At 29.6% G+C, this 57,671-nt stretch carries 52 protein-coding genes, 1 pseudogene, 1 riboswitch and 1 other annotated feature (1 of these 55 running past the window's edge); of the genes and pseudogenes, 35 read left to right on the top strand and 18 right to left on the bottom strand.

The window, feature by feature from the left end:
- The 3 genes from HMPREF9629_RS08255 to rlmD all read left to right on the top strand — a co-directional run.
- Nucleotides 1-1,301, top strand: partial view of an S-layer homology domain-containing protein gene (locus tag HMPREF9629_RS08255; RefSeq protein ID WP_009525938.1) — the 3' portion only. The gene continues 562 nt to the left of window position 1, outside the view; only the last 1,301 of its 1,863 coding nucleotides appear in the window; the start codon falls outside the window, past its left edge; it ends in the stop codon at nucleotides 1,299-1,301.
- 92 nt (nucleotides 1,302-1,393) lie between these two features.
- Nucleotides 1,394-2,041: a fructose-6-phosphate aldolase gene (fsa, locus tag HMPREF9629_RS08250; protein ID WP_009525937.1), complete on the top strand. Its 648-nt coding sequence runs from the start codon at nucleotides 1,394-1,396 to the stop codon at nucleotides 2,039-2,041.
- 515 nt (nucleotides 2,042-2,556) lie between these two features.
- Nucleotides 2,557-3,921, top strand: a complete 1,365-nt coding sequence (gene rlmD / locus HMPREF9629_RS08245) for a 23S rRNA (uracil(1939)-C(5))-methyltransferase RlmD (RefSeq protein ID WP_009525936.1) — start codon at nucleotides 2,557-2,559, stop codon at nucleotides 3,919-3,921.
- A 161-nt stretch (nucleotides 3,922-4,082) separates the two neighbouring features.
- On the opposite strand, the gene dprA is transcribed toward rlmD, so the two are convergent.
- The 7 genes and pseudogenes from dprA to HMPREF9629_RS08210 all read right to left on the bottom strand — a co-directional run bounded on the left by dprA (nucleotide 4,083) and on the right by HMPREF9629_RS08210 (nucleotide 10,329).
- Complete coding sequence (gene dprA / locus HMPREF9629_RS08240; protein WP_040012703.1) at nucleotides 4,083-5,159, bottom strand: DNA-processing protein DprA; 1,077 nt, start codon at nucleotides 5,157-5,159, stop codon at nucleotides 4,083-4,085.
- 299 nt (nucleotides 5,160-5,458) lie between these two features.
- Nucleotides 5,459-6,025, bottom strand: a complete 567-nt coding sequence (fic, locus tag HMPREF9629_RS08235) for a protein adenylyltransferase Fic (protein ID WP_009525934.1) — start codon at nucleotides 6,023-6,025, stop codon at nucleotides 5,459-5,461.
- Between the two features lie 415 nt (nucleotides 6,026-6,440).
- Nucleotides 6,441-6,932, bottom strand: a complete 492-nt coding sequence (gene thiW / locus HMPREF9629_RS08230; RefSeq protein ID WP_009525933.1) for an energy coupling factor transporter S component ThiW — start codon at nucleotides 6,930-6,932, stop codon at nucleotides 6,441-6,443.
- Between the two features lie 188 nt (nucleotides 6,933-7,120).
- The gene (locus tag HMPREF9629_RS08225) at nucleotides 7,121-8,170 is read right to left on the bottom strand and encodes an ABC transporter substrate-binding protein (RefSeq protein WP_009525932.1); all 1,050 of its coding nucleotides are present in this window, start codon (nucleotides 8,168-8,170) and stop codon (nucleotides 7,121-7,123) included.
- Nucleotides 8,167-8,913 carry an ABC transporter permease gene (locus tag HMPREF9629_RS08220; RefSeq protein ID WP_009525931.1) on the bottom strand — a complete coding sequence of 249 codons (747 nt, stop codon included), beginning with the start codon at nucleotides 8,911-8,913 and terminating at the stop codon, nucleotides 8,167-8,169. Before HMPREF9629_RS08220 ends, HMPREF9629_RS08225 begins: the two co-directional genes overlap by 4 nt.
- A pseudogene (locus HMPREF9629_RS08215) lies at nucleotides 8,906-9,667 on the bottom strand (ABC transporter ATP-binding protein). The gene HMPREF9629_RS08220 and the pseudogene HMPREF9629_RS08215 overlap by 8 nt, the downstream one beginning before the upstream one ends.
- A 61-nt stretch (nucleotides 9,668-9,728) precedes the next feature.
- Nucleotides 9,729-9,826, bottom strand: a riboswitch (TPP riboswitch).
- Between the two features lie 59 nt (nucleotides 9,827-9,885).
- Complete coding sequence (locus HMPREF9629_RS08210) at nucleotides 9,886-10,329, bottom strand: S1 RNA-binding domain-containing protein (protein ID WP_009525928.1); 444 nt, start codon at nucleotides 10,327-10,329, stop codon at nucleotides 9,886-9,888.
- A gap of 268 nt (nucleotides 10,330-10,597) precedes the next feature.
- Between HMPREF9629_RS08210 and HMPREF9629_RS08205 the strand changes: the two genes are divergently transcribed.
- From HMPREF9629_RS08205 to HMPREF9629_RS08140, 15 genes are all read left to right on the top strand, one after another.
- Entirely contained in the window at nucleotides 10,598-11,101 is a 504-nt protein-coding gene (locus tag HMPREF9629_RS08205) for a GNAT family N-acetyltransferase (RefSeq protein ID WP_009525927.1), read from the top strand.
- A gap of 172 nt (nucleotides 11,102-11,273) precedes the next feature.
- Nucleotides 11,274-11,954: an MBL fold metallo-hydrolase gene (locus tag HMPREF9629_RS08200; RefSeq protein ID WP_009525926.1), complete on the top strand. Its 681-nt coding sequence runs from the start codon at nucleotides 11,274-11,276 to the stop codon at nucleotides 11,952-11,954.
- An 89-nt stretch (nucleotides 11,955-12,043) separates the two neighbouring features.
- Nucleotides 12,044-12,604, top strand: coding sequence for a biotin transporter BioY (locus HMPREF9629_RS08195; protein WP_009525925.1), 561 nt, complete (start codon nucleotides 12,044-12,046; stop codon nucleotides 12,602-12,604).
- A 352-nt stretch (nucleotides 12,605-12,956) separates the two neighbouring features.
- The gene (sdaAB, locus tag HMPREF9629_RS08190; RefSeq protein WP_009525924.1) at nucleotides 12,957-13,622 is read left to right on the top strand and encodes an L-serine ammonia-lyase, iron-sulfur-dependent subunit beta; all 666 of its coding nucleotides are present in this window, start codon (nucleotides 12,957-12,959) and stop codon (nucleotides 13,620-13,622) included.
- 73 nt (nucleotides 13,623-13,695) lie between these two features.
- On the top strand, nucleotides 13,696-14,577 hold the full coding sequence (gene sdaAA / locus HMPREF9629_RS08185) for an L-serine ammonia-lyase, iron-sulfur-dependent, subunit alpha (RefSeq protein ID WP_009525923.1): 882 nt from the start codon (nucleotides 13,696-13,698) through the stop codon (nucleotides 14,575-14,577).
- A 272-nt stretch (nucleotides 14,578-14,849) separates the two neighbouring features.
- The gene (locus HMPREF9629_RS08180) at nucleotides 14,850-16,142 is read left to right on the top strand and encodes a DUF1576 domain-containing protein (RefSeq protein WP_009525922.1); all 1,293 of its coding nucleotides are present in this window, start codon (nucleotides 14,850-14,852) and stop codon (nucleotides 16,140-16,142) included.
- 6 nt (nucleotides 16,143-16,148) lie between these two features.
- Nucleotides 16,149-16,499 carry a hypothetical protein gene (locus HMPREF9629_RS08175; protein ID WP_009525921.1) on the top strand — a complete coding sequence of 117 codons (351 nt, stop codon included), beginning with the start codon at nucleotides 16,149-16,151 and terminating at the stop codon, nucleotides 16,497-16,499.
- 9 nt (nucleotides 16,500-16,508) lie between these two features.
- Nucleotides 16,509-17,264: an IclR family transcriptional regulator gene (locus HMPREF9629_RS08170; RefSeq protein WP_009525920.1), complete on the top strand. Its 756-nt coding sequence runs from the start codon at nucleotides 16,509-16,511 to the stop codon at nucleotides 17,262-17,264.
- A 380-nt stretch (nucleotides 17,265-17,644) separates the two neighbouring features.
- Nucleotides 17,645-18,595: a metal ABC transporter solute-binding protein, Zn/Mn family gene (locus HMPREF9629_RS08165; RefSeq protein ID WP_009525919.1), complete on the top strand. Its 951-nt coding sequence runs from the start codon at nucleotides 17,645-17,647 to the stop codon at nucleotides 18,593-18,595.
- 13 nt (nucleotides 18,596-18,608) lie between these two features.
- Complete coding sequence (locus tag HMPREF9629_RS08160; protein ID WP_009525918.1) at nucleotides 18,609-19,328, top strand: metal ABC transporter ATP-binding protein; 720 nt, start codon at nucleotides 18,609-18,611, stop codon at nucleotides 19,326-19,328.
- Nucleotides 19,318-20,079 (top strand): metal ABC transporter permease, encoded by a 762-nt coding sequence (locus tag HMPREF9629_RS08155; protein ID WP_009525917.1) that lies wholly within the window; start codon nucleotides 19,318-19,320, stop codon nucleotides 20,077-20,079. The genes HMPREF9629_RS08160 and HMPREF9629_RS08155 overlap by 11 nt, the downstream gene beginning before the upstream one ends.
- Nucleotides 20,051-20,194: a hypothetical protein gene (locus tag HMPREF9629_RS12270; protein WP_242822035.1), complete on the top strand. Its 144-nt coding sequence runs from the start codon at nucleotides 20,051-20,053 to the stop codon at nucleotides 20,192-20,194. The genes HMPREF9629_RS08155 and HMPREF9629_RS12270 overlap by 29 nt, the downstream gene beginning before the upstream one ends.
- Complete coding sequence (locus HMPREF9629_RS08150) at nucleotides 20,191-21,261, top strand: metal ABC transporter permease (protein WP_009525916.1); 1,071 nt, start codon at nucleotides 20,191-20,193, stop codon at nucleotides 21,259-21,261. Before HMPREF9629_RS12270 ends, HMPREF9629_RS08150 begins: the two co-directional genes overlap by 4 nt.
- A gap of 268 nt (nucleotides 21,262-21,529) precedes the next feature.
- Nucleotides 21,530-22,159 (top strand): uracil-DNA glycosylase family protein, encoded by a 630-nt coding sequence (locus tag HMPREF9629_RS08145; protein WP_009525915.1) that lies wholly within the window; start codon nucleotides 21,530-21,532, stop codon nucleotides 22,157-22,159.
- A 375-nt stretch (nucleotides 22,160-22,534) separates the two neighbouring features.
- Nucleotides 22,535-23,494: a carbohydrate kinase family protein gene (locus HMPREF9629_RS08140; protein WP_009525914.1), complete on the top strand. Its 960-nt coding sequence runs from the start codon at nucleotides 22,535-22,537 to the stop codon at nucleotides 23,492-23,494.
- Nucleotides 23,495-23,788: 294 nt separating this feature from the next.
- On the opposite strand, the gene feoB is transcribed toward HMPREF9629_RS08140, so the two are convergent.
- The 4 genes from feoB to HMPREF9629_RS08120 form a co-directional block, all read right to left on the bottom strand.
- Complete coding sequence (gene feoB / locus HMPREF9629_RS08135) at nucleotides 23,789-25,966, bottom strand: ferrous iron transport protein B (RefSeq protein ID WP_009525913.1); 2,178 nt, start codon at nucleotides 25,964-25,966, stop codon at nucleotides 23,789-23,791.
- A 66-nt stretch (nucleotides 25,967-26,032) separates the two neighbouring features.
- Nucleotides 26,033-26,251, bottom strand: a complete 219-nt coding sequence (locus tag HMPREF9629_RS08130) for a FeoA family protein (protein WP_009525912.1) — start codon at nucleotides 26,249-26,251, stop codon at nucleotides 26,033-26,035.
- A gap of 302 nt (nucleotides 26,252-26,553) precedes the next feature.
- Nucleotides 26,554-26,772: a FeoA family protein gene (locus tag HMPREF9629_RS08125; RefSeq protein ID WP_009525911.1), complete on the bottom strand. Its 219-nt coding sequence runs from the start codon at nucleotides 26,770-26,772 to the stop codon at nucleotides 26,554-26,556.
- A 544-nt stretch (nucleotides 26,773-27,316) separates the two neighbouring features.
- The gene (locus HMPREF9629_RS08120) at nucleotides 27,317-27,577 is read right to left on the bottom strand and encodes a hypothetical protein (protein WP_009525910.1); all 261 of its coding nucleotides are present in this window, start codon (nucleotides 27,575-27,577) and stop codon (nucleotides 27,317-27,319) included.
- 577 nt (nucleotides 27,578-28,154) lie between these two features.
- On the opposite strand from HMPREF9629_RS08120, the gene HMPREF9629_RS08115 reads away from it, so the two are divergent.
- On the top strand, nucleotides 28,155-28,382 hold the full coding sequence (locus HMPREF9629_RS08115) for an acyl carrier protein (protein ID WP_009525909.1): 228 nt from the start codon (nucleotides 28,155-28,157) through the stop codon (nucleotides 28,380-28,382).
- Nucleotides 28,383-29,153: 771 nt separating this feature from the next.
- Here HMPREF9629_RS08115 and HMPREF9629_RS08105 read toward each other — a convergent pair.
- A complete protein-coding gene (locus HMPREF9629_RS08105) occupies nucleotides 29,154-29,330 on the bottom strand; it encodes a hypothetical protein (protein WP_009525908.1) in 177 nt (58 codons plus the stop codon).
- Between the two features lie 339 nt (nucleotides 29,331-29,669).
- Between HMPREF9629_RS08105 and cbiB the strand changes: the two genes are divergently transcribed.
- The 6 genes from cbiB (at nucleotide 29,670) to HMPREF9629_RS08075 (ending at nucleotide 35,830) form a co-directional block, all read left to right on the top strand.
- On the top strand, nucleotides 29,670-30,599 hold the full coding sequence (gene cbiB / locus HMPREF9629_RS08100; protein WP_009525907.1) for an adenosylcobinamide-phosphate synthase CbiB: 930 nt from the start codon (nucleotides 29,670-29,672) through the stop codon (nucleotides 30,597-30,599).
- 489 nt (nucleotides 30,600-31,088) lie between these two features.
- Nucleotides 31,089-31,343, top strand: a complete 255-nt coding sequence (locus tag HMPREF9629_RS08095; RefSeq protein ID WP_009525906.1) for a (2Fe-2S) ferredoxin domain-containing protein — start codon at nucleotides 31,089-31,091, stop codon at nucleotides 31,341-31,343.
- A complete protein-coding gene (locus HMPREF9629_RS08090; protein WP_009525905.1) occupies nucleotides 31,344-32,867 on the top strand; it encodes a 4Fe-4S dicluster domain-containing protein in 1,524 nt (507 codons plus the stop codon).
- A 76-nt stretch (nucleotides 32,868-32,943) separates the two neighbouring features.
- Nucleotides 32,944-33,177: a binding site (T-box leader), on the top strand.
- Between the two features lie 153 nt (nucleotides 33,178-33,330).
- On the top strand, nucleotides 33,331-34,176 hold the full coding sequence (locus HMPREF9629_RS08085; protein ID WP_009525904.1) for a transporter substrate-binding domain-containing protein: 846 nt from the start codon (nucleotides 33,331-33,333) through the stop codon (nucleotides 34,174-34,176).
- A gap of 264 nt (nucleotides 34,177-34,440) precedes the next feature.
- Nucleotides 34,441-35,115 carry an amino acid ABC transporter permease gene (locus HMPREF9629_RS08080; RefSeq protein ID WP_009525903.1) on the top strand — a complete coding sequence of 225 codons (675 nt, stop codon included), beginning with the start codon at nucleotides 34,441-34,443 and terminating at the stop codon, nucleotides 35,113-35,115.
- Nucleotides 35,108-35,830 (top strand): amino acid ABC transporter ATP-binding protein, encoded by a 723-nt coding sequence (locus tag HMPREF9629_RS08075; protein WP_009525902.1) that lies wholly within the window; start codon nucleotides 35,108-35,110, stop codon nucleotides 35,828-35,830. Before HMPREF9629_RS08080 ends, HMPREF9629_RS08075 begins: the two co-directional genes overlap by 8 nt.
- A 233-nt stretch (nucleotides 35,831-36,063) precedes the next feature.
- On the opposite strand, the gene HMPREF9629_RS12265 is transcribed toward HMPREF9629_RS08075, so the two are convergent.
- The 3 genes from HMPREF9629_RS12265 to murB form a co-directional block, all read right to left on the bottom strand.
- Nucleotides 36,064-36,681 (bottom strand): copper amine oxidase N-terminal domain-containing protein, encoded by a 618-nt coding sequence (locus HMPREF9629_RS12265; protein ID WP_009525901.1) that lies wholly within the window; start codon nucleotides 36,679-36,681, stop codon nucleotides 36,064-36,066.
- Nucleotides 36,682-36,803: 122 nt separating this feature from the next.
- Nucleotides 36,804-40,286 carry a hypothetical protein gene (locus tag HMPREF9629_RS08070; protein ID WP_009525900.1) on the bottom strand — a complete coding sequence of 1,161 codons (3,483 nt, stop codon included), beginning with the start codon at nucleotides 40,284-40,286 and terminating at the stop codon, nucleotides 36,804-36,806.
- Between the two features lie 23 nt (nucleotides 40,287-40,309).
- Nucleotides 40,310-41,239 (bottom strand): UDP-N-acetylmuramate dehydrogenase, encoded by a 930-nt coding sequence (murB, locus tag HMPREF9629_RS08065; RefSeq protein ID WP_009525899.1) that lies wholly within the window; start codon nucleotides 41,237-41,239, stop codon nucleotides 40,310-40,312.
- A gap of 420 nt (nucleotides 41,240-41,659) precedes the next feature.
- On the opposite strand from murB, the gene HMPREF9629_RS08060 reads away from it, so the two are divergent.
- From HMPREF9629_RS08060 to HMPREF9629_RS08040, 6 genes are all read left to right on the top strand, one after another.
- On the top strand, nucleotides 41,660-42,811 hold the full coding sequence (locus tag HMPREF9629_RS08060; RefSeq protein WP_040012571.1) for a cysteine desulfurase family protein: 1,152 nt from the start codon (nucleotides 41,660-41,662) through the stop codon (nucleotides 42,809-42,811).
- Between the two features lie 2 nt (nucleotides 42,812-42,813).
- The gene (gene thiI, locus HMPREF9629_RS08055) at nucleotides 42,814-43,992 is read left to right on the top strand and encodes a tRNA uracil 4-sulfurtransferase ThiI (protein WP_009525897.1); all 1,179 of its coding nucleotides are present in this window, start codon (nucleotides 42,814-42,816) and stop codon (nucleotides 43,990-43,992) included.
- Between the two features lie 284 nt (nucleotides 43,993-44,276).
- Entirely contained in the window at nucleotides 44,277-45,095 is an 819-nt protein-coding gene (locus HMPREF9629_RS08050; RefSeq protein WP_009525896.1) for a GTP pyrophosphokinase, read from the top strand.
- Nucleotides 45,096-45,127: 32 nt separating this feature from the next.
- On the top strand, nucleotides 45,128-45,820 hold the full coding sequence (locus HMPREF9629_RS08045) for a response regulator transcription factor (protein ID WP_009525895.1): 693 nt from the start codon (nucleotides 45,128-45,130) through the stop codon (nucleotides 45,818-45,820).
- Nucleotides 45,813-46,187 (top strand): hypothetical protein, encoded by a 375-nt coding sequence (locus HMPREF9629_RS12260; protein WP_009525894.1) that lies wholly within the window; start codon nucleotides 45,813-45,815, stop codon nucleotides 46,185-46,187. Before HMPREF9629_RS08045 ends, HMPREF9629_RS12260 begins: the two co-directional genes overlap by 8 nt.
- Nucleotides 46,180-47,238, top strand: coding sequence for a sensor histidine kinase (locus HMPREF9629_RS08040; protein WP_009525893.1), 1,059 nt, complete (start codon nucleotides 46,180-46,182; stop codon nucleotides 47,236-47,238). Before HMPREF9629_RS12260 ends, HMPREF9629_RS08040 begins: the two co-directional genes overlap by 8 nt.
- Nucleotides 47,239-47,358: 120 nt before the next feature.
- Here the strand turns inward: HMPREF9629_RS08040 and HMPREF9629_RS08035 are convergent, their stop codons facing one another.
- Nucleotides 47,359-48,342 carry a LacI family DNA-binding transcriptional regulator gene (locus HMPREF9629_RS08035; protein WP_009525892.1) on the bottom strand — a complete coding sequence of 328 codons (984 nt, stop codon included), beginning with the start codon at nucleotides 48,340-48,342 and terminating at the stop codon, nucleotides 47,359-47,361.
- A gap of 528 nt (nucleotides 48,343-48,870) precedes the next feature.
- Between HMPREF9629_RS08035 and HMPREF9629_RS08030 the strand changes: the two genes are divergently transcribed.
- Both HMPREF9629_RS08030 and HMPREF9629_RS08025 read left to right on the top strand, forming a co-directional pair.
- Nucleotides 48,871-50,286, top strand: coding sequence for a sucrose-specific PTS transporter subunit IIBC (locus tag HMPREF9629_RS08030; protein ID WP_009525891.1), 1,416 nt, complete (start codon nucleotides 48,871-48,873; stop codon nucleotides 50,284-50,286).
- 152 nt (nucleotides 50,287-50,438) lie between these two features.
- Nucleotides 50,439-51,929: a sucrose-6-phosphate hydrolase gene (locus HMPREF9629_RS08025; protein WP_009525890.1), complete on the top strand. Its 1,491-nt coding sequence runs from the start codon at nucleotides 50,439-50,441 to the stop codon at nucleotides 51,927-51,929.
- A 52-nt stretch (nucleotides 51,930-51,981) separates the two neighbouring features.
- Here HMPREF9629_RS08025 and polA read toward each other — a convergent pair whose 3' ends face one another.
- On the bottom strand, nucleotides 51,982-54,633 hold the full coding sequence (polA, locus tag HMPREF9629_RS08020; RefSeq protein ID WP_009525889.1) for a DNA polymerase I: 2,652 nt from the start codon (nucleotides 54,631-54,633) through the stop codon (nucleotides 51,982-51,984).
- Nucleotides 54,630-56,048: a hypothetical protein gene (locus tag HMPREF9629_RS08015; RefSeq protein WP_009525888.1), complete on the bottom strand. Its 1,419-nt coding sequence runs from the start codon at nucleotides 56,046-56,048 to the stop codon at nucleotides 54,630-54,632. Before HMPREF9629_RS08015 ends, polA begins: the two co-directional genes overlap by 4 nt.
- A gap of 127 nt (nucleotides 56,049-56,175) precedes the next feature.
- On the opposite strand from HMPREF9629_RS08015, the gene HMPREF9629_RS08010 reads away from it, so the two are divergent.
- Together HMPREF9629_RS08010 and HMPREF9629_RS08005 are read left to right on the top strand one after the other, a co-directional pair.
- Nucleotides 56,176-56,898, top strand: coding sequence for a hypothetical protein (locus HMPREF9629_RS08010; RefSeq protein ID WP_009525887.1), 723 nt, complete (start codon nucleotides 56,176-56,178; stop codon nucleotides 56,896-56,898).
- A 531-nt stretch (nucleotides 56,899-57,429) separates the two neighbouring features.
- Nucleotides 57,430-57,636, top strand: a complete 207-nt coding sequence (locus HMPREF9629_RS08005; RefSeq protein WP_009525886.1) for a hypothetical protein — start codon at nucleotides 57,430-57,432, stop codon at nucleotides 57,634-57,636.
- Nucleotides 57,637-57,671: the final 35 nt, after the last annotated feature.

Below are 57,671 nucleotides of genomic sequence, written 5' to 3'. Positions count from 1 at the left end.
AGGGTGTAATATCAAAATTAGGAGATGGAAGCGGAAATTTCTTTCCTAAAAAAACTGTAACAAGAGCCGAGACAGCTGTTATGATATCAAACGCATATAAATATTCAGTAAAAGCACAATCACAATCAACACAACCTCCTGTTCAGCCGACAGTACCTCAAACACCTGTGCAGGAAGTGATAAAAGGTAAGATTGATTTGCTCACATTTGCAGACAATAATATGACGGTTGCGATAACATCATCGGATAATAAAGTAAGAAACTTTACAGCGTCTAAAAAATCGGTATCTGTTGTAGCAGGAGATAAAATTATATCTATAAATGATTTGAAGGTGGGACAGCAAGTAGAACTCACTATAAACAACTCTCAACTCACAAAGATAGCTGTAGCTGAAGAAACAGTGAGATATTCAGGCAAACTGGTAGATTATTCTATTGTTGATAAAACTATAACAGTAAGTACAGAAAAAACAGGTATAAAACTCTTTAAATACACAGATGCAAGCACTGTATATGTCAATGATAAATTGACAAAAATAGAAGAGCTTCCAAAAGATGCCATAATAGATCTTTACGCTCAAGGCGATACACTTATAAAAGCATCTATGACTGTTACAAAAAATGAATTTTCAGGTGAGATAACAGACTACACATCAAATTCAGTGACTATAAGCGAAAAAGGTGTGTCTACAAAAAAAGAATTATCAAAAGATGTAAAGATATATAGAAACGATAAAAGAGTAGACAGCATCAGCCTCATTGCAATAGGTGATACAGCGAAGATAACTACTGACGGCGATAAAGTTATAGAGATACTTGTAAATGCACAAAACGTAAAATATATGTCAGCAGTTATCAAAGGCATAGAGATGAACAGCTATTACAATAAGATAATAATAGGCGATAGAGACGGAAACGAGCACAACCTCACAGTCAACAACGACACTGTTATCAGAATAAATGACGTAAAGACAAATATATATTCTCTAAAATTAGGACACGAAGTAGATATATATGCCAAAGGCGCTATGGTAGAAGAGATAGTATCAAGAGGAGATTACAAACAGACAACAGTATCAGGAAAAGTTACAGATGTAGATTTAGTTGACAAATTTGTAGAAATAAGAACCGGCAATGGAGATGTAGTAAGACTATACTATACAAACACCACAAAAATAGAAAAACTTTCAGGAACTGTAATTGAACCGAGAAAAATTTATAAAGACGATCAGGTAACAGCAATAGGAGTATATAGCGGTGGGAATATAAGCGCCACAAGAATTATAGTAGATATAGAATAATAATGTATATAATAGACTTTTTCGATAACTCAATTTTAAAAACAGCTAAAAGTAATTGAAAAAATTAATATAAAAAAAGGAGATTAATACTTATGAAAATTTTTCTTGATACTGCAAATATCAATGAGATAAAAGAAGGTGCAAGTTGGGGTATAGTAGATGGAGTTACTACAAATCCGTCACTTATAGCAAAAGAAAAGAGAGATTTTAAGCAAGTTGTAAAAGAAATATGCGAAATAGTGGACGGACCTATTTCAGCAGAAGTAATATCAGAAGACGCTGAAGGTATGATAAAAGAAGCAAGAGAGCTTGTAAAGATACATGAGAATATAGTGGTAAAAATACCTATGACAGTTGAGGGATTAAAAGCTGTAAGTGTAATATCAAAAGAAGGCATACACACAAACGTAACGCTTATATTTTCAGCTAATCAAGCACTTCTTGCAGCAAAAGCAGGAGCGACCTATGTAAGTCCTTTTTTAGGCAGAGTAGATGATATAGGCTCTGAAGGTATGGATTTGGTAAGAAAAATAGTAGAAATATTCGACATATACGGATACGATACAGAGGTTATAGCAGCAAGCGTAAGACATCCGCTTCACGTTACAGATGCAGCATTAGCAGGTGCCCATATAGCTACAATACCTATGAAAGTATTAGAGCAAATGGTTAAACATCCGCTTACAGATAAAGGAATAGCAAGTTTTATGAAAGATTGGAAAAGTGCATTCGGAAAATAGAAGCATAATTCGGATTTTAGATATTTTAATCTAATATTGTAGAGTATTAAGTTAAAAACTTATATAAATCAACTGAAAATATTAAAGTTATAAAAATTTTAATATAGCCTTATTCGATTTTTAATAAAACTATAATTCATTATATAAAAAACTCCCTATATTTTAAGGGGGTTTTTTATGTTATACTATAAATAATTATATGGCAATTTTAAATAATTAATAAATGCTATTTTAAGTCTAAAACTCAATAGAATTATACAAGAATAGCACTTTGTAAATTTAATAAAATACAGCATTATTTATAGATTTCTTAATATAAACTATCTATTATTCTATTGAAAATCAGTATAAGTATAAAATCTTATAAAGTAATGGAAAATCATAATAATTAATTTTTCTGGTAGACTATTTATGTTAATGTTATATAATTATACAAGTTATTCATAATTTTATTAGAAAATAGTATAGGCCTAAAGCATATTAGTATAAAACAATATTGAACTGAAAGGAATAAAATGCAGTTAAATCAAATAATACAATTAGATATAACAGATATGACTGATGAAGGCGGGGCAATAGGGAAAATAGATACTCTCACAGTTTTTCTTAACAAAGGAGTAATAGGCGATAAAGTAAAAGCTAAAATTACCAAGATTAAGAAAAACTATATAACAGCTGACGTCCAAGAGATACAAATCTATTCAAAAATCAGAGAAGATGAGAAATTATGCGATATACAAGATTTATGTGGAGGTTGTCAGATATTAGATATAAAATATGAAAATCAGCTAAAAATAAAACAAAATCTATTGAAACAAAAATTGGAAAGAATAGGCGGAATTGTAAATCCTAATATAAACGATATAGTATCAATGCAAAATCCATTCAGATACAGAAATAAGACACAGATGCCGCTATGTATGAAAAACGGTCAAATACAAATAGGCTTTTATAAGCAAAAGACACACGAAATTATACCATTTACAGATTGTAAAATACAAAATGAAATTAATAATAAAATAATAGAAATCATAAAAAGATTTATCATAAATGAAAAAATATCAGTATATGACGAGCATAATCACACAGGTAATTTGAGACATATAATAACTAAAATATCACAAAAAAAAGATGAAATAATGCTCATACTCGTTACAAAAGACAGCAAAAAATTGAATATAGATTTTATGGTGACAGAATTTAAAAAAAATAAAATACCGGTAAAATCTATAGTTCAAAATGTGAACACTAAAAAGACGAACGTCATACTGTCAGATAAAAATATACTTTTGTATGGCAGGGAGTATATACAAGATATGATAGAAAATCTTACATTTAATATATATCCTAACTCCTTTTATCAAGTAAACTCAATTCAAATGGAAAAAATGTATAAAAGAGCATTAGACTATGCAAATTTGCAAGGAACAGAAACAGTATATGATTTATACTGCGGAATAGGCACAATAACTTTACTTTTGTCGCAAAAATGCAAAAAGGTTTATGGTATAGAAGTAGTACCTCAAGCCATTGAAAGTGCAAAACAAAACGCAAAAATAAATAACATAGAAAATGCAAAGTTTATATGCGGCAAAGTAGAAGATGAAATAGAAAACTTGGTTGCAAAATCAAATATACCGAATGTCATAGTGCTCGATCCTGCACGCAAAGGCTGTGAAGAAAAAGTCTTGGATACGATATTAAATGTAAAACCTGAAAAAATAATATATATTTCCTGCAACCCGTCAACCTTGGCAAGAGATTTGAAAAAACTTTTAAGTACGCAAGAATATGAACTTAAAGAAGTAACGCCATATGATTTGTTCAGCCACACAATGCACATAGAAAGCGTAATATTTTTGAAAAGAGTAGAATTATAAAAAACTTTATTTTAATATAGTAGTTTGAATACATTTTACTTAAAACATTACTTAAAACTGTATCATAATTATATATTTAAAAAATTATATTTTTTAAAGTCAATTATATAAAAATTGGAGATTTTATAATAGGTTCTTAGGCGTTAGTACAAAATAATAAATCATCTAATCTTGTAGTTTGCCATGAAGCCGTCATATGATATATAGCCTTTTATATCAAGTATATTTAAGATAGATATTACGTCTTGTATGTTTAATGATAGTGATATTGCGATTTTTTCTGCATGGCAGCTGCCTGCATTTTTGACTTGTGTATATATACTGTTTTCAAGAGGGGATAAATCATCATAGGTTTCATCTGCTATTTGCAAATTCTGTTCATAACCGTATTCAAACAATATATCGGAAATACTTGTAGTCATACATGCGCCATCTTTTATGAGTGAATTTGTTCCTATTGAGTTTGAAGAATTTATATTACCCGGTACGGAGAATATATATTTTCCTTGTTCCATTGCATAATTTGCGGTAATTAATGTACCGCTTTTTGCTCCTGCTTCTGTAACGAGCAGACCTGTTGACAGGCCGCTTATTATTCTGTTTCTGAGTGCAAAAAATGCGGGTAAAGATGATTTTAAACAATGTTGTTCTGAAATTATCAAACTGTTTGATAATAACACTTCTTCAAATAATTTTTTATTGGATGCGGGATATATTTTATTTATAGGTGTACCGAAAACGCATATTGTTTTACCTCCATTTTCTATGGCTGATTTGTGTGAAATGGAGTCAATTCCGCTTGCAAAGCCACTTACTATGCAAAAATCATTTTGAGTAAGGTCTTTCACGAGTGATGTTGTGACAAATTTGCCGTATGGTGTAGGTTTTCTGCTACCAACTACACCTATCTTTCTTTTGTAATTTAATAATTCAGCGTTACCTTTGTAATATAAAACTTTAGGAAAATTTTTTATATTTTTTAAAATTTGAGGATATTTTTCATCTGCAAATGTGATAAAATCTATGTTATTTTTATAATTTTCCTCATCAATTTTATTTAAAACTTCTTTATACTTGTCTATATTCGACTTAGATAAATCAAAGTCAGGGAGAATTGATTTTATCGTATGGTTATTTATTTTATATAGTTCGTCATCTTTTATATTATTAGCCAATTTCAGTATATCTGATATCTGCATATTATAAAATTCTGAGAAAAACTGTACAACCTTGCTCATAAATCCCCCTTTATTAATTGCTATAAATCGCCTTTTCATAATAGAATATAATCTATTTTCTATATATAATACCTTTAAGAAATGATGAGTAACTTTATTTATACTAATATCAATTATTCTATTAGCTTTTAGAATTCTATAATATTTTATCAAATGTTATTATCCCGAATTTAAATAGAATAGTAGATAATTTATATAGTAAATTTATAGTAATTCTATTTTTCTATAATTCTATTGAATTTTGCTATTAATAAGAAAATTAAGATTTATTAAAAGTATTAAAAATCAAATTACTCTAATCATATTTTTGTTATATCATAATAGTTTTGGTTTTCATAAGTGTAAGAAGCTTGAATGCCACGCATATAAACTTCTCTATCATATATTTTATCAGTTAATGAGTTTTTTAGTAAAGTTTTTAATTCTAAAGGATTTACAGGGCTTCGCTCCATTGCACTAAGATATTCATATTTGTTTACTTTACTCCAATCTATACATTTTTTTATACTTGATTTTAATAGTAAATCAAGCCAAATACGAGTGGCTCTGCCGTTTCCTTCTTGAAATGGATGAGCTATGTTCATCTCTACATATTTATCTATTATATCGTCAAATGTGTTTTGCGGCATTTTTTCTATTATCTTTAAATTTTCATTTAAAAATAATACGCTTGCAAATCTGAAATTGCCTTTTGATATATTTATGCTCCTTATGGTTCCGGCAAAATCAAATATATCCTGAAACAGATATTTGTGTATATAAACAAGAGATTTAACAGTTCCGGATTCTATATTTTCTATTAAATTTTTATCCCATAATTCTAAAGCACGTTTTTTGCTTAGAAGTTCTTCATCAATATTTTTCATAAGTACCTCTAAAATAAAGTTTAGTGAGTAATACTGCTATCTAATAAAGCTATGGATAAATAATTATAAAACACTAATATAAATGTTTTATTTTAAAAATTAATTATTACAAATTTACATTATTCTATAAGATTTCAGTATAATGATTAACTTTTATTAATCAGTCAGTATAAATTATTTATTATAAATATATCTTGATTATATCATATTTAGCTTATATTTTGTTAAAAAATGAAAAAATGCTTTAAACCGTTTTAATGTGATTTAAAGCATTTTGAAATACTGTAAAATTATAATACTGATATCTAATAGAATAACAGATAATTTATACTGAGTGCTTCATAAATATTTGTTATGTTTTATTAGATTTATGCAATACTATTTTTTTATAGTTGTATTTGGTTTTAGTATGAATCTATGCCAAATGAAGTTTGTCTAAAATATTTGTTTTTTCGAGTGATTTTAACAATATTAAGGCGAATATGCTTCCACCTATTGTAGATACGCTAAATGGTAATACAAATGTGAAGATTGCGACTTCTTTTCCAAGAAAAAACAATGCTACAGGATATGCAACAAGCGAACCTATTATTCCTGTGCCTATTATTTCTCCAAAGAATGCGAATGAAATTTTTTTGCTTTTTTTATAGAGCATACCGGCAAGGAATGCGCCTATCATACTTCCGGGAAATGCTAATAAACTTCCTGTGCCTAACAGATTTCTTATAAGTGAAGTTGTAAAAGCCGACATAACAGCGTATAGAGGACCTAATAATACAGCTGTAAGTATATTTATAAGGTGTTGAACCGGAAAGCATTTTGCAAATCCGAGCGGAATATTAAATGGTGAGCATATAACTCCGAGTGCTACGAATAAGGCGCTGTAGCTTAATTTTTTGGTATTCATTTCAAATCTCCTTTTATTTTTTATATAATGCTCAAATATATTTAATACTAAACGCTAATAAAAGTATATTGTAATCATTTTGCCAAAAGTTAATGCTTTTTAAAAACTACAAATGTATATAAATTAGAAATATTATAATTTGTAATGGCGTTTAGCATGGATATCGATAGTAAATAATAATTAAAAGACTAATCTACTAAATCTACTACAACTTCGTCTACTTGTACATCTTTTTTGATTATCTCTTGTTCTTTCATCCAATTTATAGTATTTTGCCAATCTTCTTTATTTTGTGACAAGAATTTGTTAGTGTCTGTGTCCATTAATGGTAATAAGGTATTCATACTTTTTTCTTCTACGGTTTGTGATAGTGGAAAGTTTTCTTCGTTTTGATTGTCAAGCAGTATTTTTAATGTTTCATCAGGTTTATTTTTCATATCTTCAAAGCCTTTTTTTGAGGCGTTTAAAAATTTTACGAGCATTTCTTTATCGTTTTTTATATAGTCATCACTTGTAACGAATACAAGCTCCGGAAATGATGGCATACCGTATTCATCTACTGAAAAATAATTTAATTCAAATCCTTCTTCTTCCATTTGAGGTACTTCGTGATTTACAAGACAACCTATGGTTGCATCTACTTTGTTTGTTGTCATAGCTGTCATAAGTTCAAAACCTACATCTAATAAATTTACAGAGTTTGGATCTAATCCTCGAGATTTTACCATTGATTTTATCATATCTTCACTTAATTGAGTGCCTGCATATCCTATAGTTTTACCTACAAAATCTTCGGGTTTGGTAATATTTTTTTCTTTTAATGACAACACTATGTTAAGAGGTTTTTGTACAACTGAACCGATAGCTTTTATCGGTATATCTTGATTTGCATATGTTTGTATTACATCATGCGGATAATATATTCCTATCTGTGCTTTTCCTGCGGCAGTTAGAGATATTGCGTCATTGGCGTTTGACGGAAATATTATGTTTACTTTTAAGCCTTCATTTTCGTAATATCCTTTTTCTATCGCATCATAAATGAAACTGTGTACTGCATTTGGATACCAGTCCAACACTACATTTACTTCTTGTAAGTCTTGTTTTTTGTCTTCACTCGCCGTTTGTGTTTTTTTTGCGTCTTCACTTGCAGATTTGTTTTCGCTTTTGCAAGCACTCAGCATAAAAATCATAAGAATAGATGTAAAAATGATTAATAATTTTTTGATATTTTTCATATCTTGTCCCTCCATTTGATTAGTTTTTTTTCTAAAAAATCTATTATGTATACTATTGTCATAGCAACAACAGACAATATTATTATCGGAGCAAATACTCCGGCTCCGTCAAGTTGTGTGAGCATTCTTTTGCTGAAATATCCAAGTCCACTTTGTGAGCCTAACCATTCTCCGATTGCTGCTCCTATTATACTCATAGGCACAGCCATTTTTATTGCAGAAAAGAAGTTTGGTATAGCTGTATTTACTTTGAGCATAAAAAATATTTGTCTTTTACTTGCTCCATATGTAAATAACAATTCTTGCATTTCTGATTTTGTATATCTGAAACCGTCATATGTAGCTATTACTATAGGGAAAAAAGTTATGAGTACTGTAACTACAACTTTACTCCATATACCATAACCGAACCACAGTATAAAAAGAGGTGCTATTGCAGTTGTAGGTATAGTTTGAGATGCTATTATTATAGGATATATAGCGTCTTTTACTGTTTCTGACAAGTCCATTATTATGGCAAAAAACAATCCAAGTATTATAGATATTAACAATCCTAAAAATGTAATAAGCATTGTATAAGGTAAATGTACAGTAAATAGAGGAATTCTCAGTTCCCAAATTTTTTGTAATATTTGAAGAGGTGACGGCAAAATATAATGTGCATTTATTATATTTGCAAGCACTTGCCATAATATAAGTAAGGATATGTTTATTATAATTGACGGAAGATTTTTTTTATTCATTTGCGCCTCCGTTTTTAAGCATAGATAATATATTATTTTTAAGATTTATCATTTCTGTTTTGTCAAGCATATCTCTTGTTCTGTTCCTCGAAAGCGGTACATCTACCCTTATTAATTCTTTTATAGGTACGTCTTTAACGACAAGTATTGTATCTGACAAAAATATAGCTTCTTCAACATCGTGTGTTATAAATATAGCAGTCTTATCGCTGAATTTATTTAGTCTATCAAGTAACCACGATTGCATTTGTATTCTTGTGATATAATCGAGAGCTGAAAGAGGTTCATCGAACAGCAACAAATCGGAATCGGTCAATATAGTTCTTGCAAAAGATATTCTTTGACGCATACCACCTGATAATTCATAAGGCATTTTATCTGCTACATCTGATAGTCCTATATCTTCCAAGATAGATGATTATTTTTTTTCTTTTTCTTTTTTAGGTATATTTTTAATATCCATTGGTATGGATAGGTTGTTTTTTATGTTTTTCCAAGGAAAAAGCAAATCTTTTTGAGGCATATAACCTGCATAACTCCTAAGTGTATTTATATTTTTACCCTTATAAAATATGCTGCCACTTTGCATATTGAGAAGTGACAATATAAGTTTGAATATAGTGCTTTTACCGCAACCGCTTGCACCTATTATGCTAACAAATTTCGGTTTGTCTATTGTAAATGATAGGTTTTGTATAGTAGGTTCGTATCCTTCATATGAAAAAGATACGTCTTCAAATTCCAATATGTTCATATAAATTTCCTCAAAATAAAAAACTTTGCAATACCATCATAGGTACACAAAGTTATATGCTTAAAATAAAAATTTGCTTCCCTACGTCGGTATTAACCGCATCAAGTTCCAAGGGTCGAGTAATAACTCTCTCAGCACAAAGCTCCCCCAGCAATGATTATTAAGTTTTAAATTACTATAATACTTTTAATTTTTAAAATGAATACTCGATTAAAAATTTATCTCTTCAATCTCTTATTTATATCAACCTGTCTGTCATTTGCTTGTTTATTGTATTCTTTCAGCAATTCCTCCAATGTTTTTGTCTTCTTTTCGTCATTGTCTGCTCTATCGTTTGAAGTGGCAAAGCTTTTGTGGTGAACTTCTATAACTTTGTCCTCTTTTATATCCTCTTGAGAAGTTTGCTCTATTTTAAGCTCGCTGTTAGCATCTTTTAGTGATAGAGCTATTTTTCCTCCATCATCATCCATGCTCAAAATTTTGACCTTGACAACATCTCCTTGATGTAAAAATTCATTTATATCTTTTACAAAATCATTTGATATATGAGATATGTGCACAAGACCTTTTTTATCACTTGCTATTGATACAAAAGCACCGTAAGGCTTAACGTTTATAACTCTGCCGTCAACAATATTACCAACTTTTAAAACATTAGACATTAAATAATCGCTCCTAAATATGTAAAATTTTCATATGTAAATCAAATATGTAAAATATTATATCATATCAGAGCAAAAAAATGCAATATTTTAATATACTTTATTGCAAAAATAGTTTATGATTTGAATTTTTTATGTTAGAATAAGCGTTGTAAACTATTTATTTTTTTATTGATTTTCACAAAGACAAAAAATCTTATACAAGCGGAAAATATCCATCAGTTTGATACAGATATCAGAATAAAAAAATTGTAAGGAGTATGGGCGTTTGATTATATATAGAGATATAAAAGTAGAAGAACATAAAATTTTAACGGATATGATAAAAAAATTATCTGACGAGAGCAACTATTACCCGTTTACATCAAGTGATTATAATGTAAGTGATGAAGAGCAAATCAATTTCATAAACAGGCTTAATATGAATGACAACTGTTATTTGTCAGGTGCGTTTGATGATGAAAAATTGGCGGGTTTGATATATTTATACGGTGGAAGCAGGGTAAGAAACTATCACAGCTGTACACTTGGAATAGGAGTGTTAAGCTCGTATAAAAATCTAAAAATAGGCAGTAATTTAATGCAAAGAGCAATAGATTACGCATATGAATGTGATGTAATAGGCAAAATAAATGTGCAGGTGGTAAAAGAAAATACCAATGCAATTAATTTCTACAAAAAATTCGAATTTGTGATAGAAGGGGTTGAAAAGAGAAGTTTATTTATAGACGGCAAGTTTTATGATGCCGTTAATATGGGTAGAATAATATAAAATGTAATATATTATGTAAAAAAATTAAGACAATTCACAATTTGATGCTAAAAAAGTTAATACAATGATGGATATCCTTGTTTTTAAGAAGTTTATTATAATAAGTATATTTAAAGTAAAAATCTTATATACATTTTATCCATTGATTAAACAAAATGAAAAGGAGATTTATATGAGAGTAAAAATAGAATATATACATCACAGTTGTTATACTTTAGAAATTGAAAATAATTTTTTAATATTTGATTATTTTGAAGGACAGCTCAATATACCTAAAGATAAAAATGTGTATTTTTTTGTATCTCATGCACACGGTGACCATTATAGCAGTAAAATATTTGATTATAAAGAAAAAGTAAAAAAATATATAATATCAAAAGATGTACGTTGCAATGAGGATAATGTGGTTTTTGTAAAGCATGATGAAAAGATAAAAGTTGATGAAATGGAGATAACTACACTTAATTCAACAGATGCCGGAGTTGCATTTATGATAAATATATTAGGTAAAAATATATTTTTTGCCGGAGATTTAAATGATTGGTACTGGGAAATGGAAGACAGTATTATGCAAAAAAATGATATGCATGCAAGATTTGTAAGAGAAATAGATAAGATAAAAAACATAAAAATGGATATAGCGTTTTTCTTGGTGGATCCAAGACAAGCAGGGCAATATGATTTGGGCGGAAAACAAATATTACAGTTAAAACCTAAAAATTTTCTTCCTATGCACTTTTGGGAAGATTACAGCATAACGACTAAATTTAAAGACGTATATACCCCTATATACAAAGATACAACAATATACGATATACAAAATAAAAATCAAATAATGGAGCTTGATATATAATGTAAACTATATAAAAAATAGTAATTGACATTTAAAAGAAAAAGTAATATAATGCTAAATGTCAAATATATATTTAAGGAGAGTTTACAATGCAAGAAACAAAAAATATTAGTAAAAAAAAGTTTGATACAAAAGCTGTGGTTATGTGTTCATTATTTTCAGCACTTGTTTGTGTAGGGGCGTTTATAAAAGTGCCGTTACCACCTGTGCCTTTTACAATGCAATGGTTTTTTGTGGCAATGGCAGGTCTTGTGCTTGGCAGTAATTTAGGATTTACGAGTGTGGCTGTTTATTTAGTGCTTGGACTTATGGGACTTCCTGTTTTTACTCAAGGCGGAGGAATATCATACATCTTCAAACCTACATTCGGATATTTGGTAGGCTTTGCAATAGCTGCTTTTGTTATAGGAAAATTAAGCGAAAATAAAGAAAAAAACTTTAAAAATTATTTTATAGCTAATATGATTGGGCTTGTAATTGTATATACATTAGGTTTTATACATTTATATTTTGTTTCAACGGTAATTGCAGGTAAAACAGTAGCATTGTTTAATTTATTAAAAGGAGCTGTAATTATTTTTATTCCAACAGATACTTTATCTGCTATACTATCTGCAAAAGTTGCATCCAGACTTCCAAAGATTAATTAGTACTGACACCTATTTTAAAATACCATAGAGCACTAAAATATAAAAAATACAAGTGCCATTGATAAAATACATTCAATTTAGCATTTTGTTATATTCCTATTTAATTAGGTATTAGTATGATATGTTAATTAAATGGCTATTTTCAATGTTTTGTCGAAAATGGCCATTTTTTAGTGTTAAAAAATAAAATTCCCCTGAAAATAACAAATCATTATATTGTAGTAAATTGATAACGGTTATGATATAATAAATTTATAATGATATCATTTTTATTCGAATTATATTTTTATATGTGATTAATATAGTGTAATTTGTGTATCAATATAAAAAATTACAAAAAAAAGAGGTATGTATGGCTGATTATGGTATTTTTGACGTGATGGGGCCTATAATGATAGGTCCGTCAAGTTCACATACTGCCGGAGCTGTTAGAATCGGCAGGCTTGCAAAAAAAATGTGTGGTAAAGATTTTATAAAAGTGACTTTTTATCTTCATGGTTCATTTGCAGAAACATATTTAGGTCATGGTACGGATAAAGCTCTTGTGGCAGGTGTTTTAGGTATGATGCCTGATGATGAGAGAATAAGACACTCTTTTGAAATTGCAAAACAGAACAATATACCGTTTAAGTTTATAAAAACTGACCTTGGTGATGTTCATCCAAACAGTGTAAAAGTAGAAATGGAATACAAGGATGGAAGAATTTCGCATATAATAGGTTCTTCAATAGGCGGAGGGAATATCAAAATTATAGATGTTGACGGATTAAAAGCCGATTTTACAAACGAATTTCCTACAATAATACTGAAATATACTGAGCAAAAAGGAGTTATATCATTTGTTTCAACTTTGCTTGCAGAAAACGGATATAATATAGAAAAGATGCTTACAGACAAGAGTGATGGCGTTGTGACGCTACTTGTAGATATTAGTGAAGAAGTGGATGACGATATAAAATCTCAGATATTGCACAATGACAGGTTTTTGCTTACAAAGTATATATCAGGTGGATATTGATTATATTTTTATATAAAATTTTACTTGCAATTTTCGCAAAAATAACTGGGCATAAAAATTTTTAGGAGGATATATGCAGTATACTGCAAAAGATATAATAAAAGAATGTAATGACAGGAATATACATCTTTATCATTTGGCAATCGAAGATGAGATGAATAAAAATAATGTAAGTGAAGAATATATAAGGGCAGAATTTTATAAGATGCTCGATGTCATGGGTAAGTCTTCTTCCAATTTTTTGGAAAAAGAAAGTGTGACAAATATGGGCATGATAGACGGATTTGCTAAAAAGATGAATGATTATTATAAAAAAGGAAAGTCATTTTGTGGAGATGATGTTACAAGAGCGATGGCGATGGCATTTTCAACAATAGAAGTGAATGCTTCTATGGGTAAGATTGTTGCGGCACCTACTGCAGGAGCATCAGGCATATTGCCGGCGGCATTTATGTCCGCAAAAATAAAATTTGACCTTGATAAAGATACTCTTATAAACGGACTTTTGACATCAAGTTTTGTAGGTAAGATAATAGGTAAATATTTTACATTCGCAGGTGCAGAAGGAGGTTGTCAAGCAGAATGCGGTTCAGCTGCATCTATGGCAGCTGCGGGTCTTGTTCAAATGTTGGGAGGCAGTGTGGAGCAATGTTTTCACGCAGGCTCTTTTGCACTTTTAAATGTTATGGGACTTGTATGTGATCCTGTTGCAGGACTTGTTGAATATCCTTGTGCGTTCAGAAATTCATCAGGCGTAATAAATGCCATGCTATGTGCAGATATGGCTTTGGCAGGTGTAAAATCCGTTGTTCCTTTCGAAGAAGTTATGAAGGCTGCAAACATAGTCGGAAGTGCATTACCGCTTTCACTTAGAGAAACCGGAATAGGCGGTATAGCAGGAACAGAAACAGCTTGTAATATAAGAAATGTATATTTTTCTAAGTTTGATAAATAAACCTAAAATAAGAAAATTCAAAAAATAAGAATAAAAATTATAAATGACTTCATACAACTATTATACAAAACCTATAATACTTTTATGAAGTTATATAATTTTTATATAAAAGTGAATTAATTCTAAAAATATTATTCAAAAAAACTTTTTTTTCTTAAAAAAATGATAGATAAGTTATGAGTTTGTATGATATAATAATTTATAAAACACATACATTTGCTGTTTTTCTTTAATATTTATCTTAATACTTTTAAGAAATGAGGTAATTTATCTTGAATAAACTTTTTGAAAAAATTTCTTTTTGGCTGCCTACGAATAAAAATCCTTTGAAAAAAGATTTGCAATATTCAGTTGTTGCTATATTACCTGTAAGTATGATAATAATATCATTTTTCTATAACAATCCTGTACAGATAGTAAAAGGATTATGGACAATAATATTAGCTAATGATGTATTTGCAACGGATTATACGCAAATATCTTCAATAGGGGCAGGATTATTCAACTCAGGAATAGTAACACTTATAAATATATATATACTTAGAAAATTTGATTTGAAGTTAAACGGTATAATAATATCCGCACTTTTTTTGATAACAGGCTTTGCTTTTGTCGGCAAAAATATATACAATATATGGCCGTTTTACATAGGTGGATATATATATGCAAAAACACATAAGGTAGATTTCAAAAATGTTATAGTTACTTCAATGTATACTACCGCACTTGCGCCTATAATATCTGTTATGGCACATACATTTGCGATAAATGTTATAGCTGCGGTGATATTGTCTTATTCAATAGGAATTTTTATAGGCTATGTTATGCCTGAAGTATCATCAAGAATGCTAATGGCACATTCAGGTTATAATGTATATAATACAGGATTTGCGGCAGGATTTATGGCGATAGTGATAAATTCCATATTGAATGTGTTTGGAGAGCGTGTATCACCTAAAAATATAGTGAACTTAAATTTTGACTATGGTCTTTTAGTTATGTTTGTGATGTATTTTTTAGTATTGATATTAATAGGATATTCACATAACAATGAAGATTTTAGCGGTTATTCGAAACTCATATCATATTCCGGAAGACTTATTACGGACTATACAAGGCTTTGCGGTTTTCCTATAACTCTTGTAAATATGGGTTTTTTAGGATTAATATCAATAGCTTATATAATACTTATGGGCGGAAGTATAAATGGACCGACAATAGCGGCTCTTCTCACCGTTGTGGGATTCGGAGCGCTTGGAAAACATCCGAGAAATACAATTTCAATAATGATCGGTGTGGCTATATCGTCAAAGATGCTCAGTACGGACTTGTCAACAACAACCATAATAATATCCGGACTTTTTGGAACCACTCTTGCTCCAATAGTCGGAGAATACGGATTCATATACGGACTTTTAATAGGTCCTCTGCATCTTGCACTTGTTGCCAACATCGGTTCTCTTCATGCCGGGCTCAATCTGTATAACAACGGATTATCAGGAGGAATAATAGCTATGACTGTTGTACCTATTTTGGATTCGTTTAAAGTAGGGGAAAGAAGGTAAAATAATATGTATGAAAATAAAAAAGTATCTAAAATTGTAGACGAGGTACTGACTTATCTGTTAGGGAAAGAGGCGACAGATATAAATATAAAAGTTGAAAAATTGCCTAAATATACAATGATTCAAACTACTTCTCAAAATATAAAACTAAGCGAACAGGAACTGGTTGAACTTCGTAATTTTCTAAATTCTACACATAGAGAAGCTGAAACAGAGCAATATTATTGGGCTTTGGCGGGAGAAGGCAATGCGTCTGAAGAACTCGGACTTGTAGCAATAATGGTAGATATTGCCGAGATATATTATGAAGGTGATGAGCTTAAAATGGATTTTTTAAGGAAAAGATCGGATAATTAGGAGAATTTTATGATACAAAGTATACAAAGGGCGGTGAAGATACTTGATGTAATGAAGATTCCTGATAAGGAGTTTTCTATAAGAGAGATATCTCTTGCGACATCATTATCTGCAAGCACTGTGCATAGAATACTCGCAACACTTGTAGAATGCAATTATGTAACTCATGATGAAGTTACACATAATTATAAATTGGGCTCTGCACTAATATCACTTGGTATAGCGGCTATACATAATACAAAATTACAAGAGGCATCTGTCAGAATTTTGAAAAAATTATCATCTCTTACACAAGAAGATTCTTTTTTGATGATAAGATCAGGAAACAAAGGTATAATTATACAAAAAGAACAAGGGCCTAATAACCTTAAAGTTGTAGAAAATTTCGGATATGAAATATCGCTTCACTGGGGAGCAATAAGAAAGGTTTTGCTTGCTTATCAAAGCGATGAATTTATACAAAAATATATAAAAGAAGAATTTAAGCCTACACCTACACGCATAACTTTAAATACAGATAATCTTATAGATGAGCTTAAATCAATAAGGGAGAACAAACTTGCAATATCAACAGGAGATTATATACATAACGGAGTAGGAATAGGTGCACCTGTATTTGATTATACATCAAAATTAGTTGCATCAATAGGTATAATAGGTACTACGTCAAGAATAAATAAGAACAATATAGAAAAGATGAGCAAAACAGTATCAAATTGTGCAAAAGAACTGTCAAATATAATGGGATATGTAGGGCAAAATTAAAACATAGATTGAAAAATAATCTATGTTTTTTTATATATTTTAGATTGACAATAAATAATAAATGATATAAAATATCATAATAGAAAATTTATATTTTTGAATTAAAAACAATTACGAGTAGATATAGTTATATTTATAAGTATGATTTTTTAAATATTTAAGCCATAATATGTATATGGAAGATATATTATTTGATTTATTATACTAAATGCTAATTAAAATTATATTATCATTGTATATATAAAAATTTATATTTTTCTAAAAATAAACATATAAAAATATAAATTTTTTATATTCTATAATAGTGTTTTATTAGTTGTGTTTATATAATTCACTATATAAATTAATATAGAATAATAATTTATAATTTGGAGGAATTTATGAAAAGTATTTTGTCAAAAAAAGTTTTTATATCATTTGTTATGATGTTGGTATTTACATTTATGTTTACATCTTGTGCTAAGGATGAAAAAACATCTGGTGATAAAGCGGATTCAAAACCAAAAGTTACAGTTACAACATCATTTTTAAATGATATGGTGAATGTGCTTGCAAAAGATATGGTAGATGTACAAATGATAATACCTGCCGGTTCTGACCCTCATCTTTATGTAGCAAAACCGGAAGATCATAAAAAGATACAAGATTGTGATTTGTTGCTTTATCATGGACTTCATTTTGAAGGCAAAATGGTAGAAGCATTAGAGTCAAAAGGAATAGCTGTATCAAAAAATTTCCCTCAGGATAAAATAGGACGTATGCAGGAAAATGGAGAAGAGATTACTGATCCGCATTTTTGGTTTGATATAGATTTGTATAAGGATGCAACTAAAGTGGCTGCTGAATCGCTTATAGAGTTATTACCGGACAAAAAGGGAGAAATTATGTCCAATCTTGAAAGCTATTTAGGAGAGCTTGATAAGGTAAAAGAAGAGGCAATGGGAAAAATAGCACAGATACCAAAAGAAAACAGATATTTGGTTACGCCGCATGATGCGTTTAACTATTTTTCAAGAATGTTTGATATTGAAGTTGTTGCACCTCAAGGAGTAAGTACAGATTCTGAAGTTGCAAACAAAGATTTGAGCAAGACGGCGGATTTTATTGTAGAACATAAAATAAAATCAATATTTGCAGAAAGTACAACAGATCCGGCTCGTATGGAAAAATTAAAAGAATCTTGCAAGGAAAAAGGTTTTGATGTAAAAGTTGTATCAGGAGAAGGGAAAGAGCTTTTCTCTGATTCTCTTGCTCCTTCAGGTCAAGACGGAGATACATTTATAACTATGTTTAGGCATAATGTAGAGTTGATATATGAGAATTTAAGATAAAAAGAGGGATATTATGAATGCTGTAAAAGTAGAGGATTTGACGGTAGCATATGGTAAAACACCTGTGCTTTGGGATATTGATGCAAATTTTGAAGAAAATAAAATAACAGCTATAATCGGACCTAATGGTGCAGGCAAATCTACTTTGCTTAAAAGTATTCTCGGTTTTATAAAACCTGTTGCCGGAAGTATAAAAATTTTCGACAATGATATTGATAAAAGCAGATTACAAGTGGCTTATGTACCACAGTCAAACAGCGTTAATTGGGATTTTCCTATAAATGTGCAAGATGTTGTATTGATGGGAAGATATCGCTCAATCGGTATTATTAAAACCATAAGTAAAGATGAGAAACAAAAAGCGTTAAATGCTCTTGAACAAATGGATTTGCTTGATTTAAAAAATAGACAAATTTCACAGTTGTCAGGCGGTCAAAAGCAAAGAGTTTTTATCGCAAGGGCTTTATGTCAAGATGCCAAACTTCTTATAATGGACGAACCTCTTGCAGGAGTAGATAAAGTCAGCGAAAAAATTATAATGAATAAGGTAAAAAATCTAAAAAAAGACGGAAAAACAATAATATGCGTACACCATGATTTAAATACAATAAAAGAATATTTTGACAATATAGTTATGATTAATAAATTCTTTGTTGCGGGTGGAGATATAAATAATTATTTTACTAAAGAGAATATTGATAAGACATATAAAGAGGTGGCTTATGATATTTGATATTATCTTTTCATATGATTTTTATGTTGTTGCTATAGGCGTATGTATACTTGCAATAGCATCGGCTATGGTAGGATGCTTTAGCGTATATAAAGGTCAAAGTTTGGTGGGAGATGCAATAGGTCATAGTTCATATGCGGGTGTAGTGCTTGCATTTATGATTTTTCAAACTAAAAGTCCTCTTATATTGACCTTGGGAGCAGGTATTATAGGTGCAATATCTTATCATACTATAAATGTTATAATTAATAATTCAAAAATAAGATTGGATTCGGCTCTTGCTATTGTGCTTAGCGGTTTTTTCGGTTTGGGTCTTGTACTTGACAGCTTTATTCAAGGAAATGCAAATTTTTCTAACGCATCTCAGGCAGGACTTAGAAATTATATTTTCGGACAAGCGTCATATATTATGAGAGAAGATATAATTTTTATATCATCATTTTCTGCAATATCCATAATACTTATGCTAATGTTTTACAAAGAGCTTATAATATGTATTTTTGATAAAGACTATGCAAAAAGCCTCGGATATTCAACTAAAATGATTGACAATGTATTACTTGTTATGATGATTTCTTTGATATGCGTAGGATTGAAAACAGTCGGTGCAATTCTCATAAGTTCTTTTTTAATAATTCCGTGCATAGCTGCATCTCAACACTCTAAAAATATAAAAAAATGTGCTTATATTAAGCTCAATTATTGCAAGCGTAAGCAGTTTTTTGGGAGTTTTTATAAGCAGTACAGTTGACAGAATGTCCACAGGTCCGACAATTATTATAGTGATGTGCATTTTGACATTGTTATCTATGGTATTCGGTAAATATGGAATGATAGCAGAAAGAAAAGTGAGGATTCAGATATGATAGAAGTATTTATGACACTTGTTATTACAGCTGTTACTTGCAGTTTACTCGGCTCATTTTTGTTGCTTAGAAATTTATCTATGGTGTGTGATGCTTTATCACATAGCGTGCTGCTTGGCATAGTATTGGCATTTATAATAGTGAAAGACTTGAATTCTATATATCTTATAATAGGTGCAGGTCTTTTTGGAGTTCTTACTGTATGGGTTGTGGAAAAATTATCTCAAAAAGGGCTTGTAAAAAACGATGATGCACTTGGTATAATATTTCCTTTATTTTTTTCAATAGCGGTTATAATAATAAGCAAGTTTTTTAGAAATGTACATTTAGATGTTGATATAGTGCTTATGGGAGAGGTGTTGTTGGCACCGTTTAAAAGAATGTTCAATCTTCCGAGAGATTTTGTAGTGATGCTTGGACTATTTATAATAAATTCTATATTTGTAATAGTTTTTTACAGAGCGCTTAAAATATTATCTTTTGACAAAGACTATGCATTTATGCAATCCATAAAGATAAATGCGTTGTTTTATTGCCTTATGACACTTACATCTGTGACAAGCGTGGCTGCGTTTAATACAGCAGGTGCAATACTTGTCATATCACTTTTTATTGCACCGTCAGCGAGTGCATTTTTGATAGCCAAAAGCTTGAAACAGATGATATTGCTGAGTATGTTATTCAGTGTAATAAATGTAAGTATAGGTTTTATATTGGCAATCAGTTTTAATATGTCGGTGGCAGGTATGTGCAGTTTTGTAGGTATGATTACTTGTTTAATGGTAATTGTATTTGGAAGAAACGGTATAATAGTAAAATCAAGAAACAATATAAATATCAAAAAACAACTCAACTATGACTTAATATTGATACATCTATACAGACATAAAAACAATCTTATAGAAACAGGAATAAACAGCATAGATTCACATTTGAATTGGGATAAACAAAAGACAAATGAAAATATAGATTATCTTATAAATGAGAATCTTGTTGAAAAAAACGATGATATGTATATTCTTACAAAAAATGGAATAAAATATGTAGAAAATATGCTAAGAGCATGATACATCTCTGTAAGTTTGATTAAACTTCTAATTATCCGAAAAAATACCATAGAAAGATTGAAATAGTAATTATTTATTTGATGAACAACTTTTTAAAAGCTGTTCATCTTTTATATTTTATGAGCTATTATTTTGTGTTACAATTTATATATAGTAATTAAATATGCTTATGACAAAAATATTAAATATAAATCAAAACTATATGGTATTTTTTAAATGATGAATGGTATAAATAAATATAAATTTTTTATTAAAGGAGAATATATAATTGAAGAAAGCTGATACAATTATAAATATTAAAGAAAATTGTGATAATAAAAACACTTCACTTGAAGAAATAATAGAAAAATTAAAAAAAGATGAAAGAAATAAAAAATTTAGCCAAAATGCTATACCGCCTATTCTTCAAATTGATTCCGGAGCTAAAATTTTAATTATAGGTCAAGCTCCGGGTAAAAAAGTAGAAGAAACACTCATTCCTTTTAATGATAAATCAGGAGAAAAACTTATATCCTGGCTCGGCATTAATAAAGAGATTTTTTATTCCAAAGACATAGCTATTATGCCTATGGATTTTTATTATCCGGGAAAAGCCAAAACGGGTGATCTTCCACCACGAGCTTTTATAGCACAAGAATATCACCAAGATATCATTAGAATGATGCCTAATATAAAACTTACAATTCTGATAGGGAAGTATTCTATTTTTTATTATTTAAAAAATAAAGCAAAAAACAATCTTACAGAAACTGTAAAACATTATAAAGACTACTTGCCGGAATATTTCCCTATCGTTCATCCAAGTCCGTTAAATTTTCGCTGGCAAGCAAAAAATCCATGGTTTGAAAATGAAGTTGTTCCAAAGCTTCAAGAAATAGTTAAGAGAATACTTAACTAATCATATTTTAAGAGTATATTTTTATATCAAAATATACTTAAATAATTATAATAATCTTTTATATTTAATTATAGTGTGATATAATTTTATTAAGATATAAAATTGTTATAATGAGCATATTAAAAAAAGGAAAATAAAAATTTATTTTAAAACGAGTATAAAAAAATTCTTCATAAATAGAATATATTAGAAAATTTTTTTATAAACCAATCAATATATTTTAAGTTTTAAGCATTCGTTTAAAAAAATAAGAAGAAATTTTCTTTAAATTCGGCATTGAAATTTATATAAATGAATAATTATATAAGATAACAGTATATAAATAATTCAAAAGTTTATAGAAACTATAAATTAAAACCGATAAGGGGAAACGGTATGGGAAGAGTTTTTACAATAGGTGAAGCGCTTATTGATTTTATTCCGCTTGAAATAAAAGATTCGCTAAAAGAAGTAGGGAGTTTTGCTAAAATGCCAGGTGGAGCACCGGCAAATGTAGCAGTTACAGCGTCTAAATTAGGGAGTAAATCATATTTTATAGGTATGCTCGGAGAAGATTCTTTTGGAAACTTTTTGCTTGATACTTTAAATAAATATGGCGTTGATACAGCTTATACTTATAAGACTTCTAAAGCTAAGACAGCATTGGCGTTTGTATCGCTTGGAAAAGATGGCAGTAGAGATTTCAGTTTTTATAGAGATCCGAGTGCAGATTTATTTTTATCAGTAGAAAATGTTAAAAATATAGAGTTTAGAAGCGATGATTATATAAGTTTTTGCTCAGTTGATTTAGTTCCATATCCTGTGAAAGATGCTACAGAGTATTTGCTTAAAAAAGCGAAATCATCCAATGCTACAATACTTTTTGACCCGAATATAAGAAAAAATTTATGGAACGATATGAACTTATATAGAGAAACTGTGCTTTATTTTATGAAATATGCGGATATATTAAAAATATCTGATGATGAAATAGAATTTATAACAGGAAAATCTGACATAGATGCAGGTATAGACTTTTTGAAAAGTCTGGGGGTTAAAAATATAATATTGACGCTTGGAAAAAATGGAGCAAGCGCATACTTTGGCAGTAAATATTTGCACATTGATGGGATTTCTATTGTTCCTATTGACACGACAGGTGCAGGAGACTCATTTGTTGGAGCTGTACTTCATATGCTTGATATTATAGGCAAAAAACCGGATGATTTGAGTAAAAGTGAGTTAGATGAAATATTGAATTTTGCAAATAAAGTAGGTGCTTTGGTATCTACTAAAAAAGGTGCAATAGATTCGTTACCTACAAAAGAGGAAGCTTTAAATTTCATAATAGATTAGATAATGATAACAGGTTATACTGAAATATATTTAAAATAACTTTTAATATCAATAATCATTTATAATGCCAAGTATTTTATATTTGAGAAAATCATAGATATTTTATGTATTGTAAATTAATTTTGTTATAATGATGTTACATTGCGATTTAATGGATTTTTAATATAATATTAAAATATAAAAAAGTATATTAAATTTATCATTTTTATTAATACTTATTCATTTAGATATTAGATAATATTTAGAGATAGAAAAAAGAACCCTTTTTTAGGGTTCTTTTTATATACATATTAATTACATTTTAATAGTGTTAAGATTTGTTATTCTTTCGCCTTCATCTATCTTATATGTTCTAAACAATAGATATAGACCTATTATTAACAGTATTACAGCTATTATTGTGCCTACTGTGAAACCTTGACCAGCCAATAACACTATACCTAATTGATAAGTTATAAATGCTACTACATAAGCGAATACTGTTTGGTAGAAAAGTGCAAATCCTGTCCATTTAGGGCTGTTCATTTCACGTTTTATTGCACCTACTGCCGCAAAGCAAGGTATGCAGAACAAGTTGAATAACATGAATGAGAATGCTCCGATAGCACCATTTTCAAACATCTTGGATGCAAGTCCTACAAATTGAGCATTTTCAGCTACTGTTTCAGGATCTACTTCCATTTGAGCTATAACACCCATAGTTGATATTACATTTTCTTTTGCGATAAGACCTGTAAATGTAGCGACTGTAGCCATCCAGTTACCGAATCCGAGCGGAGCAAATATCGGTGCTATTGCAGTACCTATTATAGCAAGTATTGAGCCTGATGTATCATCTTCGAATGATATGAATTCGAATGATGGAGTAAAGTTCATCAAGAACCATAATATGATTGATGATGCCAATATTATTGTACCGGCTTTAGTCGCATATGATTTTGTTCTTTCCCATACATGTAATAGTACATTTTTCCAAGCCGGTGTATGGTATTGTGGGAGCTCCATAACAAATGGTGCGGGGTCTCCTGAGAACATTTTTGTTTTTTTAAGGATTATACCTGATATTATAATAGCAATTATACCAAGTACATATGTCATCGGTCCAACCCAAGCGGCACCGTCAAAAGCTGCAGCAGCTATAAGTGCTATTATAGGAGCTTTTGCACCGCAAGGCATAAATGAAGTTATTATTACAGTCATTCTTCTGTCTTTTTCGTTTTCTATAGTTCTTGAACCCATTATACCCGGAACGGAACAGCCCGTACCTATCAAAAACGGTATGAATGATTTACCGGAAAGACCGAATTTTCTGAATATTCTATCCATTACGAAAGCAACTCTTGACATATATCCTATATCTTCAAGAACACCAAGGCATAGATAAAGTACAATTATAAGCGGTAAGAAACCGAGAACGGCACCAACTCCACCTACTATACCATTCATTATAAGTCCTGATAAAACTTCATTAACGTTATTTTGTTCCAACAAGTTTGAGAAGAATGCAGTTACAAACCCTTCATCCCCAAATACAGTTTCATTTATATAGTCTGAACCCATAGTACCTATTGTACTTACGGACAGATAGTATACTGCCCACATAACGGCAATAAATATAGGTAAAGCAAGTATTCTGTTAGTTACTATAGAATCTATTTTATCAGATGGAGTCATCTTGGATTTTATTTTTTGTACGGCTTTGGATATAACGGAAGTTATTACACTGTACCTTTCATTTGTTATTATACTTTCTGAATCATCGTCCATAGATTTTTCTACTTTTTCTATAGCCTCTTCAATTATATTTCTATCGTCTCCTGAAAAACTAAAATGTTCTACTACTTTTTCATCTCTTTCAAACAGTTTTATAGCAGTCCATCTCTTGTTGGAAACGGTAGAAAGTGAAGAACAGTTTTCTATTGCCGATATTGCCTGTTCAACATCATTAGAAAATCTGAATATCACATCTTGATGAGATTTTTTTGAATTGCCTATTGATATTACTTCATTCATAAGATTGTCGATACCTGTGTTCTTAAGAGCCGATATTTCAATAACCTTACATCCGAATGATTTTTCAAGCTCTGAAACATTTATCTTGTCGCCTCTTTTGTTTACAACATCTATCATGTTAAGAGCTATTACAACCGGGATATTAAGTTCCAACAGTTGAGTTGTAAGATATAAGTTTCTTTCAATATTTGATGTGTCAACCATATTAAGTATTACATCAGGTTTTTCATTTATAAGAAAATCTCTTGATACAACTTCTTCAAGTGTATATGGAGAAAGTGAATAAATTCCGGGAAGGTCAACTATGTTTACTTCCTTGTTTTTTCTATAAGCCCCGGCTTTTTTTTCAACTGTTACTCCGGGCCAGTTACCTACATATTGTGCAGAGCCTGTAAGTATGTTGTATATTGTAGTCTTGCCTGAGTTGGGGTTACCGGCAAGTGCGACATTGATACCCATAATACCTCCTAAATATTAAAAATAAGTATTAATAAATGATAACAAATAATAAAAAAATTTTTAAAATTACTCAACCTCTATAAAAGAAGCATCCGATTTTCTAAGAGTAAGTTCATATCCTCTTACAGTTATTTCAACAGGATCACCTAATGGAGCAACTTTACGTATAAAAATTTCACAACCTTTAGTTATACCCATATCCATGATTCTTTTTTTTGTAGCACCTTGTCCTGTAAGTTTTGTAACTTTTACAGTACTGCCTATAGATGCTTTATCCAATGTCATAATAAAACCTCCTATCTGTTAAATTTTTTACGCTGATGGAAAATATCAATACTGAACGTTATTGAAGATCATCAAAAATTGAAACTAAGTAAAAAATTTATAAAATAAACTTATTACTTTGCCGTTTGCTTGAATAACAGTAAAACAATTATAAATAAAAAACATAATTACGACGCTATGTAGCTGATTATTATAAAATAAAAATTTAAAAATATAAAAAGCATATATAGATGCTAAGAGAGTTAATAATTAGTAAAAGTGATTTTATTATGAAGTATAAAATACAAATAAAATCACTTTTACTATTCAGGACTTACCATAATTTTATTAGTCATGTCTTTCCCTAAAGCAACTCTTGAGTCTTTTATATTTACAATCATATCGCCGGCATTTACGGAGATTACAACAACTTGTGCACCGATAACAAAACCTAAATTTTCGAGGAATTTCTTTTGTTCAGGTTTACCTTTTATAAGTGTTACCAAGCATTTATCTCCTATATTCATCATAGATAAAGGCATAATTACCTCCCAAATAAATAAAAAATAATATAAAAGATTACTGAAATCATTCTTAATTATATATTTTAATTTTTAATTTGTCAATCAATATAGCCAAGATTTTCAAATGAAATATAAGTTCATTTTTATGAAAGTATAATGCTTTGGCATCGGTATCTTAAAAAATGAACAGTTCTATAAATATAATTTTTTCTATATGTATATATGATTTAATAAAATAAATTATGAAATTTAAAGAACTCGACTTTTCAACATGGGAATAGACACTAAATCTTTCAAATCTCAAGCAAGAATTGGAATAAAATACTTAACTTGACTTATTATAAAATCTTTGATTTGTATGTATTGTTTAATCATACAATCAAAAAATGTAAGTAATACTATTATCCATTTGAACTGCCATACCATTTTGAATTCTATATAATATATTTTTATGTGAATATTTATTATATTATTTCATATTATATATGGCTTTTTAAAAGATTTTCAGTATAAATAATTAAGAGTAGTTAAAAACTCAATATCTTTTACTTCATTAAATATATTATAATACAAGCACCGGTTTTTTATTCAATATCTGATGTCTTCTTGTATTCTTTTTTATATACTCAAGTATCATATGTCTTGTAAATACTATACTTATATGAGATATAATCATATCAAAACTCACTGCTTTAAACTCTTTATTAAGATTAAGTAAGCCCTTTGATACTTTAAACACTACTTCTATATCCCATCTATTAGCATAGATTCTAAGTATATCTTCTTTATCTACTGTAATATCTGTGCATAGTAATGTTATCATTTAATGTTTTGAATATTTCATTCTTAAATTCCATATAACGTATTTCTTTCCATATTTGTTCTATTTTTACTTTCTTATTTGGGCAATCTTTTCTTAATTCTTCTCCTATTAATTTGATTTTTTTAAGGCTTCTATTACATCTTCTCTTGCCTTTTTTGGATGTTTACTTCTTGGCACTACTTTTTTCTCCATCCATATCTTTTAAAAGTCTATATATTTGACTTCCTCTAATTTTTTCATTAGGTTATAAAACTCCATCAGAAAGTTCTAAGTAAGTTTTTTTGAGTGATTTTATAATTGTGTTGCATTTATCTTGATAATCTATCTTTTTATAAATAAAAATATTGATTTTTTTGCCATATTAGTATAAACTTACAAGTGAATTTTTTATTTTTGTGAATTATACGCTCTGTATTGTTTTAATATTGGGAATTTTTAAATAACCATATACTATAGAATAATTCTGCAAAAATTATAGCATAGTTAAAAATATATGGTATTTTAAATTCAAGGTTGTATAAGTAATTTTGAAAATTTTTATTAAAGATATATTTATGGCATTATAGGAGGATTAATAGTGATCTTTGAAAAAATTAGAAAAATAATATCGAGTCATACTGGTTTAGATAAAAATAATATAAATTTAGATTCAAACATAGTTGACGATCTTGAACTTGATTCAATTGAAATATTTGATATATTATCTGAGATAGAAGGGGAATTTTCTATAGAAATAGATGAAGATTCGTATGAGGATTTTAAAACAATTAAAGATATTGTTGAATATATTGAAAATACTATATAAAAAGACTGATGATAAAATCAGTCCTTAGATTGAAGGCAAACCTGAGAAATAACTTCTGTGGGTTTGTTTTTTTGAAATAAATTTGTATTTTAAGTTTTGATAAATATTTTTTACTACTTTTATTAAATTTTTTGGTAAAGGTTTCTGTTTTTGTGATAACATCTTTACCAATTTCTTTATATTTAGGCATATGGAAGTAATGGCTGCTTTTACAGTCATTTTTCCTATTTCTTTTTTGTTTGTATATTTTAAGTCGTTACACTCTTTTGCTACACAAAATTGTCTTTCTATATTGTATGTTTCATTGCATATTTTGTTTTGCCTGTATATGTGTATCTATAATCTTCACATATATCTATATATACTTGTGATATATTTTTACAATTTTTATGTAACATTATTCATCATCTGATTTCATATACTTATACTATTTTCTAAGAAAATTATGGACAATTTATATAATTATATAGCATTAATATAAATAGTTGATTAGAAAGACTAATTATTATATTTTTCCATTATTCTATAAGATTTTAGTATAACTTTGTTTTTATACTAAAATTCAATAGAACGATAGAAAAATAGCGTTGTGAAAATTTAGCAAATATATAACTATATTCATATGCTTCTTAGCAATAAATTATCTATTATTCTATTGGCGATTAGTATTATTAGTATTAGATGTGAAAAGAGGAAGATATTTTTAAAATTTCTTCCTCTTTGTCTACACTTTGACATCTAATCCGTTAGATGCATTTTTTAAATAATAATTTATAGGATACCTTTTAAATCAGAATTTTTATCATATTTCTTTTCGTCAGTAGGGCAAGAATTTGAATGGCATGAACCGTTACAGGAAGAACATGAAGAACCCTCGCCACGAAGAGAAAAATACAATGCTGCTATAAAAATAGCACCTACTATAATACCTGCAATTATGTTTTGCATAATGAGCCTCCAAAATTAATCATAATTTGAAACAATATATATCTGAATAAATTAGTAAAAATTGCAATTTTTAAGTAATTTAAAGCAAGATTAATATAAATTGTCCATATAATTGATACCAATTATTACTAAAAATATTCATAAAAATAGTTATTGATAACATCAAATTAAAGCTATTTTTCATAAAAGTATTGAAATATACACATTTATTGACAGGTATAAAATATTTTTATATCGATTTATAAAATAAAATGATTATATTATAATAAAATATTATTGAACGCTTATATAATCAGCTATATAATAATCTTAATTATAATAGCGAAAATTGGAGAATATATGTATTTTAAATATAGTATTTTTATAGCCTATCTGCTTGATTTAATATTTGCAGATCCGTATAATATGCCTCATCCTGTAAAAATTATCGGAAAACTTATAAGTTTTTTGGAAGATATGTTTTTAAAAACTCATATAAGCAAATTTATATCCGGAATATTTACAGCAGTTATTACAATAAGTATATCTTATATAGCGACATATTATTTAATAAATCTTTCATATGGCGTAAATTTTTATCTTGGTGCTGTTTTTGAATGCGTGCTTGCTTACACAGTATTTGCAAGTAAATGCTTGGAAAAAGAAGCGATAAAAATATATGAAGAGATTAAAAAAAATGATTTAAATTCAAGCAGAATAAAACTGTCTTATATAGTAGGCAGAGATACAGAAAAATTGTCATTTTCAGACATAATAAGAGCTACAATAGAAACAGTTGCCGAAAATACTGTAGATGCGGTTATAACACCTATATTTTTTATGATAATAGGGGGAGTACCGCTTGCTATGGCATTTAAAGCCGTGAGCACATTGGATTCTATGATAGGGTATAGAAATGAAAAATATGAGCAATTCGGTAAGTTTTCTGCAAGGTTGGACGATGTGTGCAATTTTATTCCTGCAAGAATATCTGTTATAATATTCACATTCAGTGCATATATAAATTCTCTCGACTGGAAAAATTGCATAAAAATAGGATTGAGAGACAGAAAAAAACATCTAAGTCCGAATTGTGCCTATCCTGAGGGCCTAATTGCGGGGACGCTCGGCATACAACTTGGCGGAGCACATTATTACAAAGGGAAACTTGTAGAGAAAGATACAATTGGAGATGATTTAAGAGATCCTGATAAAGAGGATATATTAAAATCAGTAAAAATGTTGAGAGTTAGTACTGTTATATGTGTTATTACAGCATTTAAATTTTAAGCTATAATTTTAATTTATCATCTTGCCTAACTTTGTTAGACTTCACATCAAGTCTCAGTTACGTACCTTAAGTACGCGCCTTCGACTTTCGTTAGTCTGCCTCGTTATCCAAGTGCTAAATTAAAATTAATACTCTCTTTGATAAGTGCGAATTATAAATTATTTTTTAGTAAATTGAAACTAAATAATTCAGTATTTAAACAATATAATCTATAATAATTTTTAAAAATATTTTGATTTTTACAGTATTTACTTCCAGTTGAATGAAATTTTACTTAAACAAGGCAAGCAATAAATTAAAATTACTATCTTATTGAAAAAAGTGCAGTATTGTTGTATAATGCTTTTGCAATTGTTAAATTTAATCACTGAAGTTAATATTTTCATAGGCTATATGATATATATAATCAATTCATATATACTATCAGTTATTGTTAAAAAATTATTTTTTGTAAGTTTTAAAATGCTAAATAACGGAGGGGAATTATTATGAAAAATCTTAATATTGACATATGTTGCGGAGCAAGATGTACTATGATGGGATCTGTAGATTTGTTGGAAAAAGCGGAGAGTTTTAAATCTGTTTTTCCGGATGATAATATTATTGTGCAAGTAGTGCCATGTACCCAAGAATGTAAAGGAACTAAAACATCTGCCGCACCTATAGTTACTATAAATAACGAAAAAATGTTAAATGCAACACCACAAAAAGTAATGGAGAAAATGATGGAGGTTTTAAGATAAATGAGGACGGAATTTACACCTTTAATACAGCTTAGAAGAATGGTTTTTGTTGAAATAGCTAAAATGGGGTATGATGACAGTAAAAACTTGCCGATAAATTTGGAACAAGCCGTTTATAATATTTTACCCGGAGAAGTGGCGAAATATAGAGAATCTATATTTAAAGAAAGAGCTATAGTAGGTGAAAGACTTAGAATGGGACTTGGTCTTAAAATGAGAGCGCAAGATGAATATTCGAGACTTTCTGACGGTTGTGAAGAAGTTATAATAGACGAAAGGATAGTTCAAGATTCTCTTATAGAGGTTATGCCTTTTGCATGTGAGGCATGTCCTACAAAGACATATAGAGTTACAAATAACTGCAGAAAGTGTCTTGCGCACCCATGTATACAGGTCTGTCCCGTCAATGCCATATCTATGGGCAAATATTCTACAGTAATAGATGAAGACAAGTGTATACGCTGTGGTAAGTGTAAAGAAAGCTGTCCTTACAATGCGATAGTATTTTTTGACAGACCTTGTGCTGCTGCTTGTGGTGTAAATGCTATAGAATCCGATCATTTGGGCAGAGCACATATTAATCAAGATAAGTGTGTTACTTGTGGTATGTGTTTGGTAAATTGTCCTTTTGGAGCTATAGCGGATAAAACTGAAATATTCCAGCTTATACAAGCTATAAAATCAGGAGAAGAAGTACATGCTATGCTTGCTCCTGCATTTGTAGGTCAATTCGGTCCTATAGTCACACCTGATATGATAAAAGAAGGTATAAGAAGATTAGGTTTCAAATCAGTAGTAGAAGTTGCGATAGGAGCGGATATAGAATCTATACATGAGGCGGAAGAATTTATAAAAGAAGTTCCGGATACACTTGAATTTTTAGGAACATCCTGTTGTCCGTCCTGGTATTTGGCGGCTACAAAAAATTTTCCTGAGTTTAAAAAGAATATAAGTTCATCAGCTACACCTATGGTGGCAACTGCAAAATATATAAAAGACGAGCACAAAAAGGCAAAAGTTGCCTTCATAGGTCCATGTATAGCAAAAAAAACAGAGGCGTCACAGCCACATTTAAGAAACCATATAGATTTTGTTATAACATTTGAAGAACTTATGGGAATGTTGGTTGCACAAAATATAGATTTTGCAAGCTTGAAAGATGCAGAAAAAGCTAAAGATGATGCTTCAACTTCAGGAAGAGGATTTGCAAGTGCAGGTGGAGTTGCACAGGCTATAATAAACACTATTCACAAAGCTGAACCCACTTTTGAAGTAAAAACATATAATGCAGACGGATTGCATGAATGTATGAAAATGTTGAAAATGGCAAAAGCAGGTAAATATAAAGGCTACTTACTTGAAGGTATGGGATGTCCGGGCGGATGTATAGGAGGACCGGGAACTCTTGCACCTATAAATAAGAGTGGCAGAGAGTTGGAAAAATACAAAAATGCATCACCGTACTTTACAGTGCAGGACAATAAAAATGTAAAGCATGATTGGATAAAGCGAGAAGAAGTTTAAATAAAAAAATATTACACAAAAATAAAAAAGTGCTTGACAAATCGAAAATAATAATGTAAGATTTATAAAAATTAAATATAAGCCTTTGAAACAGAATAAGTAATCTAATTGATTGTTTACAGCGAGCGGCATATGATGAGAGGTCGCATATGATTTAGATGAAAAATATTAGGGACTGTTTCGGTTATTTTGACAAAGATTAATCGAGTATCAAAATACGTAAGAATGCGTTAAATTTAAAAGTGGATAGATATTTAAAAATATCTGTCAATTAGGGTGGTACCACGGGTAAATGTTGCTCGTCTCTTGTTTTTAAAGAGACGAGCTTTTTTTTTAAATACTTATCTATAGTTTCAATTTAATATTATTATTACCTAATTGAAGAATTGAGTGTAATAAAAAATATTATAAATTTAATGCTGTTTAATACTTTATTATTAATTCGAATTTGGAGGGAACTTGTATGAAAAAGAATTTACTTAAACTTATGTGTTTATCATTGGCGGCAATACTTACATTTACTGCTTGCAAAGGTTCAAAACCTGAAGAAAATAAACAGGAAAAAGAAGAAAATACAGCAACAATACAAACAATAGATGCAATTAAAGAAAAAGGTAAATTAATAGTAGGTACATCAGCAGATTATCCACCTTATGAATTTAAGGCGCTTATTGAAAATAAAGAAGAGATAGTAGGATTTGACATAGAAATAGCAAAAAAAATAGCAGAAAAGTTAGGTGTTGAACTGGAAGTAAAAGATATGGATTTCGCCGTTCTTATACCTACGGTAAAAAGCGGACAAGTGGATATGATAATAGCAGGGCTCAACCCGAATCCGGAACGTGAAAAGGAAATAGGTCTGTCAAATGTTTACTATGAGTCATCACAAGGTGTTCTTGTTAGAAAATCTGATTTGGCATCTTATACGTCAGTCGATGACTTAAAAGGCAAAAAAATCGGTGCTCAAATGGGAAGTATTCAAGAAGAAATGGCAAACTCAATAGAAAATGCACAAGTAAAATCACTACCGCTTATAACATCATTGCTTGTTGATTTAAAAACTGAAAAAATAGATGCAATAATAATGGAAGCACCGGTTGCAAAGCAATATGCAAATAATGATGAAGATCTTGCAGTACCTGATTTTGTACTTGAAAGTGAAGACACAGGAACAGCAGTAGGAGTGAAAAAAGAAAATACAGATTTACTTCAATTTATAAATGAAACATTAGATGAATTAAAAGCAGACGGTTCAATAGACAAATTCGTAGTGGATGCGATAAGTTTATCAAATGAACAAGCTAAATAAAATTTTTTATTAATTTTAAATCATATAATATTTTAAATTTGAAAAAATATATTCATAAAATCTAAATATGTCTGATGAGTTTAATTATGTGTCTTAAAACAGAAATATGAAGAATATATAGGGAGTTATAAACTCCCTACAAATTTTTATAGGTAATTAATACAATCTCAGAATAGAGAAATTTATATGGATGAAATTGAATCTGATTTGAAAAAATAAATTCAATTAAGCGGATATCAGAATAAATAAGAAAGGAGGAGTTATATGATTGAAATGCTGATTAAATATAGCAAAATATTTTTACAAGGTACTTATTATACAGTCGGTTTATCTTTCGTATCAGTGCTTATAGGTACATTAATCGGACTTATACTTGCTTTATTCAGATTAGCTGACTCAAAGACCATGAATTTTATGGTTGCAAAGATACTTAATTTTATAGCTGCTTTATATGTTGAAGTTATAAGAGGAACACCGCTACTTGTACAGATATTTTTGGTAAAATTAGGTTCATATCAGATATTTAATCTTGATTTACCTGATATAGCTATAGGTATAATTGCAGTATCAATAAATTCTGGAGCATATGTATGTGAAGTAATTCGTTCAGGTATACAAGCGGTTGACAAAGGACAGATGGAGGCGGGAAGAAGTCTTGGGATGACATATAAAATGACTATGAGACTTGTAATATTACCACAAGCTGTAAAAAATATACTTCCTGCACTGTGCAACGAGTTTGTAACAGTTATAAAAGAAACTTCAATAGTATCATATATAGGTGTAACAGATTTATTTTATGCGTCAAAATCAATAGGCTCTATGACGTATGACACACTTACACCATTATTTATAATAGCACTTATATATTTATTTATAACATTTACATTGTCAAAACTTGTCAGATTGCTCGAAAGGAGGTTATCTCAAAGTGATTAGAGTTGAAAAACTTAAAAAAAGTTACGGGAAAAAAGAAGTTTTAAAAGAAGTCAGTACAGTAATAAATGATGGAGAAGTTGTGGTTGTAATAGGGCCGTCAGGTTCAGGAAAATCAACTTTTTTGAGATGCCTTAACAGACTTGAAGATATAAATGAAGGTAAAATTTTTTATAATGATATAGAGATAACTGATAAAGATGTAGATATAGATAAATTGAGACAAAAAATAGGGATGGTTTTTCAACATTTTAATCTTTTCCCTCATAAAACAATAATGGAAAATATAACACTTGCACCTATAAATATAGGCATTATGAATAAGGAAGAAGCGGAAAAAATTGCTTTAGAACTGCTTGACAAAATGGGACTTAGCGAAAAAGCGAATGTATATCCGTCATCCTTATCAGGAGGACAAAAACAAAGAGTTGCAATAGCAAGAGCACTTGCAATGAGACCTGAAGTAATATTGTTTGATGAAGCTACATCAGCATTGGATCCGGAAATGGTGGGAGAGGTGCTAAGCGTTATGAAAGATCTTGCCAAAGAAGGAATGACAATGGTAGTTGTTACGCACGAAATGGGCTTTGCAAAAGAAGTATCTGATAGAGTTTTGTTTATGGAAGAAGGTATAATATACGAAGAAGGAGCTCCCGAAGATATATTTTCAAATCCAAAAGAGATGAGAACAAAAGAATTTTTGTCAAAAGTATTGTAATTGTATAAATATATATAATTTAAATAAGATTTATAAACAAAAAAAGATTGTATTTTAAATTAGTTTAAAATACAATCTTTTTTGCTGTGCACTTGATTATATACTGATACTAAAAATCTGTTAAATATCCACATAATTGCATTACAACAAAATTATTGATAATTCATTATAATGCTACCGAACATAAGATATTTGGCATTATAAGCAGTTATTATTATAAAAAATTATATGGATTAATAATTATTTATGACTATTTTGTTGCCTTCATATGATATTTTTGATGAATCCAAACCGAATGCTTTTGCGAGGTAATGAGCCGGTATCATAATTTTACCGTTTTTAAGCATCGGTCGTATACCCATATTTTCTGATTTACCGTTTATAGTTATATAGCTTGAATTAGGGGATATTGCTACTGTTGTATTAGGTTTTGATAATGTTGTCGTTTTTGTTGACGCGTTATAGTTTACCCATAGACCTAATTTATTTGCAAGCGGTGTTACGGCTACAAATAATCTTCCGTTTGACGTAGTTACCTCTACACCCATATCAACTTGTCTTCTGTTGCCGTATTCATCTTCTTCGGTAAAATATCTCGAACCTTGAGTTATTATTACCTTAGGAGAGTTATTTCCTGTTGGAGAATAATTTGCAGCTTTATTGATATTATATCCTCTTTCTCTTGCTATCAACTCGTTTTCTTTTTCTTTAAGTTTTTGTTCTTTTTCAAGATTTGCTTGGCTTATATTGTCATCTCCGACTCTCATTTCAGGGAATTTATAGCCATAATCGTATTTGTCATAATAGTCGTAATATCCTCTTTTACTTGATGAATCCCTAAACGGATTCATGAAGAACGGATTATCATATTTTTCCCTACTTGAATAAGCAAAATTTCCATATCTGTTAAGATAATCTTGAGCATAAGCGTTTATGTCGGCAGAGTTTCTGCCGTATTTTGATATGAAATCATCTACATAACCGTAGTCTTTGAGATATGCCTGTATATAATCGGCACCGTTATATGAACCACCTTTATTTTTATATATTTATCTCTTATATAATCATTGAATGATTTAAAATCATAATCTGAACCGTATTCGGCTTGGTATCTCTTTTGCATTTCATTTGCCAATGCGTTTGCGACAGCGGTTCTGTAAGCATCACGTTCAGCTTTATCTGCTTCTATTTTTTCCTGCTCAGCTTTTTTCTTGTCTTCTTCAGCCTTTTTTTTGGCATCTTCTTCAGCTTTTTTTGCCTGATCTTCCACTACATTCAATTTTTGTGCTACTGCTTTGACGTAAACATTTTTTGAACCTAATCTTTTTATTGCATTTTCACCTATGTTTATAGTGTGGTCTTTTATCTCAAGTGAATTTGCCAATGTCTGTCCTACAGAAAGTGTTAGAGTATTGTCAGTTGCATTTATTGAAGTGAATGCTGTAGAGCCGTCTATTGTTATTTTTGAAGAGTCTGTCAATTCTATATTTTTGTCAAATTTTAAAGTTATTGTTTGGTCGGTGGATTTTTTCTCAACTTTCGGTACATCTGCCGATAATAAAACAGGAGGAGTTTCTGTTGTGAATTCATATTCTTCCGTTTCATTATTTGTACTTGCCGATGCACCTTGTGAGTTTGTAAATTTATTTTTGTATATTTTTAATTTATATTTTGTATCAGGTAAAAGTAAATCTTTTAAAACTATATCTACTCCGTCTATTGCACCTGAACTTGAAATTTTTTTGTTAACAGATTTTATACCAAGTGACGGTGAAGTGGTGTCTGATGCCAAGTTTATTGAAAACGCATTGTTTGTATATGTGTAAGGTATTGTAAACTTGACGTTTATAGGTGTATCCGTTTCTATTTGAGTGTTATTTTTATTAGTTTCACCGATTTTATTGACTTGTACAACTTGAATGCCGGATGGTTCAAATTTGTTGAGCCTTATATAATCCGATACCGTTGATGCGAGAGATTTTATTTCAAAATCAGGTTTGGTATCGTCTTGAACCGCACCTAAAAATTCTTTTGCATATAATACAGAAGCTGAAACATTTTTTCTTTTTATTGTTTTTGTATCTGCATTTAATTTTATCTGATATTTTCCTGTCGGAAGATTTCTTATAACTAAAGTTTTTTCTCCTATCAAGTCTATGTCGGATGGAGATATTGCGGAAAATTCGGTGTATTGTCCAAATTCATTTAATTTGTAAAGTTTTATATCGGATACTGAAGGCGTGTCTATTTTTCTGTCAAATGTTACTGAATAATCTTTGTTTACCTGTGTACCTTGCGTTCCTACAGGTTGTTTTTCAGTTTTCAATAAAAATACAAATTTTGTGTCACCTATAGATGCGTTGTAAGTTGTATCCGCTAATTTTGAATTGTCTACTGTGAGTGTGTATTCAGAACCCGGTTCAAGAGGTTTTTTCGGTGTAAGAGTAAATTCATCAAAACCTGTTGTTACATTTGCAGGTGTTATATTATAGTAATCCGTTATTCTTTCTGCAACTGAACCTTTTGACAGTTTTAATATATCTTCAAGTGTTTTTCCTGATTTTGCTTTTACATCTAAACTCAATTTTATTTTTATATCACTGTCTATCAACAAATTGTCTATTGTTTTGCTTGATGATAGAGCTGATAAGTCTACTGACGGAATATCAGACTCATTAAAAGTTATCAGTTCATCAGATGATGAAAAATTTTTAAGCTCCAAAGTCGCTTTTAAATCACTGCTCGGTCTTGATATTGTAAATGTATCATTGAAAGCTTCCGCTTGTAATCCGCTTGATGAATATCTTTTAAAAGTATTGGCAGGTATATTTATACTTGCATTTCCAAGTGCTGATGAAGATACATCAAGCGCTATCGTTAATGTGTTATTATTTTGTAAACTTGCAGAAACTATTGGTATAGGAGTAGAGTTTACATCTTTTACAATAATTTTATCTTTTAAAGGATTTGATGGTGATGTGTCAATTTCTTGTATCGGTCTTGATGATGTTAATGTCAAAGTGGAGTTTGTTGAACCTTTTTCTATGTTTTTTGTATTTAGAGTAAGTTGTGGTCTTTTTTCTGTTGTAAAAGTATATTTTTCTTTTGTATTGCCGGCAGGTATGATAGGGTCGTTGTTGTACAAAAATTTGCTCTTGTTTATCTCTATAATGTATTTTGTGTTTGGCTCCAATGTTGTGGAAACTGAATTTATTTCTATCCGATCTTTTTTATTTGAACCGTTTTCTTTTTGCTCCATTGTTATGCCTAATATAGCCGGAGTTATTGTAACAGCTTGACTGACATGAGCATTATCCGTACCATCTTTAACAAAAAGACTTTTATCATCAGGTATGTTCTGATTGATAGTTATATTGTTGTCGTTTATCAGTGTATCTACGTCTATATCTATGTTTGAAGCACTTTGTGCATTAGCGAGTGCAATAGTAGCTGATGATTGTGAAGTTGTGAATTTTTTCAGTACTATATTTTTTGAAACATCAAAACCTTTATACTTTATTGAAACATTACTTTGATTTTTAGTTTCAGCATAAAGCGGTACAGGATTGGATATTGTAGGCTCACTACCTGTGGTTGTTTTATTTCTTACAAAATTTTTTGTAACCATAGTTGATATAGAATTATCGGTGTTATTTACAAGCACAGTGTACGTACCATTTTTTATAGGACCTACCAATACTGTACTTGTAGTAGTATTTGGTTCATACTCTATTTTTCTGTTTTGTGCACCGAAATTGCTCAATTTTTTGAATGTTGCACCTACACCGCCATTTTCATCTTTAAGTAATATATCGTTGTTGTCTATTATGGTATTATTTGCGATATCTTTGTCAATTTTTCTGTCAAATGTTATTTTCAGTTTGTTGTGTTCTGAACTTATAGATGTTATTTTAGGCATTCTTTCAGAACTTATTTTAAATACAAAATTTTGGTTGCCTAATGGTGTAGAAGGAGCAGACTGTGTGCTAAGCTTTGAAGTATCTATTTTAAGTGTATAATTAGCATCTGGATCTAATGATTTATTTACTAAAGGTGATAATGTTATTGAAGAGAAATTTGTATTGACAAATGAAGGATGATTAAATACAGATGGAACAAGATTTGTGCTGTCGCCATCTTTTGTCAATATTATAAAATCTTTTAAAGTATTTGACGGATTCGTAGTTTTTACATGTATTGGATTATTATTATTTTTGTCTTGAAAATCAATTTGTATAGGCGTAGATATATGTGCGTCCTTGATTTGTGCATTACCGCCTAATTGTATAGTTTTATTTGCTGATTTTAATTCGTCTTTTGCATCAAAATGATTAAGTGTAATTTTTACCTGTACATCGGGAGCTGCTGCATATACTATTTTGTTCGGATTGTAAAAACAGGATAATATCAGCACGAATGCCAATATAAACGAAATTTTGCGTTTTATAGTAATCATACTATATAAACTCCTTTCAAAAATTAAAATTCTCCAACTATTTTTATCTCTTCCTCAAGAGATACATGGAATTTATTGCCCACAACTTGTTTTATAAATGTCAGCATTTCCAATACTTCACTGCAAGTGGCATTGCCTAAGTTGATTACAAAACCGCTGTGCATAGATGACACGGCGACATTTTTCATAACAAGTCCTTTAAGTCCGCTGTCTTCTATCAATTTACCTGCAAAATATCCCTCCGGTCTTTTGAAAGTTGAGCCGGCGGAGTAATATGACAGAGGTTGTTTTGAAGTGCGCTTAAATGTATAATCGTCAATTTTTTCTTTTATTTCAGTAAAATTTCCTTTTTTCAGTTTTATTCTGATGCTCAAAACAACCAAATTTTTTTTTGATATTATTGAATTTCTGTAAGAAAATTGCATTTGTTCATTGGATAATTTTTTTATGTTCATATCTTTATCCAATACTATTACTTCTTGTACAACATTACTCATCATAGAATCATATGCACCGGCATTCATTGTAACCGCACCGCCTATTGTACCGGGTATGCCGCAGGCAAATTCAAAACCTGTGAGAGAATTGTCCAAAAAATATTTTGAAAGTGAGGTCATAGACATACCGGACTCTACTTCTACAGTTTCATCGTCTATTTTGGTAAGTTGCGAAAAATTATCCGACAGTTGAACTACTATTGCCCTTATACCTTTGTCAGATACTAACAAATTACTTCCGTTGCCCATAACAAATACAGGATATTCATAACTTTTTGAAATCTCCAATATATTCATCAGATGGACGAGAGACTTAGGTCTTACAAAAAAATCAGCTTCACCGCCTATGTGAAAAGATGTGCAATTTTTCATAGGATAATCTGTTATTAAGTCATAAGGAGCGAGTTTTTCAGCAATAAAAGATTTTACGTCTATATTTTCTCTTTTACTTATCATATCTATAATTCAGAGCTAAAAAATAAGTACGAGCTTGTATTTTTTAAACCCATATCCTTTCTTTTAAATAATCATACAAATTAATTATATAATAATATCATATTTTTTTCAATTATTTTAAAATTTTTAAAATATAGCTGAAAAATAAGAATTGAAATAATAAAATAGCCATGGATATATTTAAATGTAAAATAAATTTTTACACAATCATATTCCAACTTTTAAAATTAATTATTCAAAAATATCAATAAATTTGATATAATCATATTTATTGAAAGTTATTAAGAAAATATCCTGCAAAAAGATTATATAATAAGTTTTTGTATTTTAATATTTTTAATTATTTAATATAGTCTTTTAAACAGATTTGTGCTTTAAATTGATAATTTATTTATTAAAAATTGATTAGTGGTGATAAAATTGATATATTTAGATAATTCTGCAACTACTTTCATCTATGACGAGGTTTTACAAAAGATGAAAGAAATATATATAAATTGTAATTTTAATCCATCTTCTGCTTATGATGTGGCATTCAAAGCGGAAAATGAGTTGAACAATGCACGAAAGATAATAGCTGAATCGATAAAGGCGAATACTGATGAAATAATATTCACTTCAGGCGGAAGTGAGAGCAATAATACAGCTATACTTGGAGTAGCAAGGGCAAATAAAAATAAAGGAAAACATATAATAACATCAAATATTGAACACAGCAGTGTATATAACACATTTATGTATTTGAAAGATTATGAAGGTTTTGATGTTACATTTTTGAAAGCTGATAAAAATGGAGTTATAGATTTAGAGGATTTGAAAAATGCAATTAGAAAGGATACGGTTTTAGTTTCTATAATGCACGTAAACAATGAGATTGGCTCAGTAAATGATATAGAAAAAATCGGAAATTTGATAAAATCTGTTAATCCTCTTACATATTTTCACACAGATTGTGTACAATCATATATGAAATTGCCAATTGATGTGTCGAAATTAAATGTGGATTTAATATCGGTAAGTGCACATAAAATTCATGCACCTAAAGGTATAGGATTTTTATATGTGAGAAAAAATGTCAAGATGTTGCCACTTATATTCGGAGGAGGGCAAGAACATAAATTAAGAGCCGGTACAGAAAATGTGGGAGGTATATGTGGATTTTCAAAAGCTGTTGAGATGCAAATGAGTCTTGAAAAAACAGATAATATAAGAAAAAATAGAGATTATCTGATTGAACTGCTAAGTTTGCAAATTGAAGATATAAGTATAAATACACCTCCTATAAATGCACCCCATATATTGAGCGTATCATTTGCAGGTATAAAATCTGAAGTTTTGCTTCATTATTTGGAAATGGATGAGATATATGTATCTGTAGGCAGTGCATGTTCATCTAAGAAAAAAGGTTCAAGAGTTATGCAAAGTATAGGATTGCAAGATAAATATAAAGACGGTACGGTAAGAATATCGCTTGATGAAAGCACAACTTTGCAAGATGTACAAAAAGTAGCTGAAAAGCTGAAAAAATATATAGAGGATATAAGAAAAGTCACTAAATACAAAAAGAGGTAAAGATGTACGATATAATAATAGTGAGAAACGGAGAAATTTCTTTAAAAAAGAAAAATAAAGCAGAATTTGAAAATGCCCTTGTAAAAAATATAAAATACAGATTGTACAAAAATAAAGAAATAAAAATTAAAAAAGAAAATGGACGAGTGGAAATATCTTTAGGAAATGCAGATGCGTTTGAAATTATCAAAAAAATAGATGATATATTCGGTGTGGTTTCTATGTCGCCTGCTATGGTATCTGATAGCGGATATGATAATTTATTTAAGCTTATAAAAAGACTTGTAGATTTTGAGATAGATAAAGATAAAAAAACGAGTTTCAAGTTGAGTATAAGGCGAATAGACAAAAGTTTTGATATGCAGTCAAATCAAATGAATATAGATATGGGAGAGAAAGTTTTAAGAGAATATCCAAACTTGTATGTGGATGTAAAAAATCCGGAATTTGAAATACACTGCGAATTCAGAAAAGGTGTGAATATAGTTTACAGTAAAAAGATATTAGGCGAAGGTGGAATGCCGAGAGGTATAAACGGAAGAACTTGTACTTTGATATCAGGCGGCATAGATTCACCGGTTGCGACATATCTTATGGCAAGACGCGGACTTTTTATAGAGGCAGTACATTTTCACAGTTATCCGTTTACAAATGAACGTTCAAAACAAAAAGTTATAGATTTGGTTTCACATTTGACAGCGTATTGTGGAAAAATAAGACTGCATTTGGTAAATTTATTGAATATTCAAAAAGAGATAAATGAAAAATGTCCTGAAGAATATATGACAATACTTTCAAGACGTTTTATGATGAGAATAGCACAAGATATAGCAAATGAATATGAGTGTACGGCACTTATAACAGGAGAAAGTTTAGGACAAGTAGCATCGCAGACTTCCCTCGGACTTCTTGCAACAGACAATGTAGTAAATACCATGCCTGTATTTAGGCCGTTGATAGCTATGGAAAAGGACAATATAATAGAAATTGCAAAAAAAATTGGCACTTATGATATATCAATAATAAAAGAAGAAGACTGTTGTACAGTGTTTTTACCTAAAAAACCGGCTACAAAACCTAAGATGGGAAAAGTTATCAGCAGTGAAGAAAAATTGGATATAGATAAACTCGTAAAATCAGCTATAGAAAAAAGAGAAATTTTGGAGCTTAAAATAAAATAATTTTATACTTTAAATTTAACATTTATACTAAAACCTGTTTAAAATTAGATTTATACTGAACACTATTAAAAACTATAATATTATGAATTATGTATAATTGATTATTTTGAAAAACTTTAACATTTTTTAAAGATATGAATATATTATACTTTCAATCAGTTTTTAGTGTTAATTGTCTGAAAGCAAGGCTGTAAAACTATTTTAGATGAATGATATTCTTGAATATAATATTTTTCTATTATAATTTTATCAGGTATCGGTATAAAATAAGGAGGAAAAATTAAGTGGACGTTTTTTCTTGGAAAAAATTTCTGTTACCTTACGAATATGCAGTTGAGGAGTTAAAGATAAAGTTTAAGGATATAAGAAAAGAGTTAAAAGATACGGAAAGTTATTCTCCAATAGAGTTCGTTACCGGCAGAGTAAAAAAAATATCTTCGATAATAGACAAGGCAAAAAGATTAGATGTTAAGTTTGAACAGTCTGAGCTTAGAGAAAGCATAGAAGATATAGCAGGCATAAGGATAATGTGTCAATTTGTAGAAGATATCTATACAGTCGTTAAATATATAAGAAGCCGTGAAGATATGAAGGTAGAGTATGAAAAAGACTATATAAAAAACTACAAAGAAAGCGGTTATAGAAGTTATCACGTCATAATAAGATATCCTGTCCACACTGTTAGAGGCAGAATGGATATACTTGCAGAAATACAGATAAGAACATTGTCTATGAATTTTTGGGCAACAATAGAACATTCACTCAAATACAAATATAATCACAAATTACCTGATTATCTCATAGAAAAACTTAAAAATTCAGCTGATTCAGCTTTTAAGTTGGATGAAGAAATGAGCGATATAAGAGATGAAATAGTAAGAGCGCAAGTGCAATTTGAAGTGAAATCTATTACGGTAAAAGAGATAACAGCAAGTATAAATCAGCTTAACATATTAGGTTATCCGGATGAAGCATTAAAATATCTCAAAAAATTTGAAAAATTGGAAGATATTCAAGATGTTGAACAGATGATAGAATTGCAAAATGAAATAAAAAGCAGACTTCAGGAACTGAAACCTATCGAAATCATTAAAGAGAATTGATAAATATTTTTTTAAAATAAATTGGAGATAATATGAAAACTGTATTTATTGTAGATGATGAAAAAAGAATAAGAGACTTGATAGAAATGTATCTGAAAAAAGAAGGGTATGAAACAAAATCATTTTCTAACGCTAAGGATACTCTTGAAGAATTTAGGATGAATGTTCCGGATATCATGATACTTGACATAATGATGAGAGATATGGACGGACTTGATCTTTGTAGAGAAATAAGAAAAACAAGCAACGTTCCTATAATATTTGTTTCAGCAAGAAGTGAAGAGTTGGACAGAATATTAGGATTGGAGTTAGGTGCCGATGATTATCTGCCTAAACCTTTCAGTCCGAGAGAGCTTATGGCAAGAGTAAAGACCGTATTAAAAAGAACAGCGACTATACAACAAGTAAGCAAAGAAAAAGGAAATGTAATAGGCTTCGGAGATTTTGAGATGTATACGGACATAAGGGTGGCGAAGTCAAGAGGCAAAGAGATACCTCTTACAATCAAAGAATTTAACTTACTCGAATATCTTGTGAAAAATCTCAATACACCTATGTCAAGAGAGCAGATAATAGGATCCGTGTGGGGATATGATCATGATGGATATGACAGAAGTGTAGACGATACAATAAAAAGAATAAGAAAAAAATTGAACGAATACGGAGCTATGATAAAAATAAAAACAGTATGGGGATACGGTTACAGGGTAGATTCAGATGAGTAAACTCGGTATAAAGATAGTAATCAGTTATATAATAATAACTGTTGTATCAACTTTAATGTTTATATTCATCGTCAGATGTGCGATGATGAATATAATAATTGATGAAAAAAAAGACAATCTTCAAGATATTGCCGAGTTTATAGTAAACAGTATAAATGACACTATAGAAAAATCGGGAGTTGATAAAAGCAAAGTAAAATCTGAAAATGATATAATATTTTATGGAAAAACATATAAAAATTGCAACTTAAAAATAGCGGGAAAAGTAGTAAAACTACCTCTGTCAATATTTACCGTGCAAAGTTCAAAAATAGACGTATATTTATTGGATGCTCAAGAAAAAGTGATTTTTTTACAACATGGATAACGACGATGATATTAATAAAATTACTTCAAAAAATGAAGCGATATTTGATAAAAAAAATTTTTACGCTCAAAAAGATATTTATATAGGCAAAGCTTATATAGGCAGTATATTGGTTACAGTCGGAGAAAAGAATCTGATAGATATAAATATGCAGATATACACTATAGTATACGGCAGTTTTTTGATAACAGGTATGATTACATTTTCTATGGTATTGATATTAAAAATAAATGTATTGAAGCCTATTGACAAACTTAGAGAAAATATATCACAAATATCTCTTGATAAAGACTTGAACTGGAAAAATATAAATACCAGAGATGAACTTGAAGATATGAATAGAGAACTTTACGATATAACAACTAAAATGCAATTTCTCACAGAAGCAAGAAATGAATTTTTTCAAAATACATCTCATGAACTGAAAACTCCGCTTATGTCCATAAGAGGATATGCAGAAGCAATAAAAGACGGTGTATTTGACACGCAAGAACAACAAGAAGCATTGGATATAATAATAGATGAAAGTGATAAATTAGCCTCATCAATAACATCCGTACTGTATATAAGTTCATTGGAAAAACATTTTAGAAATATTAAAAATGCAGAGATGATAAACATATATGACGAAATAGAAGAGCTTAAAACAAGACATGCATTTTCAAAAATAAGAAATGAAATAGAAATAGTAAATAACATACCGAAAAATCTTTATATTGAAGTAGAGCCGGAAAAACTCAATCGTATAATATCCAATCTTTTCAGCAATGCGCTTAGATATGCAAAAAGTAAGATAATGTTTGGATTTATTGCAGAATACGATAAAGTGCATTTTTTTGTAGTAGATGACGGTAAAGGCTTTGAAAACAATGAAAAAGAAAAAGTGTTTGATAGATTTTACAAAGGTGATGACGGAAAAAACGGATTGGGGTTGGCAATAGTAAGCTCAATAGTAAAAAGTTTTGACGGCGATATAAAAGCATATAATTCCAAAAGCGGAGGGGCAGTAATAGAAATAATAGTTCCAAGAAAAAGCTATGTTCATTATTAATTAAATAGTGTAAAAATTTATAAAAAAGAGCTGTTAGAAAATGATAAAATATCAATAATAATAGCTCTTTTTTAGTGAAAATTTTGTATAAAACATTTTCACAACATTTTTAAAAACATTTTATGTACATAATCTTCTTGTAGAATTTCTAATTTTCAGTTCGCAATCAAGTACCATTTTTTTAGGAATATCAATGCCATTAATCATATCAAGCAACATCTTTGCAGACATAGTGCCTATGTCGGAATAAGGAAAAGATATTGTAGTCAATGCCGGATTGAATATCATTGACATATCATAATCTCCAAAACCGCTTACCGAAACATCTTTCGGTATATCAAGGTTTAATTTTTTAAGCCCTTTTATTATACCGAATGCTATATTATCAGTAGCTGCAACATAGTATGTAGACTTATTTTTCTTATATGTATTTATAAGCATATTGTATGCCGAGTATACATCAAATCCTACAGTATGGTAGTTTACTTTTATAGTTTTGTCTTTCTTTAATACACTCATAAGTCCGAGGTATCTGGATTTGATACTCTTGTCATAATCCCCGACACCGAAATAGGATATATTTTTGTGTCCTGAATTTAAAATATACTCTCCTATGAGTTTACCGGCTTTGTAGTCATTATGAACTATGCAATGAATTCCGTCCAATTCTTGACCTATAACTATAAACGGCACTTTCACATCGTTTATAGCCTTATAATGTTCATCAGTAACCTGTGATGCAAATAATATTATCCCGTCCACTTTTTGATTTGCTATGCTGTATATAAGCTTTATTTCTTCTTTCATGTTATCGTTGGAGTTTGAGATAAACAGCTTGTAAGATTTAGTTTTTAAGAAAGCGTCTATGGCATTTAGAGATATGTTTTTAGAAAAACCTATAAAATTCGGAATTATAGTAGCAATAGAATTGCTGTTGGCAGCTTTCAAACTCCGTGCAAAGGTGTTCGGGATATAGTTTAACTCATCCACAACTTTTTTGATTTTTTTAGCTGTATTTTTACTGATAGAGCCGTTGTTTAAATATCGTGAAACTGTACTCTTAGAAACACCTGCCAATTTAGATATGTCGTTGATATTAGCCATAAATCACCTCTAAACAATGCAAGCATTTTAATTAAAAAAACTTGTCATCAGTAACAACAAGTTATAAAACTATATCTATATAAATTATAGTACATAATATTATAAATGTCAAAAGATTATTTTAAAACTTTTAACAATTTTTATACAAAATTTGAAGTATTCTTTAATTATAGTATACAATAGTGAACATATTGATTAATTTATTCAATAATATTAGATTTTTATAAATTTATAGAGTTTAATAATTATTCTTAATTGTATAAATACTATATTTGTACTGAAAAAATAAACAGATATAGTATAATATGTATAGATAAAATTAGATATTGACATAATTATGTTAATTTAATATAATAAGCTGAATGGAACCGATACCTAAATTATTTAATTGTTTAAAATATTAGGTTTATAAAAGCGATTTATTGGTATAATTTTTATATATTAAGTTCATAACCATAGTCATATATCTTCTAAAAACGGACTATGAAATATAGATTATTATTAAGAAATATTTTAAGGGAGGTATGTATGGACTATAAAAAGGTTGCAAAAGAAGTTACAGATGCGATTGGAGGCAAGGAAAACATTTCTTCCATCACGCATTGTGCTACAAGATTGAGAGTAATGGTTAAAAACCAAGAAAGTATAGACAAAAAAACTGTGGAAGATATTGAAGGAGTTAAAGGGGCATTTTTTAATTCCGGTCAATATCAAGTAATATTTGGTACAGGTACAGTTAATAAAGTGTTTGAAGAAGTGGCAAAATTAGGCTATGGAGATGTAAATGCAAATGAAAGCTCAAAAGCTTCAAATGACGAAGTAAAACGTTCAAATGTTCAAGGAAATGTATTTAAAAAAGCTATAAGAACGTTTGGAGATGTGTTTGTGCCTATAATACCTGTACTTGTTGCAACAGGACTGTTTATGGGACTTAGAGGCTTGCTTACTCAAGAGCAGGTTCTTGCAGCTTTAGGCATGACAGCTGATGATATAAGTCCAAATTTTTTGTTATGGACACAAGTTTTAACTGATACGGCATTCGCTTTTTTACCGGCGCTTGTTTGTTGGTCAACGTTTAGAGTTTTCGGAGGTTCGCCTGTAATCGGTATAGTGCTTGGACTTATGCTCGTAAATCCATCACTTCCTAATGCTTATGCGGTTGCAGCAGGGACTGCCTCTCCTATTATAATGTTTGGATTTATACCTGTTGTAGGTTATCAAGGTACAGTTTTACCGGCTTTTTTTGCGGGAATTTTGGGTGCGAAATTGGAGCAGGCGCTTAGAAAAAAAATACCTGATACATTTGATTTATTATTAACTCCGTTTACGACTTTACTTATTATGAGTGTATTATCTTTATTTATAATAGGACCGATATTCCACTCTTTAGAAACTGTTGTACTTAATGCGACAGAAGTGGTATTGAACTTACCTTTCGGTCTTTCAGGAATAATAGTTGGCGGATTGCAACAGATTATAGTTGTTACAGGTATACATCATATATTCAATTTCTTGGAAGTACAACTATTGGCAAATTTCGGTAAAAATGCGTTTAATGCTCTTATATCAGCTGCAACAGCTGCACAAGCAGGTGCAACTTTGGCGGTAGGATTTAAAACAAAAGATAAAAAATTAAAAGCTCTTGCATTACCTTCATCATTATCAGCGTCTTTGGGTATAACAGAACCGGCTATTTTCGGTGTGAACCTTAGATTTGTAAAACCTTTTGTTTGTGCGCTTATAGGAGGAGCGTGCGGAGGCTTTATGGCATCTATTTTCGGCTTGGCTGGTACAGGTATGTCTGTAACTGTACTTCCGGGAATGTTATTATATCTTAACGGGCAGCTGTTGCAATATATAATATCATTATTGATTGCGGCAGGAGTTGCTTTTGCTCTTACTTATATGTTCGGATATAATGATAAAATGTTGGAAGAAAAATAATATTAAAAATTATTTAAACATTATATAAAAAAGTATATGTTCATTAGAGAATTGTATAAAAATTAGAAAAAAGGAAATATTTATCAAAAAAATTTACTTGATAATATTTCCTTAAGTTTTGTTAAGATTGTAATTTTAATAGAAGGGGTAGTATGAAGAAGATTACAAATAAAGAAAAATATAGAGTTTTGGAAAAATCTGACTTACAAAATCTTAAAGATATGAATGAAGAAATAAAAAAATCAAGATTTAGACAAAAATTCCATATACAACCTATAACAGGTCTTTTAAATGACCCTAACGGTTTTTGTTTTTTTGATGATGAGTGGCATATTTTTTACCAATGGTTTCCTTTTGGTGCAATGCATGGAGCAAAAAATTGGTATCATATGACATCTGATGATCTTGTAAGTTGGAAAAATAAAGGGCTTGCATTAAAACCTGACACAGTTTTTGATAACAGAGGAGTATATTCAGGAAGTGCGATTATATATGACAATAAGCTTAATCTTATTTATACAGGCAATCATAAAGATGAGAGAGATATAAGACATCCTTATCAATGTGTAGCTGTGCTTGAAGATAACGAAAAATTTGTTAAAAAAGATGAGCCTATAATAAATATGTCGCAGGATTATACTGAGCACCAAAGAGATCCCAAGATAATGTATGTTGACAATAAATATTATATAATACTTGGTGCGCAGGACAAAAACTTAAAAGGCAGGGCGTTGATATATGTATCCGATGATATTTATAATAATTGGAAATTGTTGGGAGAATTGAAAGTAAAAGGATATGAGGATTTTGGCTATATGTGGGAGTGCCCTGACCTTATAAAAATAGAAGATAAATATGTGCTTATTTTTTCACCTCAAGGCTTACAGGCAAATGGATATAAGTATAACAATATATATCAAAACGGATATATAATAGGTAAAATGGATTTTGAGACGCTGGAATTTATACCTGAAAGTGAATTTGAGGAGTTGGATGGAGGATTTGATTTTTATGCATCTCAAAGTGCAAATCAAAACATATATGAAAATACAGCAGTTTTAATAGCATGGATGGGTTTGCCGGACTCTTCATATACCACAGATGACGAAAACTGGTCAGGCTGTTTGACTTTGCCAAGAGAGCTCAGTATAAAAAACGGAAAGCTTGTTCAAAAACCTGCAAGAAATTTAAAAATTCTAAGAGATGATGTAATCACATCGCACATATCAAAAGATTATTTGCAAAAAATAGAAACTCCGTTAGAAATCAAACTGGATAATATAAATTCTAAAAATTTGGAAATAAATATTTTTTCTGATAAAAACAATAGTTCAAATTCAGGGTTTAAAATAAGTTTTGATAATAAAAAATGTGAGTTTACAATAGATAGAGGAAGTTTGTCTAATAAGATTAATACAAATCAAGGCTCTACAAGAACTATAAAATTGAATGTACTTGATAAACTGGACATATTTATAGATAACAGCTCTATTGAAATATTTATAAATGATGGAGAGTATACTATGACTTCAAGAGTTTTTCCAACAGACGAAGAATGTATGCTATATATAAAAGCAAAAGATAATATTAAATTGGAAATGTGTAGATTAAAAGAATTGATGAATGAGGAATTTATAATATAAAAGTGAAAAATGACTATTGCTTTATTTTTAGCAATAGTCATTTTTTGTACATTTATTTTGTATCAAACCATGAGTTACCTACATTTATGTCAACTTTCAGCTCTACTCTCATTTTATACGCATTTTGCATTTCTTCTTGAAGCAATGTTTTTATATAATCTTTTTCATCTAATGCGGTTTCTATTATAAGTTCATCGTGAACTTGAAGTATCAATTTTGATTTTAGCTGTTCTTTTTTGAGTCTTTCGCTCACTTTTATCATGGCTAATTTGATTATATCGGCGGCGCTTCCTTGTATAGGTGTGTTCATAGCCAATCTTTTGCCTAAATTTTTTACTACGAAATTTTTTTGCTTTAATTCCGGAATATATCTTCTTCTGTTTAAAATTGTAGTTACATATCCGTTTTTTTCTGCTGATTCTACTATCTCTTTCATATATTTTTCAACATTTTTATATCTGTCAAGATAGTTTTTGATATATTCTCCTGCTTTTTTCTTGGTGATACCTAAGTTATTTGACAATCCGAAATCGCTTATCCCATATACTATTCCGAAATTTACAGCCTTTGCTGCCGAGCGTTCTTCTTTTGTAACTTGATCAATATCAACTCCAAAAACTTCGGACGCTGTTTGTGTGTGTATGTCCGTATCTTTTGAAAATGCTGTTATAAGGGCATCGTCATTTGATATATGTGCAAGCACTCTAAGTTCTATTTGTGAATAGTCTGAATCTGTCAACACATAATCATCTTTTGCAATAAATGCTTTTCTAAGATTGCGACCTAATTCCAATCGCACAGGTATATTTTGTAAATTCGGTTCTGTTGATGATATTCGTCCTGTTGCAGTTATAGTCTGATTGAATGATGAGTGTATTCTGTGAGTTTCAGGATTTATTATATTTAGTAGACCTTCTACATATGTCGATTGAAGTTTGGTATATTGTCTGTAAGATATGATTTTATCTATTATTTCGTGTTTATCTTTTAGTGATTCTAAAACTTCGGCATTTGTAGAGTAACCTGTCTTACTCTTTTTTAATGCTGGCAATTTTAATTTTTCGAATAATATTACACCGAGTTGCTTTGGAGAGTTGATATTGAATTCTTCATCTGCCAATGAATATATGTCTTTTTCAAGTATCGAGATTTGTTTTACAAATTCCGATTTTTGATGTTCAAGCTCTTTTTCATCTATTGCTACACCGTAATACTCCATATCTCCAAGTACGCTTATCAGTTTCATTTCTACATTGCTGAAAAGTTCAAACATATCTTCAGATTTTATCTGTTCAAATATTTTTTCGAAAGAATTATGGACTGTATGCAAAATTTGCATAAAATAATTTTCCACTTCTGTCTTTGTAAATGCGTTTATTATTTTTTTGTTTTTACCTTTTCCGAAAAACTCTTCTAAAGACTGAATATTGGGTAAACTGTATGTTATTGCAACTTTTGATATGTCATATACGGATTCATCCGGATTTAATAAATATTGTGCTATTAACAGGTCGTAGAATAAACCTTGAAGGTTTATATCATAAGGTAACAGTGCTAAGTAGTCTTGTTTTAAGTCATAGCCGTATTTTTGTATTTTTTCATCTTCAAATATGTGCTTTATCTTAGGAAGTTCATCAGGATTTATAGTATAGTATTTGCCATTTGACAATATACATACTGATAAAATGGCTTGCATATTTACAGGCAAATGCTCTTTTACAATTTTTATGAATATTTTTTCGCCTATATTTTTCAAAAAATCCTCTGTGTCTTGCGAAATTTCTATTTTATTTGCTATGGTATTGTCTTGAGCTTCATTTTCGTCTTTTTGATCGCCTATTGCATATGATTGTAATTTTTTTGCAAGCGACAGCATATTATGCTCTATAAAAAACTCATTTAATTTATCTGAATTTATAGGTTTAAGCTTGAGTTCTTCGACATCGAAATCTATCGGTATCATAGTGTTGATAGTGGCAAGTTTTTTGCTCATAAATGCCATTTCTTTATCTTTTTCGAGTTTTGTTTTTACACTGCCTTTTATTTCATCTATGCAAAGATATAAATTTTCTATGCTTTTATATTGTTGTATGAGTTTTAGACCTGTTTTTTCTCCTATACCTGCTACACCGGGTATATTGTCCGAAGAATCGCCCATCAAGGCTTTTAAATCGATAAATTCCAACGGAGATATACCGTATCTGTTCATCATTTCTTTATCATCTATTATTTCAAGTTCGGTTATACCTTTTTTTGTGAATAATATTTTTGTTTTGTCGCTTGCAAGTTGAAAAGAATCTCTGTCGCCTGTTATTATTAAGACGGATATATTTTCTTTTTCAAAAAATTTAGATACAGTTCCTATTATGTCATCTGCCTCATAGCCTTGTAGTTCCAATCTTGTGATACCGAAATATTCAAGCATTTCTTTAAGAGGTGAGAGTTGTTCAAATAATTCGTCAGGCATTCCTTTTCGAGTGCCTTTATAGTCTTTATACATAATATGTCTGAAAGTAGGACCTTTTAAATCAAATGCAACGCTTAAATGTGAGGGCTGATATTCTTTTAATATTTTAAACAATATATTTGCAAAGCCATATACAGCATTTGTGTGCATACCGTTTTTATCCGTTAGGGGAGGTATGGCATAAAATGCTCTATTTATTAGAGAATTGCCATCTATTATTATTAGTTTTTCGCTCATTGTTCCTCCAAATGTTTTATGTTTAGAGCTAATCTTTGTTTTATATCTATAAGCTCTGAAAATTCATAGAAAAATCTGATTTTTTGATATTTTTGTTCCACTTCAAGAGGCTTTTTCTCTAACATAAATCTTGCCATGCTTTCTATTATATCTCTAAATGGATCTTGAGATACATATTCGTTCAAAAATTCTCTGCTGTGTCGTAAGAAAAAATATTTTTTTGCATTTTCATCTGTGCTTATGCTTGATACAAAGCTGTCTTGATATAACATATCATCCCAAAATCTGTTATAAAATTGCATAAGATATGAGTCTTTTTTTGAAAAAATTCTGATTATATCAAAATTATCAGAGTCTGTTATACCGTTTCCTTTAGAATAATCAACTTGGTCATTACCTAATAATATAACTCTTGCTAACTCGCTTATTACTGAATGATAAAACCTGCTTTTTTCAAAATCATTTGTTATGCCCGAACTGAAATCTGCGCTGTCTATTCCTAAATAGCCACGCTGCTTATTTTGAAAATCGCTGGCATATGCAAGAAGTCCTTTTTCTTCGTCAGTAAATATGAAAAAACCTTTAAAATATTTTGGATATATTACGTCTAATAATAGGGATTGCATATTTATAAGATTTTTATATTTTTTGTCATCTACTGTGGACAAAGTATCTGTTGTTATAGCTTTTAACTCTTTTTGTATGATTGAGCCGTTTTCAATTTCATAATATGCCAATATTTTAAATTTTCCACACAATTGTCCAAGTATAAGATATGAGTCTATATCTGTATATTTCAGCAATATAGATAGTATTTTTTGATGCGTTGAAGCTGTTAAATAGCTTTCTTCGGAATTCATAGTATCTATTATCTCAGTAAGCGAAGTGTAATCTTCTTTAGATAAGATGCTTTTTAAGTTTTGCATTTGTAATTTTTGAACGGCAGATTTTTTTTCGTCCCATTTTATATTTGTTATTATTTCTTGTGTGTCTAAATATGCGTCTTCTATTGTCTTTTCTTTATCCATATCAGGAGATTTCTCTTTATCCATATCATGCAAGAGGTATTTTTTTGTATATTTGTTAAGTGCATTGTTCATAGATATGGCTTGGTTGCTTGCAATTTTTACATTATATAAATAATCGGTCATATTTTCGCTTTGACTGTTTATATTAATTTTATCGTTATCCGATTTATTTATATCATTATTTAATGAGTGTATCAACTGTGCAAAAGTGAATTTGAGAGAGTTTTCTTCATATGGCTTGATTGAATATCTGAGTGCTCCGATTATGCTTTCGAATTTGATAGAGTTATCTCTGACAGAATCTATATAAATATAGAAAAAAGCTATCTTTAAAAGTGCAAATATGGAAAATATCACTATTAAAATTATAGGAAATTTCTTTTTCAAAATTATTATCCTCCAAAATTTAGATTTATATATATTTTGTAATATTGAAACTTAAAACCTTTTATGTTATTATATAATATATTGGAAAAAAATACAAAAATATTTTATTAAATATTAGGTGATTGATATGTTTTCAAGTTTGAGTATGAAAAGTAAGATGATTTTAATTGTCGGCTTTATACTTATATGCTCTGTGATAGGATTGGGGGTATTTTTTGGTCTTAGTAACGCATTTCCGAAAAAAACTCATAGTGAAAATAAGAGCAGTGATGTATTACCGAAAGAAGACATAAAAAAAGAGGACGAAGTTAAGAAAGAAGTAAAAGAACAATCACAAGAAGATGAAAATTCAAAATCTAAAAAAGCGATGGCACTAATAGAAGATAATGATATAGACTATTATATATCAAAATCTTATAAAGTAGGGACAGATATAGATGCGGGAATATACAAAGTGGTATCGGACGGAGAAAATTCAGGTCAGTATACGATAACAGATAAAAATAACAAAAATGAAGTGGATTTTTACGAAGGTAAAATATTTTTTAACTTCAGATATGTGGAATTAAAGGAGAATGAAAGTATATATTTAGTAGATGCAGACTTGGTAAAAGTTGACGAAAACAGCAGGTATTCAGGCGATAAATATATATCGGGACAATATAAAGTCGGTTTTGATATTCCTCCTGGAAGTTATAAATTAGTACCTACAGGGCAAGCGGGTTATGTAGAAATATCAACGTCACCTATGTCGGATGTTATATTCAGCAGATATGTCGAAAAAGAAGCATATATAGAGATAAAACAGGGACAATATCTTACTATATCAGGTGTTGATGTAATAAGATAGATTGCAAAAAAGTTAAATATATATTTAATTTGTATATAAAAACTCTTGATTAATGACTAATTAAGGGTTTTTATTTTTTCTAATTTGAGTGTAAACAGGTAATAGTATAATACCAATAACTTATAAATAGTCATATAAAATAAAATGTCAATACTAAGTACTAATTAAAACTGCATTATAATTTATATATCTGAAAAATCATATTTTTCTAAATCAGAAAATACATAAAAATTAGAAATTTTATATTTTATAATAGTGTTCAGTATAAATTGAATGTATTTGACAATGGGAACTTTTGCATGATAAAGTTGGCAAAAACACATTTAAATGTATTTTATATATTTTAATTTAAAGTGATATTTTAAATAGATTTTATATAAAAAAATAAACAAAAAAGTAAAAAATAAATATATTTATAGACAAACAGACTGATATTTTATATAATATGATGATATTGACAAAGAAAGAATATGATGCCTACCCTTTCACATCAATATATTATAAAAATTTATAATATAAGGAGAAATGCTTATGATTAAAACTACTATAAACAGACCCATGTATTTTTATCTTATGATATTTTGCCTTTTTATGAATTCACTTCTCGGTTTTGCACTGTTATACATAGATAACGATAACTTGGCATATTTTGTTCTTACAGCGTCAATTATTTTGTATATAAATATTTTTCACCCGAACAACACCCAAAAAAATAGCATTTTTCTATCTGTATGGTGATAACAACAACAGTATGTAGTGTAATAACAATAGTA

It is taken from the genome of Peptoanaerobacter stomatis, from assembly GCF_000238115.1.
In the GTDB taxonomy this organism is placed as follows: domain Bacteria; phylum Bacillota; class Clostridia; order Peptostreptococcales; family Filifactoraceae; genus Peptoanaerobacter; species Peptoanaerobacter stomatis.
This window is presented reverse-complemented; position numbering and strand designations above follow the sequence as displayed.

Bases quoted from the DNA above. Each gene is read 5' to 3' on its own strand.
- HMPREF9629_RS08195 (WP_009525925.1), top strand. From the start codon at position 12,044: ATGCAAGAAACAAAAAATATTAGTAAAAAAAAGTTTGATACAAAAGCT.
- HMPREF9629_RS08105 (WP_009525908.1), bottom strand. From the start codon at position 29,330: ATGCAAAACATAATTGCAGGTATTATAGTAGGTGCTATTTTTATAGCA.
- cbiB (WP_009525907.1), top strand. From the start codon at position 29,670: ATGTATTTTAAATATAGTATTTTTATAGCCTATCTGCTTGATTTAATA.
- dprA (WP_040012703.1), bottom strand. From the start codon at position 5,159: ATGAGCAAGGTTGTACAGTTTTTCTCAGAATTTTATAATATGCAGATA.
- HMPREF9629_RS08170 (WP_009525920.1), top strand. From the start codon at position 16,509: ATGATACAAAGTATACAAAGGGCGGTGAAGATACTTGATGTAATGAAG.
- HMPREF9629_RS08155 (WP_009525917.1), top strand. From the start codon at position 19,318: ATGATATTTGATATTATCTTTTCATATGATTTTTATGTTGTTGCTATA.
- fic (WP_009525934.1), bottom strand. From the start codon at position 6,025: ATGAAAAATATTGATGAAGAACTTCTAAGCAAAAAACGTGCTTTAGAA.
- HMPREF9629_RS08095 (WP_009525906.1), top strand. From the start codon at position 31,089: ATGAAAAATCTTAATATTGACATATGTTGCGGAGCAAGATGTACTATG.
- HMPREF9629_RS08080 (WP_009525903.1), top strand. From the start codon at position 34,441: ATGATTGAAATGCTGATTAAATATAGCAAAATATTTTTACAAGGTACT.
- HMPREF9629_RS08140 (WP_009525914.1), top strand. From the start codon at position 22,535: ATGGGAAGAGTTTTTACAATAGGTGAAGCGCTTATTGATTTTATTCCG.
- HMPREF9629_RS08220 (WP_009525931.1), bottom strand. From the start codon at position 8,913: ATGAATAAAAAAAATCTTCCGTCAATTATAATAAACATATCCTTACTT.
- thiW (WP_009525933.1), bottom strand. From the start codon at position 6,932: ATGAATACCAAAAAATTAAGCTACAGCGCCTTATTCGTAGCACTCGGA.
- murB (WP_009525899.1), bottom strand. From the start codon at position 41,239: ATGATAAGTAAAAGAGAAAATATAGACGTAAAATCTTTTATTGCTGAA.
- HMPREF9629_RS08070 (WP_009525900.1), bottom strand. From the start codon at position 40,286: ATGATTACTATAAAACGCAAAATTTCGTTTATATTGGCATTCGTGCTG.
- HMPREF9629_RS08175 (WP_009525921.1), top strand. From the start codon at position 16,149: ATGTATGAAAATAAAAAAGTATCTAAAATTGTAGACGAGGTACTGACT.
- HMPREF9629_RS08160 (WP_009525918.1), top strand. From the start codon at position 18,609: ATGAATGCTGTAAAAGTAGAGGATTTGACGGTAGCATATGGTAAAACA.
- sdaAA (WP_009525923.1), top strand. From the start codon at position 13,696: ATGCAGTATACTGCAAAAGATATAATAAAAGAATGTAATGACAGGAAT.
- HMPREF9629_RS08210 (WP_009525928.1), bottom strand. From the start codon at position 10,329: ATGTCTAATGTTTTAAAAGTTGGTAATATTGTTGACGGCAGAGTTATA.
- HMPREF9629_RS08010 (WP_009525887.1), top strand. From the start codon at position 56,176: ATGTTTTCAAGTTTGAGTATGAAAAGTAAGATGATTTTAATTGTCGGC.
- HMPREF9629_RS08040 (WP_009525893.1), top strand. From the start codon at position 46,180: ATGGATAACGACGATGATATTAATAAAATTACTTCAAAAAATGAAGCG.
- HMPREF9629_RS08030 (WP_009525891.1), top strand. From the start codon at position 48,871: ATGGACTATAAAAAGGTTGCAAAAGAAGTTACAGATGCGATTGGAGGC.
- HMPREF9629_RS08150 (WP_009525916.1), top strand. From the start codon at position 20,191: ATGATAGAAGTATTTATGACACTTGTTATTACAGCTGTTACTTGCAGT.
- HMPREF9629_RS08165 (WP_009525919.1), top strand. From the start codon at position 17,645: ATGAAAAGTATTTTGTCAAAAAAAGTTTTTATATCATTTGTTATGATG.
- sdaAB (WP_009525924.1), top strand. From the start codon at position 12,957: ATGGCTGATTATGGTATTTTTGACGTGATGGGGCCTATAATGATAGGT.
- rlmD (WP_009525936.1), top strand. From the start codon at position 2,557: ATGCAGTTAAATCAAATAATACAATTAGATATAACAGATATGACTGAT.
- HMPREF9629_RS08200 (WP_009525926.1), top strand. From the start codon at position 11,274: ATGAGAGTAAAAATAGAATATATACATCACAGTTGTTATACTTTAGAA.
- HMPREF9629_RS08045 (WP_009525895.1), top strand. From the start codon at position 45,128: ATGAAAACTGTATTTATTGTAGATGATGAAAAAAGAATAAGAGACTTG.
- HMPREF9629_RS08120 (WP_009525910.1), bottom strand. From the start codon at position 27,577: ATGATAACATTACTATGCACAGATATTACAGTAGATAAAGAAGATATA.
- HMPREF9629_RS08090 (WP_009525905.1), top strand. From the start codon at position 31,344: ATGAGGACGGAATTTACACCTTTAATACAGCTTAGAAGAATGGTTTTT.
- HMPREF9629_RS08125 (WP_009525911.1), bottom strand. From the start codon at position 26,772: ATGCCTTTATCTATGATGAATATAGGAGATAAATGCTTGGTAACACTT.
- HMPREF9629_RS12265 (WP_009525901.1), bottom strand. From the start codon at position 36,681: ATGAATCCGTTTAGGGATTCATCAAGTAAAAGAGGATATTACGACTAT.
- HMPREF9629_RS08005 (WP_009525886.1), top strand. From the start codon at position 57,430: ATGATTAAAACTACTATAAACAGACCCATGTATTTTTATCTTATGATA.
- HMPREF9629_RS08035 (WP_009525892.1), bottom strand. From the start codon at position 48,342: ATGGCTAATATCAACGACATATCTAAATTGGCAGGTGTTTCTAAGAGT.
- thiI (WP_009525897.1), top strand. From the start codon at position 42,814: ATGTACGATATAATAATAGTGAGAAACGGAGAAATTTCTTTAAAAAAG.
- HMPREF9629_RS08225 (WP_009525932.1), bottom strand. From the start codon at position 8,170: ATGAAAAATATCAAAAAATTATTAATCATTTTTACATCTATTCTTATG.
- polA (WP_009525889.1), bottom strand. From the start codon at position 54,633: ATGAGCGAAAAACTAATAATAATAGATGGCAATTCTCTAATAAATAGA.
- fsa (WP_009525937.1), top strand. From the start codon at position 1,394: ATGAAAATTTTTCTTGATACTGCAAATATCAATGAGATAAAAGAAGGT.
- HMPREF9629_RS08130 (WP_009525912.1), bottom strand. From the start codon at position 26,251: ATGACATTGGATAAAGCATCTATAGGCAGTACTGTAAAAGTTACAAAA.
- HMPREF9629_RS08085 (WP_009525904.1), top strand. From the start codon at position 33,331: ATGAAAAAGAATTTACTTAAACTTATGTGTTTATCATTGGCGGCAATA.
- feoB (WP_009525913.1), bottom strand. From the start codon at position 25,966: ATGGGTATCAATGTCGCACTTGCCGGTAACCCCAACTCAGGCAAGACT.
- HMPREF9629_RS08025 (WP_009525890.1), top strand. From the start codon at position 50,439: ATGAAGAAGATTACAAATAAAGAAAAATATAGAGTTTTGGAAAAATCT.
- HMPREF9629_RS12260 (WP_009525894.1), top strand. From the start codon at position 45,813: ATGAGTAAACTCGGTATAAAGATAGTAATCAGTTATATAATAATAACT.